This window comes from Streptomyces zaehneri (assembly GCF_032248645.1).
Taxonomy (GTDB): domain Bacteria; phylum Actinomycetota; class Actinomycetes; order Streptomycetales; family Streptomycetaceae; genus Streptomyces; species Streptomyces coriariae.
Genome location: NZ_JASTTJ010000012.1, coordinates 1 through 56021, shown reverse-complemented (window position 1 = coordinate 56021; position 56021 = coordinate 1). Strand labels below are relative to the sequence as shown.

51 protein-coding genes and 1 pseudogene (1 of these 52 running past the window's edge) are annotated in these 56021 nt (G+C 71.8%); 26 read left to right on the top strand and 26 right to left on the bottom strand.

Features of this window, described 5'->3' with window-relative positions; genetic code table 11:
* On the bottom strand, positions 1-1528 hold the 5' portion of the coding sequence (uvrC, locus tag QQM72_RS20835) for an excinuclease ABC subunit UvrC (protein WP_314222379.1). 584 nt of this gene lie to the left of the window's left edge; the window shows 1528 of its 2112 coding nt (coding positions 1-1528); it begins with the start codon at positions 1526-1528; the stop codon falls past the left edge of the window.
* 307 nt (positions 1529-1835) lie between these two features.
* Here uvrC and QQM72_RS20830 point away from each other — a divergent pair, with 307 nt between their 5' ends.
* Together QQM72_RS20830 and QQM72_RS20825 are read left to right on the top strand one after the other, a co-directional pair.
* Positions 1836-2801: a hypothetical protein gene (locus QQM72_RS20830; protein ID WP_314222378.1), complete on the top strand. Its 966-nt coding sequence runs from the start codon at positions 1836-1838 to the stop codon at positions 2799-2801.
* Positions 2802-2946: 145 nt separating this feature from the next.
* Entirely contained in the window at positions 2947-3870 is a 924-nt protein-coding gene (locus tag QQM72_RS20825) for a carbohydrate kinase family protein (protein ID WP_314222377.1), read from the top strand.
* Between the two features lie 218 nt (positions 3871-4088).
* Here QQM72_RS20825 and uvrA read toward each other — a convergent pair whose 3' ends face one another.
* Entirely contained in the window at positions 4089-7154 is a 3066-nt protein-coding gene (uvrA, locus tag QQM72_RS20820) for an excinuclease ABC subunit UvrA (protein ID WP_314222376.1), read from the bottom strand.
* A gap of 223 nt (positions 7155-7377) precedes the next feature.
* Between uvrA and QQM72_RS20815 the strand changes: the two genes are divergently transcribed.
* From QQM72_RS20815 to QQM72_RS20795, 5 genes are all read left to right on the top strand, one after another.
* A complete protein-coding gene (locus tag QQM72_RS20815) occupies positions 7378-8064 on the top strand; it encodes a maleylpyruvate isomerase family mycothiol-dependent enzyme (protein WP_314222375.1) in 687 nt (228 codons plus the stop codon).
* Between the two features lie 9 nt (positions 8065-8073).
* Positions 8074-8730: an MBL fold metallo-hydrolase gene (locus QQM72_RS20810; protein WP_314222374.1), complete on the top strand. Its 657-nt coding sequence runs from the start codon at positions 8074-8076 to the stop codon at positions 8728-8730.
* A 297-nt stretch (positions 8731-9027) separates the two neighbouring features.
* The gene (locus QQM72_RS20805; protein WP_314222373.1) at positions 9028-9912 is read left to right on the top strand and encodes an ABC transporter substrate-binding protein; all 885 of its coding nucleotides are present in this window, start codon (positions 9028-9030) and stop codon (positions 9910-9912) included.
* Complete coding sequence (locus QQM72_RS20800; protein ID WP_314222372.1) at positions 9909-10865, top strand: amino acid ABC transporter permease; 957 nt, start codon at positions 9909-9911, stop codon at positions 10863-10865. The genes QQM72_RS20805 and QQM72_RS20800 overlap by 4 nt, the downstream gene beginning before the upstream one ends.
* Before the next feature lie 95 nt (positions 10866-10960).
* Positions 10961-11689 (top strand): amino acid ABC transporter ATP-binding protein, encoded by a 729-nt coding sequence (locus tag QQM72_RS20795; RefSeq protein ID WP_314222528.1) that lies wholly within the window; start codon positions 10961-10963, stop codon positions 11687-11689.
* Positions 11690-11726: 37 nt separating this feature from the next.
* On the opposite strand, the gene aroQ is transcribed toward QQM72_RS20795, so the two are convergent.
* Positions 11727-12200: a type II 3-dehydroquinate dehydratase gene (gene aroQ / locus QQM72_RS20790; protein WP_314222371.1), complete on the bottom strand. Its 474-nt coding sequence runs from the start codon at positions 12198-12200 to the stop codon at positions 11727-11729.
* A 98-nt stretch (positions 12201-12298) separates the two neighbouring features.
* Here aroQ and QQM72_RS20785 point away from each other — a divergent pair, with 98 nt between their 5' ends.
* Together QQM72_RS20785 and QQM72_RS20780 are read left to right on the top strand one after the other, a co-directional pair.
* Positions 12299-13345: a S66 family peptidase gene (locus tag QQM72_RS20785; protein ID WP_314222370.1), complete on the top strand. Its 1047-nt coding sequence runs from the start codon at positions 12299-12301 to the stop codon at positions 13343-13345.
* A 103-nt stretch (positions 13346-13448) separates the two neighbouring features.
* Entirely contained in the window at positions 13449-14720 is a 1272-nt protein-coding gene (locus QQM72_RS20780) for an MFS transporter (RefSeq protein ID WP_314222369.1), read from the top strand.
* On the opposite strand, the gene QQM72_RS20775 is transcribed toward QQM72_RS20780, so the two are convergent.
* The 7 genes from QQM72_RS20775 to QQM72_RS20745 all read right to left on the bottom strand — a co-directional run bounded on the left by QQM72_RS20775 (position 14710) and on the right by QQM72_RS20745 (position 23485).
* Positions 14710-15810, bottom strand: a complete 1101-nt coding sequence (locus QQM72_RS20775; protein WP_314222368.1) for a calcium:proton antiporter — start codon at positions 15808-15810, stop codon at positions 14710-14712. The two genes, QQM72_RS20780 and QQM72_RS20775, sit on opposite strands and share 11 nt — an antisense overlap.
* A 120-nt stretch (positions 15811-15930) precedes the next feature.
* Positions 15931-16245: a hypothetical protein gene (locus QQM72_RS20770; RefSeq protein ID WP_314222367.1), complete on the bottom strand. Its 315-nt coding sequence runs from the start codon at positions 16243-16245 to the stop codon at positions 15931-15933.
* Between the two features lie 125 nt (positions 16246-16370).
* Positions 16371-17372 (bottom strand): TerC/Alx family metal homeostasis membrane protein, encoded by a 1002-nt coding sequence (locus QQM72_RS20765; RefSeq protein WP_314222366.1) that lies wholly within the window; start codon positions 17370-17372, stop codon positions 16371-16373.
* 225 nt (positions 17373-17597) lie between these two features.
* Positions 17598-19598: a TerD family protein gene (locus QQM72_RS20760; RefSeq protein WP_314222365.1), complete on the bottom strand. Its 2001-nt coding sequence runs from the start codon at positions 19596-19598 to the stop codon at positions 17598-17600.
* A gap of 53 nt (positions 19599-19651) precedes the next feature.
* A complete protein-coding gene (locus QQM72_RS20755) occupies positions 19652-20230 on the bottom strand; it encodes a TerD family protein (RefSeq protein ID WP_020131883.1) in 579 nt (192 codons plus the stop codon).
* Positions 20231-20390: 160 nt separating this feature from the next.
* Entirely contained in the window at positions 20391-22535 is a 2145-nt protein-coding gene (gene uvrB / locus QQM72_RS20750; RefSeq protein WP_314222364.1) for an excinuclease ABC subunit UvrB, read from the bottom strand.
* An 86-nt stretch (positions 22536-22621) separates the two neighbouring features.
* The gene (locus QQM72_RS20745; protein ID WP_314222363.1) at positions 22622-23485 is read right to left on the bottom strand and encodes an MHYT domain-containing protein; all 864 of its coding nucleotides are present in this window, start codon (positions 23483-23485) and stop codon (positions 22622-22624) included.
* 272 nt (positions 23486-23757) lie between these two features.
* Between QQM72_RS20745 and QQM72_RS20740 the strand changes: the two genes are divergently transcribed.
* The 3 genes from QQM72_RS20740 (at position 23758) to QQM72_RS20730 (ending at position 26678) form a co-directional block, all read left to right on the top strand.
* Positions 23758-24630, top strand: coding sequence for a glycerophosphodiester phosphodiesterase (locus QQM72_RS20740; protein ID WP_314222362.1), 873 nt, complete (start codon positions 23758-23760; stop codon positions 24628-24630).
* Positions 24631-24714: 84 nt separating this feature from the next.
* Positions 24715-25269: a methylated-DNA--[protein]-cysteine S-methyltransferase gene (locus QQM72_RS20735; protein WP_314222361.1), complete on the top strand. Its 555-nt coding sequence runs from the start codon at positions 24715-24717 to the stop codon at positions 25267-25269.
* Positions 25270-25337: 68 nt separating this feature from the next.
* Positions 25338-26678: an MFS transporter gene (locus QQM72_RS20730; protein WP_314222360.1), complete on the top strand. Its 1341-nt coding sequence runs from the start codon at positions 25338-25340 to the stop codon at positions 26676-26678.
* Between the two features lie 80 nt (positions 26679-26758).
* Here the strand turns inward: QQM72_RS20730 and QQM72_RS20725 are convergent, their stop codons facing one another.
* Positions 26759-27187, bottom strand: a complete 429-nt coding sequence (locus tag QQM72_RS20725) for a VOC family protein (RefSeq protein ID WP_314222359.1) — start codon at positions 27185-27187, stop codon at positions 26759-26761.
* A gap of 99 nt (positions 27188-27286) precedes the next feature.
* On the opposite strand from QQM72_RS20725, the gene QQM72_RS20720 reads away from it, so the two are divergent.
* Positions 27287-28195 (top strand): pseudouridine-5'-phosphate glycosidase, encoded by a 909-nt coding sequence (locus QQM72_RS20720; RefSeq protein WP_314222358.1) that lies wholly within the window; start codon positions 27287-27289, stop codon positions 28193-28195.
* Positions 28196-28482: 287 nt separating this feature from the next.
* A complete protein-coding gene (locus tag QQM72_RS20715; RefSeq protein WP_314222527.1) occupies positions 28483-29412 on the top strand; it encodes a carbohydrate kinase family protein in 930 nt (309 codons plus the stop codon).
* Between the two features lie 143 nt (positions 29413-29555).
* On the opposite strand, the gene QQM72_RS20710 is transcribed toward QQM72_RS20715, so the two are convergent.
* The gene (locus QQM72_RS20710) at positions 29556-30350 is read right to left on the bottom strand and encodes a methyltransferase (RefSeq protein ID WP_314222357.1); all 795 of its coding nucleotides are present in this window, start codon (positions 30348-30350) and stop codon (positions 29556-29558) included.
* A 327-nt stretch (positions 30351-30677) separates the two neighbouring features.
* Here QQM72_RS20710 and QQM72_RS20705 point away from each other — a divergent pair, with 327 nt between their 5' ends.
* On the top strand, positions 30678-31805 hold the full coding sequence (locus QQM72_RS20705) for a magnesium and cobalt transport protein CorA (RefSeq protein ID WP_314222356.1): 1128 nt from the start codon (positions 30678-30680) through the stop codon (positions 31803-31805).
* Positions 31806-31901: 96 nt separating this feature from the next.
* Here the strand turns inward: QQM72_RS20705 and QQM72_RS20700 are convergent, their stop codons facing one another.
* On the bottom strand, positions 31902-32321 hold the full coding sequence (locus QQM72_RS20700) for a CBS domain-containing protein (protein ID WP_314222355.1): 420 nt from the start codon (positions 32319-32321) through the stop codon (positions 31902-31904).
* Between the two features lie 228 nt (positions 32322-32549).
* The gene (locus tag QQM72_RS20695; protein WP_314222354.1) at positions 32550-33191 is read right to left on the bottom strand and encodes a nucleoside/nucleotide kinase family protein; all 642 of its coding nucleotides are present in this window, start codon (positions 33189-33191) and stop codon (positions 32550-32552) included.
* A gap of 140 nt (positions 33192-33331) precedes the next feature.
* On the opposite strand from QQM72_RS20695, the gene QQM72_RS20690 reads away from it, so the two are divergent.
* The 3 genes from QQM72_RS20690 (at position 33332) to QQM72_RS20680 (ending at position 36303) form a co-directional block, all read left to right on the top strand.
* On the top strand, positions 33332-34045 hold the full coding sequence (locus tag QQM72_RS20690) for a DUF2293 domain-containing protein (protein ID WP_314222353.1): 714 nt from the start codon (positions 33332-33334) through the stop codon (positions 34043-34045).
* A gap of 140 nt (positions 34046-34185) precedes the next feature.
* The gene (locus tag QQM72_RS20685) at positions 34186-34665 is read left to right on the top strand and encodes an anthrone oxygenase family protein (RefSeq protein WP_314222352.1); all 480 of its coding nucleotides are present in this window, start codon (positions 34186-34188) and stop codon (positions 34663-34665) included.
* 150 nt (positions 34666-34815) lie between these two features.
* Positions 34816-36303, top strand: coding sequence for a glutamate synthase subunit beta (locus QQM72_RS20680; RefSeq protein ID WP_314222351.1), 1488 nt, complete (start codon positions 34816-34818; stop codon positions 36301-36303).
* Between the two features lie 129 nt (positions 36304-36432).
* Here QQM72_RS20680 and QQM72_RS20675 read toward each other — a convergent pair whose 3' ends face one another.
* Positions 36433-36936 carry a carboxymuconolactone decarboxylase family protein gene (locus QQM72_RS20675; RefSeq protein ID WP_314222526.1) on the bottom strand — a complete coding sequence of 168 codons (504 nt, stop codon included), beginning with the start codon at positions 36934-36936 and terminating at the stop codon, positions 36433-36435.
* Between the two features lie 59 nt (positions 36937-36995).
* On the opposite strand from QQM72_RS20675, the gene pdxR reads away from it, so the two are divergent.
* A complete protein-coding gene (gene pdxR, locus QQM72_RS20670; RefSeq protein WP_314222350.1) occupies positions 36996-38483 on the top strand; it encodes a MocR-like pyridoxine biosynthesis transcription factor PdxR in 1488 nt (495 codons plus the stop codon).
* Between the two features lie 64 nt (positions 38484-38547).
* Here pdxR and QQM72_RS20665 read toward each other — a convergent pair whose 3' ends face one another.
* The 3 genes from QQM72_RS20665 to QQM72_RS20655 all read right to left on the bottom strand — a co-directional run bounded on the left by QQM72_RS20665 (position 38548) and on the right by QQM72_RS20655 (position 40630).
* Positions 38548-39360 carry an SAM-dependent methyltransferase gene (locus tag QQM72_RS20665; RefSeq protein ID WP_314222349.1) on the bottom strand — a complete coding sequence of 271 codons (813 nt, stop codon included), beginning with the start codon at positions 39358-39360 and terminating at the stop codon, positions 38548-38550.
* Between the two features lie 133 nt (positions 39361-39493).
* A complete protein-coding gene (locus tag QQM72_RS20660; RefSeq protein WP_020131864.1) occupies positions 39494-39769 on the bottom strand; it encodes a DUF397 domain-containing protein in 276 nt (91 codons plus the stop codon).
* A complete protein-coding gene (locus QQM72_RS20655; RefSeq protein ID WP_314222348.1) occupies positions 39770-40630 on the bottom strand; it encodes a helix-turn-helix domain-containing protein in 861 nt (286 codons plus the stop codon).
* Between the two features lie 239 nt (positions 40631-40869).
* Between QQM72_RS20655 and QQM72_RS20650 the strand changes: the two are divergent.
* From QQM72_RS20650 to QQM72_RS20640, 3 genes and pseudogenes are all read left to right on the top strand, one after another.
* Positions 40870-41592 (top strand): annotated as a pseudogene (locus QQM72_RS20650) (ATP-binding protein); the annotation flags it as partial.
* Between the two features lie 266 nt (positions 41593-41858).
* A complete protein-coding gene (locus QQM72_RS20645; RefSeq protein WP_054242966.1) occupies positions 41859-42305 on the top strand; it encodes a hypothetical protein in 447 nt (148 codons plus the stop codon).
* Positions 42306-42585: 280 nt separating this feature from the next.
* Complete coding sequence (locus tag QQM72_RS20640; RefSeq protein ID WP_314222525.1) at positions 42586-44457, top strand: ABC transporter ATP-binding protein; 1872 nt, start codon at positions 42586-42588, stop codon at positions 44455-44457.
* A 4-nt stretch (positions 44458-44461) separates the two neighbouring features.
* Here the strand turns inward: QQM72_RS20640 and QQM72_RS20635 are convergent, their stop codons facing one another.
* Entirely contained in the window at positions 44462-44638 is a 177-nt protein-coding gene (locus tag QQM72_RS20635) for a hypothetical protein (protein ID WP_314222347.1), read from the bottom strand.
* Positions 44639-44866: 228 nt separating this feature from the next.
* Positions 44867-45058 (bottom strand): DUF899 family protein, encoded by a 192-nt coding sequence (locus tag QQM72_RS20630; protein WP_314222346.1) that lies wholly within the window; start codon positions 45056-45058, stop codon positions 44867-44869.
* A 189-nt stretch (positions 45059-45247) separates the two neighbouring features.
* Here QQM72_RS20630 and QQM72_RS20625 point away from each other — a divergent pair, with 189 nt between their 5' ends.
* On the top strand, positions 45248-46216 hold the full coding sequence (locus QQM72_RS20625; protein WP_314222345.1) for an endonuclease/exonuclease/phosphatase family protein: 969 nt from the start codon (positions 45248-45250) through the stop codon (positions 46214-46216).
* 14 nt (positions 46217-46230) lie between these two features.
* Here QQM72_RS20625 and QQM72_RS20620 read toward each other — a convergent pair whose 3' ends face one another.
* The 3 genes from QQM72_RS20620 to QQM72_RS20610 all read right to left on the bottom strand — a co-directional run bounded on the left by QQM72_RS20620 (position 46231) and on the right by QQM72_RS20610 (position 49843).
* A complete protein-coding gene (locus tag QQM72_RS20620; RefSeq protein WP_314222344.1) occupies positions 46231-48126 on the bottom strand; it encodes an FUSC family protein in 1896 nt (631 codons plus the stop codon).
* A 531-nt stretch (positions 48127-48657) separates the two neighbouring features.
* The gene (locus QQM72_RS20615) at positions 48658-49389 is read right to left on the bottom strand and encodes a DUF7873 family protein (protein ID WP_054242961.1); all 732 of its coding nucleotides are present in this window, start codon (positions 49387-49389) and stop codon (positions 48658-48660) included.
* 70 nt (positions 49390-49459) lie between these two features.
* Positions 49460-49843 (bottom strand): hypothetical protein, encoded by a 384-nt coding sequence (locus QQM72_RS20610; RefSeq protein WP_314222343.1) that lies wholly within the window; start codon positions 49841-49843, stop codon positions 49460-49462.
* A gap of 221 nt (positions 49844-50064) precedes the next feature.
* Between QQM72_RS20610 and QQM72_RS20605 the strand changes: the two genes are divergently transcribed.
* Positions 50065-50307 (top strand): hypothetical protein, encoded by a 243-nt coding sequence (locus QQM72_RS20605; protein ID WP_314222342.1) that lies wholly within the window; start codon positions 50065-50067, stop codon positions 50305-50307.
* 172 nt (positions 50308-50479) lie between these two features.
* On the opposite strand, the gene QQM72_RS20600 is transcribed toward QQM72_RS20605, so the two are convergent.
* Positions 50480-51202 (bottom strand): aspartate/glutamate racemase family protein, encoded by a 723-nt coding sequence (locus QQM72_RS20600; RefSeq protein WP_314222341.1) that lies wholly within the window; start codon positions 51200-51202, stop codon positions 50480-50482.
* Between the two features lie 5 nt (positions 51203-51207).
* Positions 51208-52686, bottom strand: a complete 1479-nt coding sequence (locus QQM72_RS20595) for an NCS1 family nucleobase:cation symporter-1 (protein WP_314222340.1) — start codon at positions 52684-52686, stop codon at positions 51208-51210.
* Positions 52687-52839: 153 nt separating this feature from the next.
* Between QQM72_RS20595 and QQM72_RS20590 the strand changes: the two genes are divergently transcribed.
* Positions 52840-53538, top strand: a complete 699-nt coding sequence (locus QQM72_RS20590; RefSeq protein WP_314222339.1) for a GntR family transcriptional regulator — start codon at positions 52840-52842, stop codon at positions 53536-53538.
* 57 nt (positions 53539-53595) lie between these two features.
* Positions 53596-55053 (top strand): LamG domain-containing protein, encoded by a 1458-nt coding sequence (locus QQM72_RS20585; RefSeq protein WP_314222338.1) that lies wholly within the window; start codon positions 53596-53598, stop codon positions 55051-55053.
* A 7-nt stretch (positions 55054-55060) separates the two neighbouring features.
* On the opposite strand, the gene QQM72_RS20580 is transcribed toward QQM72_RS20585, so the two are convergent.
* Entirely contained in the window at positions 55061-55804 is a 744-nt protein-coding gene (locus tag QQM72_RS20580) for a uracil-DNA glycosylase (protein ID WP_314222524.1), read from the bottom strand.
* Positions 55805-56021 lie beyond the last annotated feature (217 nt).

The following is a 56021-nucleotide window of genomic DNA, read 5'->3' as shown; positions in this document are numbered from 1 at the left end:
GGCCGTCATCGTCCTTGAGGCTGCTGGTGAGGGGCGCTTCGCCGGCGTCGGTCAGGGGTGCGTCGGTGCGGGGCGTCCCGATGGTGTCGGCGAGCGCGTTCTCACCGTCGGTCCACTCCCCCGTCCGCTCCTTCTCGGCGAGGTAGCGCCTGAAGCGGCGGGTGATCACCTCGTGCATGGAGCGGACGTCGTCCTGGCCCTCGAAGCTTTTGATCTGGAAGCGGCGGTACTCGCTCTTGCGCTGCAGGCCGTCCTCGAAGACGACCATGGAGGCCACCACGTCGTCGCCCTGGAGGTGCGAGATGTCGTAGCACTCGATGCGGAGCGGCGCGCTGTCCAGGTCGAGGGCCTCGGCGATCTCCTCCAGGGCGCGCGAGCGCGTGGTCAGGTCGGAGGCGCGCCTGGTCTTGTGCAGGACGAGTGCCTGCTGCGCGTTGCGCTCGACGGTCTCCATCAGGGCCTTCTTGTCGCCCCGCTGCGGGACGCGCAGCGAGACGTTGGACCCGCGGCGCTCGGTGAGCCACTCCTGGACGGGTTCGACGGGCTCGGGCAGCGCCGGGACCAGGACCTCCTTGGGCACGGAGTCGCCACGCTCCTCGCCGTACAGCTGCTGGAGGGCGTGCTCGACGAGGGCGCCGGTCGTGACGTCCTCGACCTTGTCGGTCACCCAGCCGCGCTGGCCGCGGACGCGTCCGCCGCGTACGTGGAAGATCTGGACGGCCGCCTCCAGCTCGTCCTCGGCGACCGCGATCAGGTCGGCGTCGGTCGCGTCCGCGAGCACGACCGCGTTCTTCTCCATGGCCTTCCTCAGGGCCTCGATGTCGTCGCGCAGGCGGGCGGCCCGCTCGTACTCCATCTCCTCGGCCGCCTCCGTCATCTGCTTCTCCAGCCGGCGGAGGTAGGTGCCGGTGCGGCCGGCCATGAAGTCGCAGAACTCCTCGGAGAGTTCGCCGTGCTCCTCGGCGGAGACCCGGCCGACGCACGGCGCGGAGCACTTGCCGATGTAGCCGAGCAGACAGGGCCGGCCGGTGCGGGCGGCGTTCTTGAAGACGCCCGCGGAGCAGGTGCGCACGGGGAAGACCCGCAGGAGCAGGTCGACGGTGTCCCGGATCGCCCACGCGTGCGCGTACGGCCCGAAATACCTGACGCCCTTCTTCTTGTGGCCGCGCATCACCTGGACGCGCGGGAACTCCTCGTTCATCGTCACCGCGAGGTACGGATAGCTCTTGTCGTCGCGGTACTTGACGTTGAACCGGGGGTCGTACTCCTTGATCCAGGAGTACTCCAGCTGGAGCGCCTCGACCTCCGTGGACACCACCGTCCACTCCACCGACGCGGCCGTGGTGACCATCGTGCGGGTGCGCGGGTGAAGGCCGGACAGGTCCTGGAAGTAGTTCGCCAGGCGCTGACGCAGGCTCTTCGCCTTTCCGACGTAGATCACCCGGCGGTGCTCGTCGCGGAATCGGTACACCCCGGGGGAGTCCGGGATCTGTCCCGGCTTGGGGCGGTAACTGGAGGGGTCGGCCATGTCTCACACCCTACTGGCGCGGGGTGACACTCCGGCGGGCTGTGGACGACGGCCCGGTGTCCGACGGGCCTGTGGACAAGCGGGGCGCCGAGGGCGGGACCCGGGGGCGTCGACTCGGCCACGCGCATGTGCCACTCGGGCATCAGGTGTTGTCGGGACTTGGTCAACACGCTTCAATGCGGGGGGACTCGGGCCCTGAAGGCCGCCCTACGGATGTGAAGGAGCTCCGGCGACGCCGGAAAAGGCCCCGACCACCCGCACGAACGGTCCGACCAGCCGTCGTGAGCATTCACAGAGAGGCCCCTGCATGCCGCACGCCACACAGCACGCGGACGCCGTCGACGCCGCCTCCGCGGAACTGGACACGGCCCTGCGAGGCGGTCCTTTCCATGTGGCGTTGCGTGCCGCGATCGCCGCCCGTGGCCTGCCCCTGCAACGCGTCCAGCACCATCTGTCGCGGTACGGGGTGAAGGTGGGCGTGACCAGTCTGAGCTACTGGCAGCAGGGCGCCCGGCGGCCGCAGCGCCCCGAGTCGCTGCGCGCCGTGCGTGCGCTGGAGGAGATCCTGCACCTGCCGGACGAGTCCCTGATCCGGCTGCTCGCCGAGCCCGACGGCGGGGACGGCGGCGCGGCGGCCGGACAGTCGGCGGGCCGCTCCTACCGCTCGCTGCTGGAGGCCTCAGGCATTCTCGAACAGTTGCTCGGTGAACTGGAGTGCCCCGTCGACGGGGGGCTGCACATCCTGGGCCACCATGAGCGCGTCCGCATCGGGTCGCGCCGTGAGCTGCTGGGACGCGAGTCGCAGCACATCGTGCGCGCGCACCGCGACGGCGTCGACCGCTTCGTGGCCGTCCATCACGGCGACCCCGGCTGCTCACCGGAACGGATGAGGGTGCACGCCCTGGAGAACTGCCGGGCCGGCCGGGTCCGCAGCCACCACGACACCGGCGTCCTCGTGGCGGAGCTCCACTTCGACACCCGGCTGAGGGCCGGCGACACCTTCCTCTTCCGCTACGCCGTCGAGGACGGCACCGCCGACGTCTGCCGTGAGTACGTCCGCGGCTTCGGCGCGGCGGGCGGCCAGTACGCCCTCCAGATCCGCTTCGCCGAGAACGCCGTGCCCGTGCGCTGCCACCGGTTCACCCAGCACTCGGCGGCGGCCCCGCGCGGCGGCCGCCAGGAGCTGCCGCTCAGCGGCCGGCACCGTTCGGTGCACCTCGTCGAGCCGCGGGTGCGGTCGGGCATGGTCGGCATCGGCTGGGACTGGGAGTGAACGGCGCAGGCTTTTACGCGCGGCTCCGCAATGGGGTAACTTCCCGGCCTGCGGCTCACCTGCTCCTGCGTCCGTCGCACCCGGTGCGGCTGCCCCGCGGGCACGGTCCGAGCGGCCGCAGACAGCCAGAGAGAGGAACCGCCCCGTGATCGTCGTCGCCGGTGAGGCCCTGATCGACCTGGTACCGCAGGGCACGGGCGCCCTCGCGGGTCTCCGGCCGGTGCTCGGCGGCGGCCCCTACAACACGGCCGTCGCCCTCGGCCGCCTCGGCTCCCCCACGGCCTTCTGTTCCCGCATCTCGCGGGACGCCTTCGGCGAGGCGCTGCTCGCCGGGCTGCGGGACTCGGGCGTGGACGTGTCCGCAGTGCAGCGCGGCACGGAGCCGACCACGCTCGCGGTCGCCACCCTCGACCAGAACGGTTCGGCCGCCTACTCCTTCTACGTAGACGGCACGGCCGACCGCCTCTTCACGGCCCCGGCCGCCCTGCCCGCGGGCACGCGCGCGGTGTCCTTCGGCACCTGCTCCCTGATCCTGGAACCGGGTGCGAGCGCGTACGAGGAGCTGATGCGGACGGCAGCGGCGCAGGGACTGTTCACCGCGCTCGACCCGAACATCCGGGCCGGACTGATCCCCGACGCCGCCGCCTACCGGGCCCGATTCAAGAGCTGGCTGCCCTCGGTGTCGCTGCTCAAGCTCTCCGAGGAGGACGCCGCGTGGCTGGGCGGCACCCCGCGCGAGTGGCTGTCCGCCGGTCCCTCCGCCGTCGTGATCACGCAGGGCGGCGACGGGCTGACCGCATTCACGCAGGGCGGGGCCGTGTACGCGGTGCCGGGCGAGCGGGTGGACGTCGTGGACACCATCGGCGCCGGGGACACCGTGAACGCGGCTCTGCTGCACGGCCTTTCGGTGCGGGACGCCCTGTCTCCGGCAGGCCTCGCGGGCCTGGGCGCCGACGGCTGGGAGCGGTTGCTGCGGTTCGCCGCCCGCGCGGCGGCGATCACCTGCTCCCGGGCCGGTGCGGAGCCGCCGTACGCCTCCGAGCTGGGCGGCTCCCCGGACCCGTCCTAGCGGCTGCCGAACAGCACCGGTGCAGGCAGTGCAGGCAGTGCAGGCAGTGCAGGCAGTGCAGGCAGTGCAGGCAGTGCAGGCAGTGCAGGCAGTGCAGGCAGTGGAACGACGGACGGCGCCTCGCGGGGAGTTCCCGCGGGGCGCCGTCCTTTTCACCTTCACCGGCTCGCCAGGCCTCGCGGCCCGGGTCATGAGCGGACCGCGCGGCCCGTGTCCGGTCAGGCCTTGCGGGCCCGCGTGGTCTTCTTCGCGGGGGTCGCCTTCGTGGTCGACCCTGCGGCCTTCTTGGCCGCCGTGTTGTTCGCGGCGGTCGTCCGGGACGTGGCCGTCTTGGCGGTCGTCGTCTTGGCGGTCGCGGTCTTGCGCGCGGTCGTCTTCGCCGCGACCGTCTTCTTCGCCGCCGTCTTGCGCGGGGCCTTCACCGGAGCCGCGTCGCTGATCCGGTCGGCGCCCAGCACCTCCCGCAGGAACTTGCCGGTGTGGCTGGTCGACACTCCGGCGACCTCCTCCGGCGTGCCCTCGGCGATGACGAGGCCACCGCCGGCGCCGCCCTCGGGACCCATGTCGACGACCCAGTCGGCGGTCTTGATCACGTCGAGGTTGTGCTCGATGACGATGACCGTGTTGCCCTTGTCGACCAGGCCCGCGAGCACCTTCAGAAGCTTGCTGATGTCCTCGAAGTGCAGGCCCGTCGTCGGCTCGTCCAGGACGTAGACCGTGCGGCCGGTGGAGCGGCGCTGGAGCTCGCTGGCGAGCTTCACGCGCTGGGCCTCACCGCCGGACAGGGTGGTCGCGGACTGGCCGAGCCGGACGTAGCCGAGGCCGACGTCCTTCAGGGTGTTGAGGTGGCGGGCGATCGCGGGAACCGCCTCGAAGAACTCCGTCGCCTCCTCGATCGGCATGTTCAGGACGTCGGCGATGGACTTGCCCTTGTAGTGGACCTCCAGGGTCTCCCGGTTGTACCGGGCGCCGTGGCAGACCTCGCACGGGACGTAGACGTCCGGGAGGAAGTTCATCTCGATCTTGATGGTGCCGTCGCCCGCGCAGTTCTCGCAGCGGCCGCCCTTGACGTTGAAGGAGAAGCGGCCGGGCAGATAGCCGCGGACCTTCGCCTCGGTGGTCTCCGCGAACAGCTTGCGGACGTGGTCGAAGACACCGGTGTACGTGGCCGGGTTGGACCGCGGGGTGCGGCCGATGGGCGACTGGTCGACGTGCACGACCTTGTCGACGAGGTCGTCGCCGTCCACGCGCGTGTGCCGCCCCGGCACGCTCCTCGCGCCGTTCAGTTCGCGGGCCAGGTGCGTGTACAGGATGTCGTTGACCAGCGTCGACTTGCCGGAGCCGGAGACGCCGGTGACCGCGGTGAACAAGCCCAGCGGGAAGGACACGTCGATGTCCTGAAGGTTGTTCTCGCGGGCGCCGTGGACGGTGAGCCGGCGGGACGGGTCCTGCGGGCGCCGGATGTCGGGCAGCGGGATCGCCTTCTTGCCGGACAGGTACTGCCCGGTCATCGACTCGGTGTTGGCGAGCAGCTCCTTCAGGCCGCCGCTGTGCACGACCTTGCCGCCGTGCTCGCCGGCGCCGGGACCGATGTCGACGATCCAGTCGGCGACCTTGATGGTGTCCTCGTCGTGCTCGACGACGATCAGCGTGTTGCCCATGTCCCGCAGCCGGACCAGGGTCTCGATCAGCCGGTGGTTGTCACGCTGGTGCAGGCCGATGGACGGCTCGTCGAGTACGTACAGGACGCCGACGAGGCCGGAGCCGATCTGGGTGGCCAGGCGGATGCGCTGGGCCTCGCCGCCGGAGAGCGTGCCGGCCGCGCGGTTGAGCGAGAGGTAGTCGAGACCGACGTCGACGAGGAACCGCAGCCGCTCGTTGACCTCCTTCAGGACCCGCTCGGCGATCTTCTTGTCGCGGGCGTCGAGCTTCAGCTCGCCCAGGAAGTCCGCGCAGTCGCTGATGGACATCCCGGAGACCTCGGCGATGGACTTCCCCATGACCGTGACCGCGAGGACGAGCGGCTTGAGGCGCGTGCCCTCGCAGGTGGGACAGGGCACCTCGCGCATATAGCCCTCGAAGCGCTCCCGGCTGGCGTCGCTCTCGGCCTCGCCGTGCCGGCGCTTCACGAACGGGACGGCACCCTCGAAGGGGGTCGTGTAGACGCGCTCACGCCCGTACCTGTTGCGGTAGCGGACCTCGATCTGCGTCTTGTGGCCGTACAGCAGGGCCTTCCTGGCGCGCTGCGGCAGGCCCGCGAAGGGGATGTCGGTGCGGAAGCCGAGCGCGTCCGCCAGCGCGCCGATCAGCCGGCCGAAGTAGTCCTTGGTGTGACCGTGCGACCAGGGGTGGATGGCTCCCTCGTCGAGGGACTTGTCCTCGTCCGGGACGATCAGCTCGGCGTCGACCTCCATGCGCGTGCCGATGCCGGAGCACTCGGGGCAGGCGCCGAAGGGCGAGTTGAAGGAGAAGGAGCGGGGCTCCAGCTCCTCGAAGGACAGGTCGTCGTACGGGCAGTAAAGGTGCTCCGAGTACATGCGCTCGCGCTCGGGGTCGTCCTCGGGGAGGTCGACGAAGTCGAGCACGACCATGCCGCCGGCGAGGCCGAGCGCGGTCTCCACCGAGTCGGTGAGCCGGCGCTTGGCGGACTCCTTCACCGTGAGGCGGTCGATGACCACCTCGATGGTGTGCTTCTCCTGCTTCTTCAGCGTGGGCGGGCTGGACAGCTGGATCGTCTCGCCGTCGACCCGCGCGCGGGAGTAGCCCTTGGTCTGGAGGTCGGCGAAGAGGTCGACGAACTCCCCCTTGCGCTCGCGCACCAGCGGCGACAGCACCTGGAAGCGGCTTCCCTCGGGCAGCTCCAGGACCCGGTCGACGATGGCCTGCGGCGACTGGCGCGTGATCGGCCGGGAGCACTCGGGACAGTGCGGCTTGCCGATGCGCGCGAAGAGCAGGCGCAAGTAGTCGTAGACCTCGGTGATGGTGCCGACCGTGGAGCGCGGGTTGCGCGAGGTCGACTTCTGGTCGATGGAGACAGCCGGGGACAGTCCCTCGATGAAGTCGACGTCCGGCTTGTCCATCTGGCCGAGGAACTGCCGGGCGTACGAGGAGAGGGACTCGACGTAGCGCCGCTGGCCCTCGGCGAAGATGGTGTCGAAGGCCAGCGAGGACTTGCCCGACCCCGACAGGCCCGTGAAGACGATGAGCGAGTCGCGTGGCAGGTCGAGCGAGACATTCTTGAGGTTGTGCTCGCGCGCGCCACGGACGATGAGACGGTCGGCCACGCCGGTCCGCACCTTTCTTGAGAGAAGTGACAGGGGCGGGGCCCCCGTCTTTCTCAGACTAGGGCGAGCCACTGACAACGCCGGTCGGGATTCACCGGTTCACAACAATCCCCGGCCTTCCAGCATGCCCGACGCCGCCACCGACCTTATAGCACGCGCATTCGATTTGCGGGCTTGCTCGACCACCTTCACCCGAAGGGGTGGCGAGGCTAGGGTCAGCACCATGATTGATCACGCTCATGACCTGGAGTCTGTACGCGAAGCGACCGAGCGGCTCCTCACCGCAGTCGCCGAACTGGACAACGCGTCGGCGGCCGAGCCGTCACGCCTGCCCGGCTGGAGCCGCGGACATGTCCTGGCCCACATCGCCCGCAACGCGGACGCCCTCGCGAACGTCCTCGAGGGCCGCCCCATGTACGCCGACGCGTTCGTCCGCGACGCCGACATCGAGCGGGACGCCCCGCGCCCCCTGGACGTCCAGATCACGGACGTACGGGAGAGCGCGGCCCGCTTCCAGGCGACGGGAGCCGCGCCCGCGGACTGGTCACGCACGGTGGAGCTGCGCAACGGGGTCGTCGACGCGGCGGCCCGCGTGCCGTTCCGGCGGTGGGTGGAGGTGGAGCTGCACACCGTGGACCTCGGCATCGGCTACGAGCTGGAGGACCTGCCGGAGGAGTTCACCGCGCGGGAGATCGAGTTCCTCGCGGAGCGCTTCACCGGGCGTCCCGACGTGCCGCCGACGCGCCTGACGGACGGCACGCACGCGTGGCACACGGGCCGCGCGGCCGAGCGGCCCGAGGTGACCGTCACCGGCAGCCCCGCGGACCTCCTGGGCTGGCTCGCCGGGCGTCGTGACGGTTCCGGGCTGACGGCGGACGGCGGGCCGCTGCCGGCCCTTCCGCCGCTATAGGCTGCCGCCATGACGTACAGCGGAGAGGTGACCGTCGGCGGACCGGCGGACGTGCACGAGCTCAAGGACCTGATGATCACCAAGATCGCGGTCGGCCCGATGAACAACAACGCCTATCTGCTGCGCTGCCGGGCCACGGACGAGCAGTTGCTGATCGACGCGGCCAACGACGCGCACGCCCTGCTCGGCACGATCGGTGACGACGGCATCGCGTCCGTCGTCACCACGCATCAGCACGGCGACCACTGGCAGGCGCTCGCCGAGGTCGTGGCGGCCACGCACGCGCGTACCTACGCCGGCCGGGAGGACGCCGAGGGCATCCCCGTGGCGACCGACGTCCCGGTCGACGACGGTGACGTCATCCGGGTGGGCAACGTCGAACTCACCGCGCGCCACCTGGTGGGGCACACACCCGGCTCGATCGCCCTGGTCTACGACGACCCGCACGGCCACCCCCATGTATTCACCGGCGACTGCCTCTTCCCGGGCGGCGTGGGCAACACCCGTAAGGACCCCGAGGCGTTCGCCAGTCTGATCCGCGACGTCGAGACGAAGATCTTCGACGCGCTGCCGGACGAGACCTGGGTCTATCCGGGGCACGGCAACGACACCACGCTGGGCGCGGAGCGCCCGCACCTTCCGGAGTGGCACGCGCGCGGGTGGTGAGTTCGCACGGCAGGGGGTGCGCGTTGCCGAACGCGCGCCCCGTGTGAATCGCGCGCACGCGCCGGTCCCTCACGCGCGCTCCCCGCACTCGTGGTTGCGCGGTCAACTGGTCTCAGTTCCGCGCGGGATGACGGCTCCGGCGCGGATCGGGCCGCCGGTCTACGATCCCCGCCCTCGGCCGGCGGCCCGGGCGGGTCCGCCGAGCCTGTTCACGAGAACGCAACACCCGTTCCCAGTATGCGGACAAGTTATGGTGTGACCTCGACAAACCGGGGTTTTCGCTGCCACTCTCCCGCCATGTACCTCGCCCCTCGTGTACTGCGCCGCGCCGTCGCCGGCGCCACCGTGGCCCTCCTCGCGACCGCTGTCGGCTGTGCCCCGCAGCCGGACGACAAGGCCGCGTCGACGCACTCCGGTTCGAGCGCGGACTCCTGCGCCAAGGGTGAACTGGCCACCGAGACCTCCGGCAAGCTGACGATCGCGACCGACGAGCCCGCGTACGAGCCGTGGTTCAAGGACGACAAGCCGGCCAACGGCCAGGGCTTCGAGTCGGCGGTGGCGTACGCCGTCGCGGAGCAGCTCGGCTACGGCAGGAGCGCCGTGGTCTGGCAGAGCGTGCCGTTCAACAAGGCCTACGCGCCGGGCGAGAAGACCTTCGACTTCGACATCAACCAGGTGTCGATCAGCGACGAGCGCAAGAAGGCCGTGGACTTCTCGTCCGGCTACTACGACGTACGCCAGGCCGTCATCGCCTTGAAGGGCACGAAGGCCGCCGAGGCGACGAGCGTCGCGGACCTCAAGGGCCTCAAGCTGGGTGCCCAGGTCGGCACGACCAGCCTCGACTACATCGACGACGTGGTGAAGCCGACCCGGGACGCGGCCGTCTACGCCAAGAACGACCAGGCCAAGTCCGCGCTGAAGAACGGCCAGGTCGACGCCATCGTCACCGACCTGCCCACCGCCTTCTACATCACGGCCGCCGAGGTCACGGACGCCGAGATCGTCGGCCAGTTCGAGAACCAGGGCGGCACACCGGAGCAGTTCGGGCTGGTGCTCGACAAGGGCAGCGCGCTCACCTCCTGTGTGACCGGCGCCGTAGACGCGCTCCGTCAGAACGGCACCCTGGCGAAGATCGAGCAGCGGTGGCTCTCCGACGCCGTCGACGCGCCGGTGCTCAAGTGACGGTCACCAAGGACGAGTCCGGCCGGGAAGGCGCGGACGACCCCGGCGGCGAGGACGACGGGTCCGGGGGCGACAGGTCGGGGGGCGACAAGGGCGCCCCCGACGACGGCTACGTCCCTTCACAGCGGCGGCTGGAGCGCGAGCGCTACCGGCGCACGCGTGCCCGCCGCGCCACCGCGATCGCCGCGCTGTCGACCCTGGTCACGGGTGCCGTGCTCTACCTGGTCGTCGTGGGCGCGCCCGGCTGGCCGCGCGCCAGGGAGACCTTCTTCGACGGGCGGTACGCGCGTGAGGCGTTCCCCAAGGTCCTCGAAGGACTCTGGCTGAACGTCAGACTGCTGCTGGTCTGCGGCGCCGCCGTGCTCGTCCTCGGGATGCTCATCGCCGTGGCCCGCACCCTGCGCGGGCCGGTGTTCTTCCCGCTGCGGGCGCTGGCGGCGGCGTACACCGACTTCTTCCGCGGTCTGCCACTGATCATCAACCTCATGATCGTGGTGCTGGGCGTCCCGGCACTGCGGCTGCAGGGCGTGACCGTCGACCCCGTGCTGCTGGGCGGCACCGCGCTGACACTGACGTACTCGGCGTACGTCGCCGAGGTGTTCCGCGCGGGCATCGAGTCCGTGCACCCCTCCCAGCGCGCCGCGGCCCGCTCGCTGGGCCTGAGCAACCGGCAGGCGCTGCGTCACGTCGTACTCCCCCAGGCCGTGCGCCGCCAGGTGCCGCCGCTGCTGAACGACCTGGTGTCGCTCCAGAAGGACACCGGTCTCGTCTCGATCGGCGGCGCGATCGACGCCGTCCGCGCGGCGGACATCATCGTGGGCCGCAGCCTGAACTACACGCCGTACATCGTCGCGGGACTGGTCTTCGTGGCCCTGACCATCCCGATGACCCGCTTCACGGACTGGGTGACGGCCCGGATGGACCGTCAGCGGGCCCAGGGAGGAACGACATGAGCGACGCTCCGGTCCCGCAGACTCCGGTCCCGCAGACTCCGGCACTACAGACTCCGGCGCCGCGGACGCCCGCGCCGCCGGCTCCGGTGCTGCGGATGGAGTCCGTCCGCAAGACCTTCGGCGGGTCCGTCGTCCTGCGGGACGTCGACCTGGAGGTCCCCCCGCACACGGTGACCGCGCTGATCGGCGCCTCCGGCTCCGGTAAATCCACGCTGCTGCGCTGCGCCAACCTGCTGGAGGACATCGACGACGGCGCGATCTGGCTGGACGACGAGGAGATCACCGACCCGCGCGTCGACCAGGACGCGGTGCGGCGTCGGATCGGCGTGGTCTTCCAGGCGTACAACCTGTTCCCGCACATGACGGTGCTGGAGAACATCACGCTCGCCCCGCGCCGTGTGCACGGCGTCGCCCGCGCGCAGGCCGAGAAGCACGCCAGGGAGCTCCTGGAGCGGCTCGGGCTGGCCGGCAAGGCAGGCGAGTATCCCGACCGGCTCAGCGGTGGTCAGCAGCAGCGGGTGGCGATCGTGCGCGCGCTGGCCGTGCGTCCCCGGCTGCTGCTGCTCGACGAGATCACGGCGGCCCTCGACCCCGAGTTGGTGGGCGAGGTCCTGAACGTCGTCCGCGACCTGAAGGCCGACGGCATGACCATGGTGCTCGCCACCCACGAGATGGGCTTCGCCCGCGAGGTCGCCGACCAGGTCTGTTTTCTGGACGGAGGCGTCGTGCTGGAACGGGGCACCGCCGAGCAGCTCTTCGGCGACCCGCAGCAGGAGCGCACTCAGCGCTTCCTGCGGCGGATCGTGGAGGCGGGCCGCCTCTGAGGGGCGCGGTAAGGGGCTACGGCCTGGAGGGCGATGCTTACGCGTCCGCCTTGCCCGCCCCCGCGAGCGCTGCCACGCGCTCCACGCCGAACACGTATCCCTGCACCCCGCAGCCCGCGATGACGCCGTCGGCGCGCAGCGAGACGTAGCTGTGGTGCCGGAAGGACTCGCGCTGGTGGATGTTGGAGATGTGGACCTCCAGCACCGGCAGGCCGTCACAGGTGTTGAGGGCGTCCAGGATCGCGACCGACGTGTGCGAGTAGGCGCCCGGGTTGATCACGATGCCGCAGTGGTCCAGCCGCGCCTCGTGGATCCAGTCGACCAGCTGCCCCTCGTGGTTGGACTGCCGGAAGTCCACGGTGCCGCCGTGCGCGGCCGCCGCCTTGACGCACAGCGCCTCGACGTCGGCGAGCGTGTCGGAACCGTAGATCTCCGGCTGCCGCTGTCCCAGGAGGTTCAGGTTGGGGCCGTTCAGGATCATGATCGGGGCGTTGGCCAGGCTGCGGGGCACGGTTCCTCCGGTCCGTTCGTGGACGGCCCGTCCGAGGCCGCCGCTCACACCGGTTTATCACAGTGAAACCGCAGGGCAGCAGGCCGTACCCTCCCGGCATGACCGCGCCCTCGTATCCCCCCAAGCCGTCGCCCGGCGACCGCATAGCCGTCATCTCGCCCTCCGCGGGCCTGCCCGGACTCTTCCCGCGCCCTTACGAGCTGGGCGTGGCGCGGCTGCGCGAGGAGTTCGGCCTGGAGCCCGTCGAGTACCCGACGACACGCAGGATGGGCGCGACTCCGCAGGAGCGCGCCGACGACATCCACGCCGCGTTCGCCGACCCGGGCGTGCGGGCGGTCATCGCGTCGATCGGCGGCGAGGACCAGATCACCGTACTGCCGCTGCTGGACCGGGAGTTGCTGCGCGCCGACCCGAAGCCGTTCTTCGGGTGGAGCGACAACACCAACCTGCTGGCGTTCCTGTACAACTCCGGTGTCGTCGCCTACCACGGCGCGAGCGTGATGTGCGAGCTGGGACGCCCCGGAGCCATGCACCCGCTGACCGCCGACTCGTTGCGCGCCGCGCTGTTCACCTCGGGCCCCTACGAGCTGCGGCCCGCCGAGCGGTGGAACGACGTCGACCGCGACTGGGGCGACCCGGCGACCTTCGCGTCGGAGCCCGGCAGTCGGCCCGGCGCCGGCTGGAGCTGGGTCAACGCCGACCGCGTGGTGGAGGGTCGCAGCTGGGGCGGCAACCTGGAGATCCTCTCCTGGCTGCTGATGGCCGACCGTGAGATCGCCCGCGACCCCGCCGTGTACGACGGCGGGGTGCTGATCCTGGAGACGTCGGAGGAACTGCCGAGCGCCACGGAGGTCTTCCGGATCCTGCGCAACATGGGTGAGCGCGGTCTGCTGCGGCGCTTCCCCGCGCTGCTGATGGCCCGGGCCAAGGGCAGGTCCTTCGAGCGCCCCAACAGCCCGGAGGAAGGAGCCCGTTACGCGGCCGAGCAGCGCGCGGCGGTGGAACGCGCCCTGCGGGCGTACGCGCCCGACACCCTGGCCGTCTTCGACGTGGACTTCGGCCACACGGACCCGCAACTCGTCATCCCCTACGGCGGCACGATCCGCGTCGACGGTCCCGCGCGGCGCATCACCGTGACCTACTGAGCCCCCTCGCTGCGGGCCGCGCCTCCGCACGCCCCCGTAACCCTCGATCACTGTGGGTAGTTGACGCGGCATGCACGACGTACACAGCGTGAAGGCGCCCTCCATGCCACGGCTCGCGGCCGCCTCGCTCGCCGGGACGGCCATCGAGTTCTACGACTTCTTCGTCTACGGGACCGCGGCCGCGCTGGTCCTGGGGCCGCTGTTCTTCCCGACGTTCTCGCCGCTGGCGGGGACACTGGCCGCGTTCGCGACGTTCGGCGTGGGGTTCGTGGCGCGCCCGTTGGGCTCGGTGCTGTTCGGGCACATCGGGGACCGGCGCGGGCGCCGGCCGGTCCTGGTCGTCTCCCTGCTGCCGACCGGTGCCTCCACGGTCGCGGTCGGCTGCGTGCCGGCGTACGACACGATCGGGGCGGCCGCTCCCCTGTCGCTGCTCGTCCTGCGTTTCCTCCAGGGGCTGGGGCTCGGCGGGGAGTGGGGCGGCGCGGTGCTGCTGACCGCGGAACACGCGCCCGCCGAGCGGCGCGGGCTGTGGTCGAGCTTCCCTCAGGTGGGGCCCGCGGTGGGCTTCGTGCTCGCCAACGGGGTGGTGCTGGTCCTGTCCGTGACGCTGACGGAGGCGCAGTTCGCGCAGTGGGGGTGGCGGGTGCCCTTCTGGGCGGCCGGGGTCCTGGCCGTGCTCGGGCTGTGGCTGCGGTCGTCGCTGCCCGAGAGCCCCCGGTTCCTGGAGATCGACGACCACGCGCGTGTGCCGCTCGTGGAGGTGGTGCGCGACCACTGGCGGCTCGTCCTGCTGACCGCCGGGGCGCTCTCCGTCGGCTACGCGATCTTCTACGCCGTGACCACCTGGTCCCTGTCGTACGCGACGGAACGGCTCGGGGTGAGCCGCACGGTCATGCTGGTCTGCATCATGGCCGCCGTGGTGGTGAAGGGTTCGCTGACTCCCGTGATGGCGATGCTCGGCGACCGCTTCGGCCGTCGGCCGTTGTGCCTCGTGGGCTGCGCGGCGGCCGCGCTGTGGATGTTCCCGCTGGTCGCGCTGCTCTCGACCGGCGAGCCGCTGCCGATGTTCCTCGGCTTCCTGGGGGCGCTGCTCGCCTTCGTCGCGATGTTCGCGGTGATCTCGGCGTATCTGCCGGAGCTCTACGCGCCGCGCGTGCGCTGCACCGGTGCGGCGGTCGGCTACAACCTGGGCGGGGTTCTCGGGGGCGCGCTCACGCCGATCGTGGCGACCGCCCTCGCCGAGCGCTCGGGACGGGTCCCGTGGGAGGTGGGCGCCTATCTGACGGGGATCGCGCTGCTCAGTCTGGGCTGCTTCGCGCTGCTGCCGGAGACCCGGCCGGTGCGGGTGGCCGCCGTGCGGCCGGCTACGGATTGATCGCCAGCTCCAGGTAGGCCGCGAAGAGCACGAGGTGGACGCCGCCCTGCAACGGCGTGGCCCGTCCGGGGACCACCGTCAGCGAGCTGACCACGACGGTCAGCGCGAGCAGCACCATGTGGGTGGGGCCGAGCCCGAGGACGAGCGGCCCGGAGAGCCAGAGGGAGGCCAGGGCCACCGCGGGGATGGTGAGACCGATGCTCGCCATCGCGGAGCCGAGCGCGAGGTTGAGGCTGGACTGCACCCGGTCGCGGCGGGCGGAGCGCAGCGCGGCGATCGTCTCGGGGAGCAGTACGAGCAGCGCGATGATCACACCGACCACCGCTTGGGGCAGTCCGGCTGCCTCCACTCCGGACTCGATCGTGGGCGAGACGCCCTTGGCGAGGCCCACCACACCGATCAGGGCCAGGCCGAGCAGCCCCAGGCTGATCCGGGCGGTCCGGGCCGTGGGGGCTCCGGCGTGGTCGTCGGCGGTGATCACGTCTCCCTGCCGGGTGACCGGCAGGAAGTAGTCGCGGTGCCGGATGGTCTGCGTCGCCACGAACAGGCCGTACAGGACCAGAGAGGACAGCGCGGCGAAGGTGAGCTGGACGGCGGAGAACTCCGGTCCCGGTTTGCTGGTGGTGAAGGTCGGCAGGACCAGGCTGAGCGTGGCCAGGGTGGCGACGGTCGCGAGCGCCGCGCCGGTGCCCTCCGGGTTGAAGATCGCCGTGCCGTGGCGCAGCGAGGCGACCAGGAGGGAGAGGCCGACGATGCCGTTGCAGGTGATCATCACGGCCGCGAAGACCGTGTCCCGGGCCAGGGTCGAGCTCTTGTCCCCGCCGTCCGCCATCAAGGTGACGATCAGGGCGACCTCGATGATCGTCACGGCGACCGCGAGGACGAGGGATCCGAAGGGTTCACCGACCCGGTGGGCGACGACCTCCGCGTGGTGCACGGCGGCCAGGACCGATCCGGCGAGGACCAGCGTCACCACGACGACGACCGCGCCGGGCAGGTCGCGTCCCCAGGTCAGGGCCAGCAGGACGACCGCCAGGGCCGGCACGAACGCTGTCCACCGGGTCGTGACCGACCTGAGCCGAGCGATCATGCAGCGATCGTCGCAGAGCCGTGGGGGCTCCGCATTCCGGCACGTCCCGCCCCGCCCGTGCACCCGCCCGTCCTGCCTGCACGGGCGGGACGGGCGGGACGGGCGGGTGCGCGGCTGCCGTCACCTGAACTCGGTCGTGTCCTGGACGTCGCAGTCGGTGAAGGACGGGGGCCGGGTACAGAGGGCGGCCATCCGCTCCGCGAACTTACCCGTCTCCGGGTCGTCGCTGTTGCGCATGGCCTCCTCGTGGGAGTCGAACTCGATCACCACGAGGTAGCGGTTCGGCTGGTCGCGGTCCTTGAGGACGAGGCGGCGGGTCGGGCCGTCGGCTCGGCCCGTGACGCCCTGCTCCCCCTCCTCGGCCAGCGCCCGCATCTCGTCGATGCGGTCGGTCTCGAACTCGAGGATCTGGACGAACCTCTGCGATGTGCCCACGGTGCCTCCACCCGGAACCGGCGTCCCCGGGTGGGAACGCCCAGCTCCAACGAAGCACCGGGAGCGGTGCTCGGCAATTCGCCGCGCACCGCTGCCGGGGGTGGTTGTTCCTACGTCCTGCGTGGTCAGGCCTCGATGCTGTCCTTCGGAGCGCCTTCGCTCTCCGTACGCGCCGCCTCTGCCGCCGCCTGCTTCTTCGAAGCCAGCAGACTGGTGACCGTGGTGACGATCAGAACGGAGCAGATGACGCCGAGCGAGACCGGGATGCTGATCTCGGGGACGTGGACCCCGGACTCGTGCAGCGCGTGCAGCACCAGTTTCACGCCGATGAATCCGAGGATGACCGACAGGCCGTAGCTGAGGTGGACCAGCTTCCGCAGCAGGCCGCCGATGAGGAAGTAGAGCTGCCTGAGGCCCATCAGCGCGAACGCGTTGGCGGTGAAGACGATGTACGGGTCCTGCGTCAGGCCGAAGATCGCGGGGATCGAGTCGAGGGCGAAGAGCACGTCGGTGGTGCCGATCGCGAGCATCACGACCAGCATCGGGGTCATGACCCGCTTGCCGTTCTGTTCGATCCACAGCTTCGTCCCGTGGTAGCGGTCGGCCACGCCGAACCGCTTCTCCACGGCCTTGAGCAGCTTGTTCTCCTCGAACTCCTCGTCGTCCTCGTCGGCCCGGGCCTCCTGTATGAGCTTCCAGGCGGTCCAGATCAGGAAGGCGCCGAAGAGGTAGAACACCCACGCGAAGCTGGCGAGGATCGCGGCGCCCGCGGCGATGAAGATCGCCCGCAGGACCAGGGCGATGAGGACACCGACGAGCAGGACCCGCTGCTGGTACTGCGACGGGACCGAGAACTTCGCCATGATCAGGACGAAGACGAAGAGGTTGTCGACACTGAGCGACTTCTCGGTGATGAAGCCCGCGAAGAACTCGCCGGCCGGCTCACCGCCGCCGAAGACGAGCAGCCCGACTCCGAAGAGCCCGGCCAGGGCGATCCAGACGACGGTCCAGATCCCCGCTTCCTTGATCGACACGTCGTGCGGCTTACGGCCGATGAAGAAGTCGACCGCGATGAGGGCGGCGAGGCCCACGATGGTGAGGACCCATAGGGCCAGGGAAACATTCACTGCGCCTCCGACAGTACGTAACGGCAGGTGATCAGCGTCGTCGCGCTGCCGGAGGTCTCTTCCACCCGAGACGGGCCGACGCCCCGGGATCAGGCCTGATCCGTATTGACGGGTACGTCGCAGCAGGGAGTACTCCCCTCCGTGAGGAAAACAGTACCCCAACCACCAAGAAAAGGTAAAGCGATTGGTAAAAGAAAGGCCAAGTTCCCTGCTCAGAGAGCTTTACTAGTACTTGGCACGAGCTGCCGCGACCTGCGCGAGGACCTGCTGGAGCACCTGGCTGCCGGGCGGCACGAGGCTCGGCTCGTACGTCCACGCATGCCCCACCCAGGGGTCGGCGAGGTGATCCTCGGCCACCGGCGTCAGCCGCAGCAGCGCACGCCACAACGGATCCAGCAACGGACCGTAACTGTCGGCGTCCTCCCGGTCGGCGACCATCATCAGATGGACCCCGACGCCGGGCCCCTCGTCGGCGAGGTAGCGCAGCTGGGTCACGGCACGGTCGTCGAAGCCGTGCGGGAAGTCGTTGACGACCAGGAGCTGCTGGGCCGTGTCGAAGCCGGGCGGCAGCGAGTCGGCCATGCCGCCACGCACCGCCATCTGCACCAGGTCGACCCGCTCGGTGAGCCGGCCCAGGACCGCCGCGACTCCGGCCGCGCCGACCGCGGGCGGGGCCGCGAGCACGCCGCTCTGCACCAGCGGCGCGAGTTCCCGGGCGCCCGAACCGGCCGGATCGATGACGTGCACGGTGAACTCGTCCGCCGGATGCACCGCCAGCAGCCGGGCCGTGTGCGCCACGGCCGACTCCATGGCAAGGCGGCGCAGTTCGTGGGAGTCGGCGAACGACCCGTCGGACAGACCGGACCGCCCGCTGTCGATCCACAGGCCGCGCTCGAGCGGGAGCCTGACCAGCATCGGGATGCGCAGCGGGTCGCTCTCGGGAAGGTGCAGGTCGCCCAGGCGCACGGCCATGGGCATCTCCATGGGGACGCGGTAGGCGTGCCAGACGGGGTTGTCCCAGCGCGCGTACGCCGCGGGCAGCGCCGGTTCGACCACGTCGGCCTCCGCGCCGAGCTGGACGAGATCCCGGTCCAGTGCCTCGCGGGCCTGGTCGACCAGCTGGATGTGCTTGGCCTGGGCCGCCTCGCGGGCGGCGTCGCCCTGGCCGCCCATCCTGCTGCGCGGGTCGGACAGGACCTGGTCCAGCTCCTTCTCCATCCGCGTATCGGCGAAGTCGACGGCGCTGCGGTACGCGGCCGTGCTGCGGGCCAGGTCCTCGAACATGCCCCAGACCTGGTTGTAGAGCCGTTCCTCCATGGACCAGCCGGTCGCGTCACCCGCGACGGGCCGGGCGGGCTCTCCGGGCCGGGCCGGGGGCGCGGCGGGCGGAGGCGGGGGCGGAGCGGCGTTCTGCCGACGCGGATGGCTGTAGTCGATCGGGCCACCGGCGGTGGGTGGCGTCGGCGTCGGCTGGGTGGCGTCGGGATCCGTCGGCGTGGCGCCCGCCGGGTAGCCCGTGGCCGAGGGACCCTGCGGGTTCTGGGTCGCCCCGTACGGTCCGGCGGCGCCCTGCGTGCCGTACGGCGAGCCGCTCTGGTCCGGGCCGAGGGCGGACGCGGCCGCCTGCCGGGAGCGGTCGCCGTCGGCGGTACGCGGCGCCTGCACCGAGCGGGCCAGGCCCTGGACCACGGCGTCGTTGATGCCGGCCGCGAGTCGCTGCGCCTGCGTCAGACCCTGGTCGGTGAGGAGTTCGGCGAGGCCGCCCGCGTAGCCCTGGCCGACAGCGCGCACCTTCCAGGCGCCCTGCCGCCGGTACAGCTCCAGCGCGACCACCGCCGACTCCGCGTCCAGGCCGGTGATGGTGTAGGTGGCGACCTCGGTGCCGTCGAGGCCGGTGACCGCGACGAAGGGGGCCGCGACCGAGCCGAAGCTGACCGGCCCGCCGACGCCCGTGGGCAGCGCGAGCAGCACACTGACCCGGTGCACGGCCGCCGACACGGCGTCCAGGTCCACCGCGAGACGGTGGTCGGCGGCCGCCTGCCGGGAGACCTCCAGGCCGGGCAGTGTGGGTACGCCGGGGTGGGCCACCCACTCGACGCCGGGGACCCTGCCGCTCTCGTCACCGAGTGTGGCGACCGCCATGACCGGCCTGCCGGCCGAGACCCGGATCTCGAGGCGGACCTGGGAGAGCGGGTGGTTCTGCCCCCGCACCAGCTCGGCCGTCATCGCTGTCGTCCCCCTGCGTCGCGTGTGGTGTTGTCTCGGTGCCGCTCTCCGCCCTACAGCGCGGGCAGGATCGCGGGCATCAGGTCCTGGAAGGTGCGGCCGTTGGCCGGAGCGCCGAGGGCCGTCATGTTCCAGCCCCCGCCCACCCGGTGCACCTTCGCCATGATCTGGGCGGTGTAGGCGCCGCCGCCCGCCAGGGTGTAGCGCGCGAGCTCCTGGCCGTTGGTCTCGTCGACCAGACGGCAGAAGGCGTTCTGCACTTCCTGGAACGTCTGGCCGGTGAAGGAGTTCACCGTGAAGATGATCTGGTCGATGTGGACCGGCACGCGCGCGAGGTCGACGAGGATCGCCTCGTCGTCGCCGCCCTGACCGACACCGCCGACGAGGTTGTCACCGGTGTGACGGACCGAGCCGTCGTCACTCACCAGGTGGCGGAAGAAGACGACGTCGACCGGCTGCTTGTCGGCGAACAGGACGGCGGAGGCGTCGAGGTCGATCTCCCGCGTCCGGGAGCCGAACAGGCCGCGCCGCGGGGCCGCCTGCCAGCCGAGACCCATGCGCACCGCGGTCAGGCTGCCCCCGTCGTGCTTCTGAAGACTGATGGCCTGACCCTTGGTCATGTTGACGGTCACGCGCTGATTCCCCTCTCGAGCTGTCCCCTGTTGCCGCGAGCCCGCGGTTGACGGAAACCCTACGCAAAGGCACTGACAGTGCCGTACCCAGGCCCGCACTTTGTGTCGGTCTTGCAACACAGGGCGTGCGGGGCGGGGGCACGGCAACCGCAGGGGTCCGTCAGGCCAGCCCCGCCTCCCTCATCTGGCGCAGTTCCTTCTTCATTTCGGAGACCTCGTCGCGGATGCGGGCGGCGACCTCGAACTGGAGGTCGGCGGCGGCGGCCCGCATGCGCTCCGTCATCTCCTCGATCTGCTCGGCGAGTTGAGCCGCGGGACGGTCCGTCGGCACCGTCTCCTCCGGCCTGCCCTTGGCCGACCCGGACTTGGCGCCCTTGGCCGCCTTGCCGCCGAGGGAGGGCACCGGGGCCTTGGTCCCCCGCCCGTCCTTCTTCGCGCGGTAGCCCGAGCCGAGGAGCTGCTCCGTGTCGACCTCCTCGCGGGAGATCTGGGCGACGATGTCGTTGATCTTCTTGCGGAGCGGCTGCGGGTCGATGCCGTTCGCCGTGTTGTAGGCGACCTGCTTCTCCCGGCGGCGGTTGGTCTCCTCGATGGCCCGTTCCATGCCCGGGGTGATCTTGTCGGCGTACATGTGGACCTGACCGGAGACGTTGCGCGCCGCACGGCCGATGGTCTGGATCAGCGAGGTGCCGGAGCGCAGGAAGCCCTCCTTGTCGGCGTCGAGGATCGCCACCAGGGACACCTCGGGAAGGTCGAGGCCCTCCCGCAGGAGGTTGATGCCGACCAGGACGTCGAACTCGCCGGCGCGCAGCTCACGCAGCAGCTCGATCCGGCGCAGCGTGTCGACGTCACTGTGCAGGTAGCGCACGTGGATGCCGAGCTCAAGGAAGTAGCCCGTGAGGTCCTCGGCCATCTTCTTGGTGAGCGTGGTGACCAGGACGCGCTCGTCCTTCTCCACGCGCGTGCGGATCTCGTGCACCAGGTCGTCGATCTGGCCCTCGGTCGGCTTGACGACGACCTCCGGGTCGATCAGGCCGGTGGGGCGGATGATCTGCTCGACGGTGCCGTCCCCGCGGGAGAGCTCGTACTTGCCGGGGGTCGCCGACAGGTAGACGGTCTGCCCGATGCGCTCCTGGAACTCCTCCCACTTCAGCGGGCGGTTGTCCAGGGCGGACGGCAGCCGGAAGCCGTGGTCGACGAGGGTGCGCTTACGCGAGGCGTCCCCCTCGTACATGGCGCCGATCTGCGGGACGGTCACATGGGACTCGTCGATGACGAGCAGGAAGTCGTCCGGGAAGTAGTCGAGCAGGGTGTTCGGCGGGGAGCCCGGCGAGCGGCCGTCGAAGTGCATCGAGTAGTTCTCGACGCCGGAGCAGGAGCCGATCTGGCGGAGCATCTCCAGGTCGTACGTGGTGCGCATGCGCAGCCGCTGGGCCTCCAGGAGCTTGCCCTGCTTCTCCAGGTCGGCCAGGCGCTCGCCCAGCTCCTTCTCGATGTCGTTGGCGGCCCGCTCCAGGCGTTCGGGGCCCGCCACGTAGTGCGTGGCCGGGAAGATGTACAGCTGTTGGTCGTCGCTGATGATCTCGCCGGTGAGCGGGTGCAGCGTGGAGAGGGCCTCGATCTCGTCGCCGAACATCTCGATGCGGACGGCGAGCTCCTCGTAGACCGGGAAGATCTCGATGGTGTCGCCGCGCACACGGAAGGTGCCACGGCTGAACGCCAGGTCGTTGCGCGTGTACTGGATGTCCACGAAGCGGCGCAGCAGCTGGTCCCGGTCGACCTCGTCGCCGACGCGGAGCGGGACCATGCGGTCCACGTACTCCTGGGGGGTGCCGAGGCCGTAGATGCAGGAGACCGAGGCGACCACGACGACGTCACGGCGGGTGAGCAGCGAGTTGGTCGCGGAGTGGCGCAGGCGCTCGACCTCCTCGTTGATCGAGGAGTCCTTCTCGATGTAGGTGTCCGACTGCGGGACGTACGCCTCGGGCTGGTAGTAGTCGTAGTACGAGACGAAGTACTCGACCGCGTTGTTCGGCAGCAGTTCGCGGAACTCGTTCGCCAGCTGGGCGGCCAGGGTCTTGTTCGGGGCCATCACCAGGGTGGGGCGCTGGAGCTTCTCGATCATCCACGCGGTGGTCGCGGACTTTCCGGTGCCGGTCGCGCCGAGCAGGACGACGTCCTTCTCACCTGCCTCGACGCGCTTGGCCAGCTCGGCGATGGCCGCCGGCTGGTCGCCGCTGGGCTGGTAGGGGCTGACGACCTCGAAAGGCGCCACCGTGCGTTCGATGTGGGAAACGGGCCGCATGTTCTCCACCGTACGACCCCCCACTGACAACGGGACCCGATCAGCGGTTTCGCGGGACCGGCCCCGGGGATCCGCGGGTGCGGGAGTCAGCGGTTCTGCGGGGTCCGGGACTCGCGGTGCGGCACCTTCCGGCGGCTGCGGAGCTGGGAGCGGCGCGACGGGTGCGGGGCCGGCGGGTGCGCCGGGACGCCGGGTTTGTGCTCGGCGGGGGTCCAGTCGGGCTTGCCCATGACCATCAGCGGGTCGAACATCACGACGACACCCGCGAGGCAGAGGAAGGCGAGAGGGCCGATCAGCATCGGCGCGAGGAGGGCGGCGGGAGAGTCACCCGCGGTCGGGGCACCCGTGTGCAGATGGACGCTCAGGGCGGCCATCCCGGTGTAGTGCATGCCGGTCACGGCCAGCCCCATGACCAGGCTGGCGCCCACGCTCCACAGGAAGCCCCTGACCTGTCCCGCGGCCCACAGGGCGGCGGTGGCGGCCGCCATGGCGATGGCGACGGAGGTGGCGACGGTGAGCGTGTTGTACTCGAAGGTTCCGTTGAAGCGCATGCCGGCCATGCCCAGGTAGTGCATCGACGCGATGCCCAGACCGGTGATGGTGCCCCCGGTGAACAGCGCCGTTCCGCTCGCTCCCCGGTAGCCGACTATGAAGATCCCCACGCCCACCATGACGATGGCGACACCCAGACTCGCGTAGGTCATCGGTTTGTCGTAGTGGATCGGGGCACCGTCGACCGTGAAGCCGATCATCGCGATGAAGTGCATGGTCCAGATGCCGGAGCCGATCGCCGCCGAGCCGAGGGCGAGCCATCCCGGGCGCCAGGACTGGGCGACGAGCAGGGCTCTGGTGGTGCAGCGCAGACCGAGAGCACCGCCGAGGCAGGCCATGAGGTAGGCCACCAGCGGTGTGACGAGTCCGTAGCTGAAACCGTCGACCGTGCCGTGCATGCGCGGTAGCCCTTCGCCCTGTTGCTCGATGTTCTGGAACTCGCCCCTCCCCAGGACCGCTGAGCGCGGTCAAGGCTGAGAGAGAGTATGACCCCCACCGGAATGGTCGAACGATTTTCCGGCAAAGAAACACGCCCTTGTCGCACATGTGCGGCACCGGTGAGCGGCCTCCGGCGTCTCCTTTCATCCTGTGGTCATCCTGCGCTCCCCCGGTGTCGACCCTCTGCTGTCACTGTTGAGCTGTATGTGATGGCCCGACGCGAGGAGTACGCATGCACGCGCGCGTAGTTGCCGCCACGACCGCCGCGGTCCTGGGCACCGTCGCCCTCCTGCTCCCCGTTCACGACGCCCGGGCGGGCAGCGCCTTCCGGCCGTCGGTGATCGCCCACCGGGGAGCCTGCGCCCACGCCCCCGAGAACACCCTGGACGCCGTCGACGAGGCAGCCTCGCTGGGCATCCTGTGGGTGGAGAACGACGTCCAGCGCACCAAGGACGGCGAGCTCGTGGTGATCCACGACGACAGTCTCCGCCGTACGACCGACGCCGAGGAGGTCTTTCCCGGCCGGGCGCCGTGGAAGGTGGGGGACTTCACGGCGGCCGAGATAGCCCGGCTCGACGCGGGGAGCTGGTTCGGCGCCGCGTACACGGGGGCGCGGGTGCCGACGCTGACGGAGTACGTGGAGCGGGTCGAGCATCACCACCAGAAGCTGCTCCTGGAGGTCAAGAACCCCGAGCTGTACCCGGGGATCGAGCAGCAGACCCTCAAGGTGCTGAGCAACGAGGGCTGGCTGGACCGGCGGCACCTCACGAACCGGCTGATCGTGCAGAGCTTCAGCGCCGACAGCCTGCGGACCCTGCACGACCTGAAGCCGGGGGTGCGGACCGGTCTGCTCGGGATGCCGGCCGTCTCGGACCTGCCCCGGTACGCGGGCTTCGCCGACCTGATCAACCCGTCGTACACCGCCCTCTCCCCCGCGTACGTCTCCGCCGTGCACGCGCTCACCGGGCCGCACGGCAAGCCGATGAAGGTCTTCGCCTGGACCGTCGACGACCCCGCGACCGCCGAGGCCGTCGCCGCGTACGACGTCGACGGCGTGATCACCAACAAGCCCGACGTGGTGCGGCGGGCCCTGTACGGGTACTGACACCGGCAGCCCCGGGGGCGCGGTGCGGAGCGGGCCGTGCCGACGTCCCGGGGCGTTGTCGGTGGCAGGCCTTACGGTGGGCGCATGGACAGCCATGGGCAGGACGAGCAGCGGGTCGTGTGGACCGTCGTCGGTACCGACATCGGTCCGCTGTTGCTGGCCGCGACCGGTGAGGGCCTGCTCAACGTCGTGTTCCACGCCACCGACGCGGTACGCGACCAGGCGCTCGCCCGGCTCGCGGCCCGACTGGGCACGGAGCCCGTCGAGTCGCCCGACTCCCCGCTGCTGGCCGAGGCGATACGCCAGGTGAAGGCCTACTTCGCCGGTGAGCGAAGAGCCTTCGAGCTGCCGTTGGACTGGTCGCTGATCTCGGGCTTCAACCGGCAGGTGCTCCGCGAACTCGAGTCCGGTGTCCCGTACGGGGCGGTCGTGGGCTACGGCGATCTCGCCAGGCGGGTGGGACAGCCGCTGGCGGCCCAGGCGGTGGGAGTGGCGATGGGCTCCAATCCGCTGCCGGTCGTCGTGCCCTGCCACCGGGTGGTGGAGAGCGACGGAGGTATCGGCGGGTTCGGAGGCGGTCTGGAGACCAAGCGGAAGCTGCTCGCGCTGGAAGGGGTACTACCCGAGCCGCTGTTCTGAGGGGACACTGCGCCGGTGACCACATCCCCCGGTCGTCGCCACGGCCGCGCGACGGTCCGGCGCCGGCCGTGACCGCCGTCGAGCGCGCCGCGGCCGCACCCGTCGACGCCGCCCTCCTGCCCGCGCTGCGGCGCCGCACGACCGGGGTGCTGGTCGCGAGCCAGATCCTCGGCGGGCTCGGCGTCGCCACCGGCATCGCGCTGTCCGCCGTACTGGCCCGACAGGTCAGCGGCACCGAGGCGCTGTCCGGGCTCGCGCCCACCGCCACCGTCGCCGGTACGGCCGTGCTGTCCGTGCCGATGGCCGCGCTGATGACCGCGCGCGGGCGCCGGCCGGGGCTGGTACTGGCCTATCTGGTGGGCGCCCTGGGCGCCTGTGTCGTCGTGGTGGGGGCGCGGGCCGGGAACTACCCGCTGCTGCTGTGCGGCATGGCCGCCTTCGGCGCCGCGTCCTCCGCGAATCTCCAGGCGCGGTTCGCCGCCGCCGACCTGGCCGAGCCGCAACGGCGTGCCCGGGCCATCTCGAACGTGGTGTGGGCGACCACCATCGGCGCGGTCCTGGGCCCGAACATCGCGGCGCCCGCCGGCCGGAGCGTCGTCGGGCTCGGCGTACCCGCGGCCGCGGGCCCCTTTCTGTGGGCCGCCGTGATCTTCGTCCTGGCCGCGGTCCTGGTGGCCGTCCTGCTGCGCCCGGACCCGCTGCTGACGGCCCGCGCTCTCGCGCCGCAGGAGGAGCGGTCCCCCGAGGCCCGTTCGCTGCGTGCCGGTCTGGCGGCCGTCGGCGCCTCGCCCCGCGCCCGGCTCGCGCTCGTGACGGTGGCCGTGTCGCACACGGCGATGGTCTCGGTCATGTCGATGACCCCGCTCGACCTCACCCACCACGGCGCGAGCATCGACCTGATCGGGCTGGTCATCAGCGGGCACATCGCGGGCATGTACGCGTTCGCGCCGCTGATGGGACGCCTGGCGGACCGGGTGGGACGGCTCTCCGTGGCGGGACTCGCCGCCGGGCTGCTGGCCGTCGCGATGTTCCTGGCGGGGACGGCGGGCGACAGCCACGGGCAGACCGCAGCCGGGCTCTTCGTGCTCGGGCTGGGCTGGTCGGCCGGCCTCGTGTCGGGTTCCGCGCTGCTGACGGACTCGGTACCGCAGTCCGCGCGAGCCGCCGCCCAGGGGATCTCCGATCTCACCATGAACACCTCGGCGGGGTTCGGCGGAGCGATCGCCGGGCTGATCGTCGCGCAGGCGAGCTACGCCTGGCTCAACGCCGCCGCGGCGAGTCTGCTCGTCCCGCTGGCCGCTCTGGTGCTGCTCACCCGGACCGGGAACAGGAAGGGGAACGGGAACGGGAGCGAAGACAGGTCCGGGACGGCAGCGGAGGGCAGCCCGCCGGGCGTACGACAGTCGTAGGCACGGCGGTCGTGGGAACGCCGGTCGCAGCCACGTCACCGGTGGGCGGGTGACTGCCGGCCGGCTCACTGGTGGGCGGGTCAGTCGTAGTGCCGTGCCTCGACGACGTTGCCGTCCGGGTCGCGGAAGTAGAAGCTGCGCGTGGCCTCGCCGCGGGCGCCGAAGGAACCCCGCGAGACGTCCGACACGGGGACGGCGCGCTCCTCCAGGCGGGCCAGCAGCGTGTCGAAGTCGCCCCGCGGCAGGGCGAGGCAGACGTGGTTCACGGGGTGTCCCGCGCTCTCGGCGGATCCGGGGAGCATCCTCATCCGCTCGGCCATCGACAACGGCATGAGGTCGAGGAGGGCCTCCTCGTTGACCCGTACGGAGGGAAACGGTTCCTCTCCGGCGGCGAACTCGGCGAGCCGTACGGGCTCCAGGCCGACGGCCTTCTCGTAGAAGTCGGCGGCGGCGATCGGGTCGCGTACCCACAGGACGACATGGTCGAGACGTGTCGTGTTGTCCGTCATACGTCCCAGGCTGGTGTCCTGCTCCACAGGCCGCAAGGGTTTGACCGGGCGCGCCGCCCGCCAGAGATGAGGGGAGACCGACGGACAGGAGGCGGGCGCGTGGTGCTGGTGGTGTCGGAAGAGGTGCGGGACGCGGTCGACGCGCGTCGACCCGTGGTGGCCCTGGAGTCCACGATCATCTCGCACGGGCTGCCCCGCCCGCGCAACCTCCAGGTGGCGCTGGAGCTGGAGGCGGTCGTACGCGCGGAGGGCGCCGTACCGGCGACGATCGCCGTGCTGGACGGGCGGCCCCATGTGGGCCTGGACAAGGAGCAGTTGGAGCGGGTCGCCACCGAGGACGGCTTCCGCAAGCTGGGCCATCGCGACCTGCCGCTCGCCGTGGCCTCGGGGGCGAGCGGGGCGACCACCGTCTCGGCGACCGCGCTGCTGGCGGCGCTCGCGGGGGTGCGGGTGTTCGCGACGGGCGGGCTCGGCGGGGTGCACCGGGAGTGGACGGTCACCCAGGACGAGTCGGCCGACCTGGGGCTGCTGGCGAGCACCCGGATCACGGTGGTGTGCGCGGGGGTGAAGTCGATCCTGGACGTGCCGGCGACCCTCCAGCGGCTGGAGACGCTGGGCGTCGCCGTCGCCGGGTACGACACCGAAAGCTTCCCGGGGTTCTACCTCTCCGACTCGGGGCATCCCGTGGACTGGACGGTGCGGACACCCGGGCAGGTGGCCGACGTGATGCGGGCCCAGGACGCGCTCGGCGTCCCGGAGTCCGCGCTGATCGTCGCCAACCCGGTTCCCGAGGAGGAGCAGCTCGATCCCGAGCTGCACGCGCGTGTGCTCGCGGACGCGCTGCACGCGTGCGAGGAGGCCGGCGTCACCGGCCAGGGCGTCACGCCGTTCCTGCTCGACTACCTGGTCCGGCACACCGATGGCGCGTCCCTGAGCGCCAATCTGGCGGCGGTGCGCGGCAATGTGCGGCTGGCGGCGCGGATCGCGACGGCGTGGGCCGAGGCATGACCGCCCGACCGGACGGAGCTGACGGGGCGGACGGGTCCGACGGCGGTCCAGGCGACCTCGGAGAGCCGATCCGGAATACGGGATCGGGGACGAGGCCGGGATCGGGGCGAGGGACGAGCTCCGAGCCGGGATCCGGGCCGGGGCCGGGATCGTCGCCGGGGCCGGGATCCGGGCCGGGGCCGGGGCCGGGATCGTCGCCGGGGCCGGGGTCAGGGTCGGGGTCGAGCTCGGAGCCGGGTGGGAGGGCGCCCGGGGCGCTCACGGTCGACGGCTCGGGAGGCGGGGCGCTGCTGGTCGTCGGGGACGTCGTGACGGACGTCGTCGCCCGCCACCGGGGCCCGCTGGCCTCCGGTACGGACACGACCTCCGTGATCCGGACCCTGCCGGGCGGGGCGGGCGCCAACGTGGCCTGCTGGGCGGCGCATCGGGGGTGCGCGGACGTACGGCTCCTCGGCCGGGTGGGCGCGGAGTCGGTGGCCTGGCACGAACGGGAGCTGATCGCCTGCGGGGTGCGGCCGCGGCTCGTCGTCGACCCGCAGGCGACCACCGGGACGGTGATCTGCCTGGTCGACACGGGTGCCGCGGCCGAGCGGACGTTCCTCACCGACAGCGGCGCGTCCCTGCGGCTCGACCCGGGCGACTGGTCGGACGCGCTCCTGGACGGGGTCGGCCGGCTGCACCTGTCGGGCTACCTGCTGTTCTCGGAGTCCGGGCGCGCGCTGGTGCGCACAGCGTCGGCGGCGGCACGCGCGCGCGGGGTGCCGGTGAGTCTCGATCCGGCGTCGGCGGGCTTCCTGGTGGACCTGGGCGTCGACCGCTTCCTGTCCCTCGTCGAGGGAGTGGACGTGCTGCTGCCGAGCCGCGCCGAGGCCTGTCTGCTGACCGGGCTGCTCGACGGGGCGGGCGCCGCCGCCGCGCTGAGCCGTCTGGTCCCGCTGGTGGTGTCCAAGGAAGGGGCCGACGGTGCGCTGGTGGCCCGTAACGGCACGGTGCTCGTCCGTGTCCCCGCCGCTCCGGCGACTCCCCTGGACACCACGGGCGCCGGCGACGCCTTCACCGGAGCCTTCCTCGCCGCGCTGCTCGGGGGCGCCGATGCGGGGGCCGCGGCGGCCGAGGGGTGCCGGGCGGGGGCACTGGCGGTGGAACGGGTGGGCGGCAGACCCCCCGCGCGGGGCGACGGCGCGGGGGCGACGCCGTACCGCGCCCACGCGGGCTGAGGGCAGCACGCCGGGCGGGCTCCCACCGCCGACGTGCACCACCCCTCCACCCGCTGCCGCCTGCCGGCGGTCACGCCTTCTGCCCGTTGACGCCACCTACCGCCGACGCCTTCTGCCGCCACGCCGGCTACCCGCTCACGCCACTAATCCCTTCGTCCCCACGCCGAGATCATCGGCGCCGTGGCCAGGTCCATGCTCCCGGAGGCCACGTTCGCCAGGTGCCGGTCGATTTCCTCGTCGGTCGCAAGACCCGCTCCGACGAGTTCGCCGCGGATCTGGCGGACCGTCGCGGACTCCAGGACCGCGCAGGCGGGTGAGGTGACGGGGAAGTAGGCGTCGGCCTCGACCCGGCGCAGCCCGGCCTCGCGGAGCAGACGCGGGAGCTTGCGGCCGTAGGAGAGGTCGGCGCCCCGGCCGGCCAGGAGCTTGCGGAAGCCGTGCCGCAAGCGGTTCGCCAGCTGCTGTTCGGGGCCGTGTTCGTCGGGGCAGAGCAGGGGCTGGAGGGCGGGGTCGGCGTCCTCGATCAGGAGCCGTCCGCCCGGTCGCAGCGCCTTGACCATCCATCGCAACGCCCGCTCCCGGTCCGGCACATGGACCAGCACGAGCCGGGCGTGCACCAGGTCGAAGCCCTCCATCGGCGGTTCCTCGGTACCGAGGTCGTGAACGCGTACCTCGACCGGTGGGCGGGCGACGGACGTCAGCCGGGAGGTGTCGATGTCGGTCGCGAGGACCTTGCCCGTCGGACCGACCTTCTTCGCCAGCCAGGACACCACGGAGGTGCCGCCGGCGCCTGCCTCCCAGCAACGCCAGCCGGGTCCGACCCCGAACGCCTCGAAGTGGCGGAGCGTCGTGGCGTCGAAGAGGGCGGCGAAGGCGTCGAAGCGTTCCCCCGCCTCGGGCTGCCGGTTGTCCAGGAGGTACCCGTCGGATCGCGTCATGCGCCGATCATCCCAGTTGTCCCGCTCGCCGGAGGTCGTCGACGCGGCCGGGACGGGGGACGGGTCGGCCCGGCCCGGATGCGGTGGGCGGCTTCGGGACCCGTACCGGGAACGGGCGGGAACCCGTACCGGGAACGGGCGTGAACCCGCAGCGGGAACGGGCGGCCGCCGGTCTCGCGAACGGGCCGGGGTATCCGTCGTCCACAGGCGGGAACAAAGCGCAACCCGCGCTGTCCACAGGCTTACCCTCGGCACACGCGGGCCTGGCAGACTGGCGCGCCAGGTCGCAGGAACGCGGCCCGCGGAGATACACGCAAGGAGACCCAGATGACCATGGCGGGGAATCTGCGGAAGGTCACCGGCCTCGGAAGGGTCGGCGGCCTGCGCAGGGTGGCGCGGCTGGCCAGGCGACGGCCGCGGGTCGACCTGAGTCACCCCGCACGGTCCCCGCTGGGTTCCTCGGTGGTGAACTGCGTGACGTACCGGGACGGTGTCCGAGCCTCGCGCGGCGGCGATCTGGTCGAGACGGTGGAACGGGTGCGCAAGCACGGTCACGGTTTCGTGTGGCTCGGCCTGCACGAGCCGACGAACGACGAGTTCGCGGGCATCGCCGAGCTCTTCGACCTGCATCCGCTGGCTGTCGAGGACGCCGTCGAGGCCCATCAGCGGCCGAAGGTCGAGCGGTACGGGGAGACCTTGTTCGCGGTGTTCAAGACGGTCTGCTACGTCGAGCACGAGGAGCTGACGGATACCAGCGAGGTGGTCAACACCGGCGAGATCATGGTGTTCGTCGGCCGGGATTTCGTGATCACGGTGCGTCACGGCCGGCACGGGTCCCTGGGCCCGCTGCGCGAGGAGCTGGAGTCCGACACGACTCAGCTGACCAAGGGGCCGTCCGCGGTACTGCACGCGATCGCGGACCATGTGGTGGACGACTACCTCAATGTCATCGACTCCGTGCAGGAGGACATCGACAGGGTCGAGACGGACGTCTTCGCGGCGAACGGCGCACGGGCGGATCCGGGTCGCATCTACCAGCTCAAGCGTGAACTGCTCGAGCTGAAGCGGGCGGTGGTGCCGCTCGGTCGTCCTCTCCTGGACCTCGCGGACCGGCCGGTCCGGGTGATCGATCCGGAGATACAGGCCTACTTCCGGGACGTCTCCGACCACCTGCTGCGCGCGACGGAGCAGATCGCCGCCTTCGACGAGCTGCTCAACTCGATCCTTCAGGCGCACCTGGCGCAGGTCACGGTCGCGCAGAACGAGGACATGCGGAAGATCACGGCCTGGGCCGCGGTGATCGCCGTGCCGACGATGGTCTGCGGGGTGTACGGCATGAACTTCGACCACATGCCGGAGTTGCACTGGAGGTTCGGCTACCCCCTGGTCATCAGCGTGATATCCGTCGCCTGCTGGGTCCTGTACCGCGGCTTTCGGCGCAACGGCTGGCTCTGACAACCGCCCCGGCCCCGGCAACCGCTGCCACCGCAGCCAGACCTGTCAGACCTGTCAGGACTGTCAGGACTGTCAGAGCCTTCGGTGCCGGACGGGTCAGGACCGGGCGTAGACGGTCTCGGCCCAGGTGGCGATCTGCTCTTCGGGCAGGTGCCGGGCGAGGTCGGCCTCGCTGATCATGCCCACCAGGCGCTTGTTCTCGATGACGGGCAGCCTGCGGATCCGGTGTTCCTGCATCTCGTGGAGCACCTCGCCGACATCGGCGCCCGCGTCGATCCAGCGCGGTGTGCCCTGGGCCATCTCACCGGCGGTGACCTTGGCGGGGTCGTGCCCCATGGCCACGCAGCCGACGACGATGTCCCGGTCGGTGAGGATCCCGCAGAGCCGCTCGTTCTCGTCGCTGATGGGCAGCGCGCCGACGTTCAGTTCGCGCATCAGCTGGGCGGCGCGGTCGAGGGTCTCGTGGGCGGGGATCCACTGGGCGCCCCGGTGCATGATGTCTGCGGCGGTGGTCATGAGGTACCTCCCGGTGCCGGACGGCCGGCGCGGCGCGGGGAGGGGCACCGCTAGTCCCGGCGCCCTACATTCTTGCCGCGCGGCCTGACACCCGCACCCGGAGCGCGGGACGCCGAGTCCGGCCGGGAGCACGGCGCTCCGCGCGCCCGCACCCGGAGCACGGCAGGCCAAGCCCGGCCCTCCGCACGGCACTCCGCCCCACGGCACCCCAGGGGGTCCGGCGCGGGATCAGCCGCCCCAGGCCGGATGGCGGGGGTCGTCCGCGCGGACGAGCACGTCGGCAGCGGCGGCCGGATCGGTCTCCCGGACGTATCGCTCGAAGGCGGGCAGCGTCCAGTGGTCGGCTTCGGGGGTGCGCCGGCGCAGGGCCGACGGGGAGAGGAGGACGTGGACGGTCAGGTCGAAGGGGAACCAGTGCCGGAGCAGAAAGGGGCCGTGCAGCAGCAGGAAGCCACCGGGCGGGAGCGGGACGTAGGGGCTGCGCGTGGCGCGGTCGCTGACGGGGTCCCGGAGATCGGGCAGGATCCGTCCGTCGCCGCCGGGTTCGAGGGGATCGAACACCTCGCGCCACAGGGCGCCGGTGTCGAACCAGCCGTCGTAGTAGGCGTCCACGTCGTGATGGCCGTACTCCAGGCGGAGGGAGGCGGGGCGCAGGAAGCCGTGCGTGTCCACGACCCGGGAGGGGCGGCCGCGGGTGCGCAGGGCCTCGGCGACCCGCTCGGCGAGGTCTCCGGGACGGGCCGCCGGTGCGCCGTCGAAGGCGATGCGTGGCCAACGGACGCCGTCGTCGGGCTTCAGGTCGAGCAGCCGCTCGGCGAGGAGGTCGCCGAGCCGTTCCCAGGTGATCGCTTCGAGTCGCACACGGCCCATGATGCGTCAGGCGCCGGTCCGGCCGCCCTCGCCCCGGTGCGGCCCGAGCCCGTCGGCCGACCTGCTGCCTGCCGCCTGCCGCCCCGCCCACGGGCCGGCGACCAGGTGCTGACGCGTCCGCCAGGGGGCATGAAGGCCCTATGGCAGTCGCAGCCCTCACCGCTTCCGCGCCCCGCACCGGGCTTCTCGTCGTCCAGCCGGTCCGGCGGAAGCACTGCGCCGGGTGCCGTCGCGGGCCGCTGCCGATGCTGGTCCTGGAGGACGCCGCGCCGCGCTGCCTCGACTGCGCCGATCTCGGGCACCTGGTGTTCCTGCCGCGCGGGGACGCGGCACTGACCCGCAGGTCGCGGGAGGAGAGCGGGCTGTCGGCGGTGGTGGTCCGTTTCAACCGGCGCAAGGGGCGCTACGAACGCCAGGGCGTCCTGGTCGAGGAGGCGGCGCTCACCCGGGCAGAGGAACGGTGCCTGGCGGACGCCGAGGCACGGCAGCGGCGCCGGACCCGGGACGCGCGACGCCGGGCGGCACAGGACGAGCGCTTCGCGGAGAGGTTCGCGGCGGAGATCCTGCGGCTGCTTCCCGGCTGTCCGGGAGACCGGGCGCGCGGGATCGCCGCGCACGCCTCCCTGCGGGGCAGTGGCCGGGTGGGACGCAGCGCCGCCGGGCGGGCGTTGTCCGAGGGAGCCGTGGTCTTCGCGGTCGTGGCGTCCGTACGGCATCTGGACACGCCGTACGACCGGCTGCTGATGAGCGGCGTGCCCCGGCACGAGGCGCGCCGGCGGATCGCGGCGGACGTGGAGGCCCGGATACGGATGTGGCGGGAGCCGGCCGGCGGGACGGACGGGACGGTTCGGTAGCGCGGACGGCAGCCTGGTGGACGTCCGCGCATGTTCCCGCGCGTTCCGGCCGTGGTCACCGATCATGAACGGGATTTCACTTGAGGTGAGGGACGGACCCGGGCAAGATCTCCGCACCGAGGGCGGGAGTTGACGTTGTCATGATCGATGGACCCTATGAGGTGCTCGCGATGGTGGGCGCCGTGACCACGGGGCTGATGGCCGGGGTCTTCTGTGCCTTCTCGGTCCTGGTGATGCGCGGTCTCGCCACGCTGCCGCCCGCGCAGGGCGTCGCGGCGATGAACGCGATCAACTCCACCGCGCTGACACCGGCGTTCATGGTCCTGTTCCTCGGCGCGGCGACGGTGTGCGCGGTGATCGCCGTGGTGACTTTCGTGCTGTGGCCGGACGAAGGGACGCTCCACCTGCTGCTGGGCAGCGCGCTGTACCTGTGCGGCGCGTTCGGGGTGACCGTGGCCGCCAACGTGCCGCGCAACGAGGCCCTCGCGAAGCTGGAACCGGGCACGCCGGAAGCCGTCGCGTACTGGCCGGTCTACCTGCGTCAGTGGACGCGGTGGAACCACGTGCGCGCGGTCGCGTCCGCGGCCTCGGCGGTCGTGTACGTCCTGGCTCTGGCCTGACCGGACAAGGAATGCGGCGGGGCACCGGACCCCCGTTCCGGAAAGCGCTGTCCGCCACTCTGCGTGGGTGGCCGACGCGACGTATCGTGGCCGAAAGAGTGCCGCCCGATGACGCTCGGCCTGTTGTACGCGTACGCGAGGAAGACGCCCATGGCCGATCCCAAGGGATTCATGACGACGCCCCGCGAGGACTGGCCCCGGCGGCCGGTCGAGGAGCGGGTGCGGGACTGGGACGAGGTGTACGTCCCCGGGGCGCTGCTGCCCATCGTCAGCAAGCAGGCCGACCGCTGTATGGACTGCGGCGTCCCGTTCTGCCACGAGGCCTGTCCGCTCGGCAACCTGATCCCCGAGTGGAACGACCTGGTGTCCCGGGAGGACTGGCGGGCGGCGAGCGACCGGCTGCACGCGACGAACAACTTCCCCGAGTTCACCGGCCGGTTGTGCCCGGCTCCGTGCGAGGCCGGGTGCGTCCTCGCCATCAACCAGCCGGCCGTCACCATCAAGAACGTCGAGGCCGCCATCGCCGACCGGGCCTGGGCGGACGGTCTCACGCCGCCGCGCCCCCCGGACCGGCTGTCCGGCAAGACGGTCGCGGTGATCGGTTCCGGGCCCACCGGGCTGGCCGCGGCGCAGCAGTTGACCCGCGCCGGGCACACGGTCGCCGTCTACGAGAAGGACGACCGGATCGGCGGACTGATGCGGTACGGGATCCCCTCCTTCAAGATGGAGAAGCACCACCTGGAGCGACGGATCGAGCAGATGCGGGCCGAGGGCACGAAGTTCCGCACCTCGACCACCGTCGGGCGGGACGTCATGGCTGCGGATCTGCGGGTCCGCCACGACGCCGTGGTGATCGCCACCGGGGCGACCGAGTGGCGTGAACTGCACGTGCCGGGAAGGGAGTTGACCGGCATACAGCAGGCGATGGAGTATCTGCCGCTGGCCAACCGGGTGGGCGAGGGGGATCTGGAGTCGTCCCCGATGTCCGCCGCCGGAAAGCACGTCGTCATCGTCGGCGGCGGCGACACGGGCGCCGACTGTCTGGGCACGGCGGTGCGCGAGGGCGCAGCGTCCGTGACCCAGCTGGACATCTACGCGCAGCCCGGTCCTGAGCGCGACGAGGACACCGACCCCTGGCCGACGTATCCGAAGATCTACCGGCTCTCGGCGGCGCACGAGGAGGCGCGCGATCTGGAGTCCGCGCCGGCGGCGGACGCGGACGCGCGGCTGTTCGCGGCGTCCACGCTCCGCTTCACCGGCGACGCGACCGGGCACGTACGGTCGCTGCACCTCGTCGAGGTCGACGCGCGGCGCAGGCCGGTGGAGGGCACCGCGCGGGCGCTCCCCGCCGACCTCGTGCTGCTGGCCCTCGGCTTCACCGGGCCGGACCGGGAGGACGGGCTCGTCGAACAGCTGGGGCTGACGCTGGAGCCGCGCGGCACGATCGCGCGGGACGGCGACTTCGCGACGAACGTCCCCGGCGTGTTCGCCGCGGGGGACGCGGCGCGCGGGCAGTCGCTGATCGTGTGGGCCATCGCGGAGGGACGGGCGGTGGCGTCGGCCGTCGACCGCCATCTGACGGGGACTTCACGGCTGCCGGCGCCGATCGGCCCGTACGACCGTCCGATGAGCAGCTAGAGGGGGACAGGTCCAGGACGGGGCACCCGCGCACGTGCCGCCCGGGACGGGGCGGGGCCGGATCGTTTCAAGGGCGCCCGATTTCAGCAGCCCTCGATTCAGCGACCCTCGGATGCAACGGCCCTCGTTTCAGCGGCGCTCGTCCGTCCCGGCCAGCTTGCCCGTCGCCAGGGCCACCCGGTTCCAGGTGTTGATCGTGCAGATCAGGGCCAGTACCTGGGCCAGCTCCCGCTCGTCGAAGCGGGCGGCTGCCGCGGCGTAGACGTCGTCCGGGACGCCGCCGTCGGCCACCAGCGTGACGGCCTCCGTGAGAGCCAGGGCCGCCTGCTCCTTCTCGGTGAAGAAGTGGCGGGCCTCGCGCCATACGGCGACCATGTGCAGCCGCTCCTCGCTCTCGCCGGCCTTGCGGGCGTCGCCCGTGTGCATGTGGAGGCAGTAGGCGCAGTGGTTGAGGTGCGAGGCACGGATCTGGATCAGTTCGACGAGCGCCGGGTCGAGGCCCTCGCGGGCGGCGGCGTCGAAGCCGATGAGGGCGCGGAACGCCTTGCCCGCGGTCTTCCCGAAGTCGAGGCGGGACCGTCCGGCCGCCGCCGCTGCCGCCGTCACGCCGATACCCGCGTCGTTCGTCGTCATGCCATTAGCCATGTCCCTCAACCTACGAGCCGGAAAGGCCCCTTGTAGGGTGCATTTCCATGGTGGATTCGTGGGTCAATTCCGCGGAGCGGATCGGCGCCGACCTGCATGTGGAGCTGTCCGGTCCGGGCGGTCGGCGGGCTGCCCTGATCCGGGCGCTGCGCGAGGCCGTGCGGGGTGGCCGCCTGCCTCCGGGCACCCGGCTGCCGCCGTACCGTTCGCTCGCCGCCGACCTCGGCGTCGCCCGCAACACGGTGGCCGACGCGTACGCGGAGCTCGTCGCGGAGGGCTGGCTGACCGCCCGGCAGGGATCGGGGACGCGGGTCGCCGACCGGAGCGAACCCCTGCGGCCGGCGGAACGCACGCCCGTCAAGGCACCGCCACGCGCGCGTGGACCCCGGCACGACCTGCGGCAGGGCACCCCGGACGCGTCGTCGTTCCCGCGCGCGGCCTGGCTGGCCTCCTATCGGCGGGCCCTCCAGCAGGCGCCCAACGAGGTGTTCGGTCCCGGCGACCCGGCCGGCCGCCGGGAGCTGCGGGAGGCCCTCACCGAGTACCTGGCACGCGCGCGTGGCGTGCGCACCGAGCCCGAGCGCATCGTGATCTGTTCGGGCTTCGCCCATGCGCTGCGGCTCCTGTTCGGCCCGGGCAGCGGGCTCCCGCGCGGTCCGCTGGCCGTGGAGGCGTACGGCCTGGGCTTCCACCGGGGGCTGCTGGCGGCGGCGGGCGTGCGGACGACGGCGCTGTCCCTGGACGCGGACGGGGCGCGCGTGGAGCGGCTGGATCGCGAGCGGGCGGTGCTGCTCACCCCCGCGCACCAGTTCCCGACCGGTGGTCCCCTGCACGCGAGCCGCCGGGCGGCCGTGATCGACTGGGCACGCGCGCGTGGCGGGGTCCTCCTCGAGGACGACTACGACGGAGAGTTCCGCTACGACCGCAAGCCCGTCGGCGCCGTCCAGGGGCTCGATCCCGAGCGGGTGATCTACCTCGGCTCGGTCAGCAAGAGTCTGTCGCCCGCGCTGCGTCTGGGCTGGATGGTGCTGCCCGAGCGGTACGTCGACGGCGTCCTCGCGGCCAAGGGTGAGCGGGAGGCCTGGGCGAGCGCCCTGGATCAGCTGAGTCTGGCCGACCTCATCGTGTCCGGGGCTTACGACCGCCATGTACGGCGGATGCGGCAGCGTTACCGCGCTCGCCGGGACCGGCTGGTCGAGGCGCTCTCCGCGCAGGCGCCGCACGTCGAGGTGACCGGGGTCGCGGCCGGTCTGCACGCCGTGCTGCGGCTGCCGCCCGGCACCGAGCGGTCCGCGCTCAAGGCGGCCGCCTGGGAGGGTGTCGCCCTGGACGGCCTGGCGGCCTTCCGGCATCCGGCGACCGACATGGCGCCGGAGGACGGGCTCGTCGTCGGCTACGCGACACCGCCGGAGCACGGCTACGCGACGGCCCTGGACGCGCTGTGCCGGATCCTGCCTCCGCCGGACGGGCGGCGCGGCCCCGACACCGACACCGACACCGACACCGCTCCCGCTCCCGCTCCCGCTCCCGAATGAGACGCGCCGTGGGACGTCCCACGGACGTCCCACGGCGCGCAGGCCCCCGGATGCGGTGGCGGCCTCAGAGCTTGCGGCCCACCGCCCCGTACCCGGGGATCACGCCGTCGTCCTGTCCCGGCACCGGTTCGCCGAGCTCGGGGTGCCACTCGGGCACCACCGCGACGCCGGGTTCGACCAGGTCGAGTCCGTCGAAGAAGCGGGTGAACTCCTCGCGCGACCGCAGGGCGAGGGTGACGCCCGCCGCCTTCAGTTTCGCCGTGGCCGCCGCCGACTCCTCCGGGGAGAAGTCGGCGGTGGCGTGGGTCATCATCAGGTAGCTGCCGGAGGGCAGCGCGGCGAGCAGCCGGTCCACCAGCGCGTGCGCGCCGTCCTCGTCCGGGACGAAGTGCAGCAGCGCGACCAGTGACAGCGCCACCGGCCGGCTGAGGTCCAGGATCTTCCCGGCCCCCGCGATGATGGCGTCCGGGTCACGGACGTCCGCCTGGAGGTACTCCGTGACGCCCTCCGACGTGCTGCGCAGCAGGGCGGCCGCGTGCGCCAGGACGATCGGGTCGTTGTCGCAGTAGACCACCCGGGCGTCCGGCGCGATCCGCTGGGCGACCTGGTGCAGGTTGGGCTCGGTCGGGATGCCCGTGCCGACGTCCAGGAACTGCCGTACGCCGTTCGTGGCGAGCCAGCGGGTGGAGCGGTGCATGAAGGCCCGGTTGACTCGTGCCATCACCGGCACGCGCGGGTCGAGGGCGAGCATCTGCCGGCCCATCGCCTCGTCGACGGGGTAGTTGTCCTTCCCACCGAGGTACCAGTCGTACATCCGTGCGGGGTGGGGCTTGCTGGTGTCGATCTCGACGGCTCCGGTGGGGTCCTGCCCGGTCATGAGGCACTCCGTAAGCATGTGACGCGGATATTTTTCAAGTCAGTACCAAATTAAGGGAGTTGAGTGAAGGCAAGGGCAGATGGGCGAAAGCGGGTGGGGGGTGAGCTGAGCAAGAAGTGCCAGACAGGTCCGTTCAGGACAGCAGGAAGTCCGCCTCCCCCGCCTTGGCTCCCTCGATGAAGGCCGTCATCTCGTCGGAGGTGTAGATCAGCGCCGGTCCGTCGGGGTCGGTGGACTGCCGGACGGCGATCCGGCCGTCGGCGAGCTTCATCGCTTCCAGGCAGTTGCCTCCGTTGCCGCCGCTCCACGGCTTGTGCCAGCCCTCGCTGCCCAGCTCCCGGGCGGGCATGCCGTTGTAGATCCGCTGAGCGCGGACTCTCGGCCTGGACTGGGTCCTGATGTGATTCATTCACAACTCCTTGCGGAGGTCCCGGAGGATCTCCTTCGTGCGATGTGCTGTAGCGGCCTGCGCCGCCATGCGGTCCATGACCTCGAGGTGGGTCGCCACCTCGGTGCGGGCGTCGAGATAGACGGCGCCGGTCAGGTACTCGCTGTAGACCATGTCCGGAAGCTCCGGCATGGCGAATCGGAACAGCACGAAGGGCCCGTACGTGCCCGGATGCGGCCCGTTCTCGAACGGGGCGACCTGCAACGTCACATTGGGCAGCTTCGCGGCCTCGAGCAGGGTGTCGATCTGCGCGCGCATCACCTCCGGGCCGCCGACCGGGCGACGCAGCACCGTCTCGTCCATCACGACCCACAGTCGGGGGGCGTCCTGACGGGTGAGCAGATCCTGGCGTTGTATGCGCAGGTCGACGAGGCGCTCGATGTCCTCCGGGCGGGTCTGGCCGATGGCTCCGGACTTCAGGACACCGCGCGCGTAGTCCTTGGTCTGGAGCAGGCCGGGCACGAAGTGCGGCTCGTACTGACGGATCAGGGCGGCGGCGCCCTCGAGGCTGACGTGCATGGAGAACCAGCCGGGCAGGACGTCGTGGAACCGCTGCCACCAGCCCGGCTTGTTCGCGTCCTCGGCGAGCAGGACGAAGCCCTCGGCCTCCTCCTCGGTGACCCCGTAGGCCTTCAGCAGCAGCTGGAGGTACGGGATCTTGAGGCTGACCTCGGCCATTTCCATACGACGGACCGTGGCGGGCGCGACGCGCAGGACGCGGGCGGCTTCCTCGCGCTTGAGCCCGGCGCGTTCCCGCAGGTCCAGCAGGCGCCGACCGAGAACGACCTGGCCGACCGTCGGCGCGGACCGCGGTTCGCTCACGCTCCACCTCCACGAAGAGCCGGCCGGTCACGCGGGGGGCCGCACGAGCCCCGACCCGGCCGGTCACGAAAAGAATCCCGACAGCCTTACGGCGCCGCTCGAAGATCCATTCGAAGGTCTGTACGCATACGTACGGATCTTCACCGATCCCAATTGGCGCCGTTCAACGTGCTGTTGCGAGCAGTGTGCCACGGCCCCCCACCGCGTCACACAGCACTCTGCATTTTTCAGAGTGACACTTGCCAAGTGTTCACGGCGGGGAGATAGTGGCAAGCGTGATTCCGTCCGCGCCCTTAGGAACAGACGCCGCCGCAGGCCGCCCCCAGGGTCTCGGTGCCAGCGCGGGAGCAGGCCCAGACCAGGCCGCTGCCGAGCGCCGGTTCCGATTCGAACTGGCCGCCCATCCGGGTTCCCCCGCCCAGGCCAGACGCCTGACGAGGGCCCGGCTGACCGGCTGGTCGGTGTGCGAGGACACCTGCGACACCGCCGCACTGGTCATATCCGAGCTGGTCACCAACGCGATCGTGCACACCGCGAGCGACGTCGTCGTCTGCGAGCTGCACGACGGCGACGACCTGGTCCGCATAGCCGTGCGTGACGAGGGTTGCGCGCCGGGTGATCCCCATCCCTCCCCGCAGCGCCCCGAGGAGGAGCACGGGAGGGGACTGCTCCTCGTCGAAGCCCTCTGTCACGCCTGGGGCGCCCAGGAACACGGGCCCGGCCTGCTGGTCTGGGCCGACCTCACCCGCAAGGCCGACGCTCCCCGTGATCCCGCCGAGCCCTGCAACAGCCTGGACACGGCCGCGCCGCACCACGCCGACCTCGGCGAGCTCCTCGACACCCTGGACGAGTTCCACGACAGTCCCGCGCAGCCGCACACCGCTGCGGCCGTGCCCCGCAACGACCTCGGCTGGGGCTCCCGACCGAAGCCGGGACCAGCCGACGGTCCGGCCGACGAGGACGAGCAGGCCGAGCAGTGGTACCGCGCCATGGCCGGCCGGGCCGCCCGCCGACCACACCCCGTGCCGCCGGCCGCGCCCGCCGCCACCTCCGCCAAGCCCGCCCCCGCCCCGGCATCCGCACCCGACGGCCCCACCCCCCGTGTCGCCCCGCAGCGGCACCGCGCTCCCGGCGGCCACGGCGGATACGAAGCTGGCCGCGACGCTCGGCCGGCCGGCCACTCCGCCGCGGCCCTCCCGTTCGAGCACGGCCGCGAGCGGGGAAGGGCATGAGCGCGGTCTCCGGTCGGGCTCCGCTGCTGACCCTCGACACGCTCGTCCGCCTCAAGCGCGGGCCTGGCGGTGCGCACACCCCCGAGCCGCCGCGCCGGCTGGCCGTGCCCGACGGCATGACGGCCCCGCTGGGCTGCGACGCCGTCTCCGTCCCCGCCCGCCTCGGCCCGCTGCTCATGCCGCGCCTGCCGCGCGTGGGCTGCGTCTACGCCGACGAGGCGCGCTGGTGGTGGCTGGTGCCCTCCGACTCCGACTACGCCCTGGAGTGGCCCGCCCCCGCGCACTACGCCACGGGCGCCCTCCTGCCGGACTCCCCGCACGTCCCCGGCCTCATCCACATGCCGGACGGCACGCTTCCGTACACCCCGCCGATCCCCCTCTACCTGGCGCTGTGCCGCCTCACGGGCACGACGCCCACCTGGTCACGGGCGATCAGCGCGTAGCCCGCCGCCCCTCGGCGAGCCGGTCCCGGGGCCGTCCCGGCGCACGCCCGCGCGTCCCGGCTCCCCCGCCCCGCGCCCTGCCCTCGCCCGTCCCGTCCCGCGATAGTGGCCGTGCGTCGACTATCGCGATCGGGGGAGGCCGACGGTGGGAGAGGCAGGCACGGCACAGGAGGCGGGCACAACTCCGGAGGCGGTAAAGGCACGCAAACCGCAGGGTTCCGACGAGCGTGACGTGTCCGAGTCGGAGCGGCTCCTCTTCGGCGGCCCGCTCCGCTACGACATGGGCTGGAACCAGCACCGGGACGCCTTCCTGGAGCTGAACTTCCGCGCCATGGTCACCCGGCTGCCGTCCCTCCTGCGCACCAGCCTCAGGCTGGCCCGGCAGGCCGACCCGAAAGCCGCCCGGATCGTGCTGTCCGCCGAGATCGCCCGGGGCGTGGCGCAGGCGATCGGTCTGCTCGCGATGAACACCGTGCTGGGCCGGCTCATCACCGGCGGGCCGATCGAGGACCGACTGCGCGGTGCCGCCCCCGCCCTGGCCGCCATGGCCGCCGTCCTCCTGGTCGGGGCGCTGCTGCGGGCCGCGTCGACGTACGCCACCGGGCGGCTCGAGCCCAAGGTGGAGCGGGTGGCGACCGAGCTGTATCTGGAGCGGGCGGCCGCCGTCGAACTCGCCGCGATCGAGGACCACGCCTTCCACAAGCTGCTGGACACCGCGCAGTACGGGGCCCGGTCCAGCCGTTACATGATCAGTCACGGCACGCGCGTGGTGAACGCGATGATCTCGCTGGCCGCGTCGGCGGGCGTCCTCACCGTGCTGCACCCGCTCCTGCTGCCGCTCCTGGTGACGATGACGCTGCCGAGCGCCTGGAGCGCCCTGACCAACGCCCGGCGCCGCTACGAGTCCTTCCACACCTGGGTGCAGCACGCGCGCGCGGGTCACCTGATCGCCGGTCTCCTCACCGAGCCCGCGGCCGCGCCCGAGATACGCGTCCACGGCGTCGGCCCCTTCCTGCTGCGGCACTTCCGCGCGATGTCGGAGACGGCCGAGGCGGAGCAGGCCCGGCTGGCCCGGCTCGCGGCCCGCACCGGACTGTTCGCGGCTACCTGGACGGGCCTGGCGACGCTGGCGACGTACGCCACGCTGGGCGGGCTGCTGCTGACCGGGACGATGGCGCTGGCGGTGGCGGGCACGGCCGTGATCGCGATCCGCAGCGGCTCCGCGAGCCTGAACACCCTCGTCCTGGAGGTCAATCAGCTGCACGAGGAGGCCCTGTTCGTGGGCGACCTCCAGCGCCTCTACGTGGAGGCGGCCGAACGGGCGATCCCGGTGGGCGGCACGGCCCTGCCGGACGAGCCGCGCGAGATCCGCTTCGAGAACGTCACGTTCGGCTATCCGGGCGAGTCGACCCGTCCGGCCCTCGACGACATCAGCCTCTCGCTCCCCCTCGGCCGGATCATCGCGCTGGTCGGGGAGAACGGCTCCGGCAAGACGACCCTGGTGAAGCTGCTGGCGGGGCTGTACAAGCCGGACCGGGGGCGGATCCTGTGGGACGACGTGGACGCGGCGGACGCGGACCGGCACGAGCTGGCCGAGCGCATCGCGATGGTGGCGCAGGACTTCAAGCGGTGGCCGTTCACGGCCCGGGTCAACGTCGCGATCGGCCGTTCCGCCGCCCCGCTCACCGAGGAACGGCTGGCCACTTCGGTCGCGGAGGCGGGCGCCCAGGAGGTGGTCGAGGACCTGCCGCGGGGGCTGGACACCCTGCTGGCCCGGCATTTCAGCGGCGGTCACGAGCTGTCCGGCGGCCAGTGGCAGCGGCTCGGCATCGCCCGGGCGGCGTACCGGCGGGGGCGCATCCTGATCGTGGACGAGCCGACGGCGGCCCTGGACGCCCGGGCCGAGCTGGAGGTCTTCGAGAAGATCCGCGCGCTCGCCGACAGCGGCCAGACGGTCGTGCTGATCACCCACCGGCTCGCGTCGGTCCGGCACGCGGATCTGGTGCACGTCCTGGACCAGGGCCGGCTGGTGGAGTCCGGGACCCCGGAGGAGCTGCTGGCGGGCGGCGGCGTCTACGCCGAGCTGTACACGCTGCAGGCCGAGCAGTTCACGGCGCAGGTGCCGGTGCCCGCCCCGTCACAGGCGGGCTGACGCCTCACCGCGCGATGTCACCGCCCCGGACGACCACCAGGAAGGTGTCGGTGGCGAGGTCCATGACGACCTCGGCGGCCAGTCCCTCCATACGCCGTGCCTGCGCGAACTCCTCCGCCGGCCACGAGCCCCGCGGCCCACCCGCGGGAAAGCGCTCGAGCACGGTCCGCCCGTTCACCATCTCGCACCTCCGTTCAGCGTCGTACTTGTAGGAGTTAACGCTCTGGGGAGGTCGAAGGCCTCGGCCGGTTGCGGGACTGAGACGTAGCTGACACGCGTTCAACGCCGAGTGTGAGAATCCGGTCACCTTACGAACATCTCGGACACGCTCCGTGTCAGAACTCGTACTCGTCGTGGTACCGGGCTCGCGCACCGCTCGGCGGCCCCGGCGCCGTCAGGTCCAGGAAGCTCATCGCCGGGCCGCGCCGGTCGAGCTCGCGGTCGAACACACCGAGCAGGTGTGGAGGACCCGGTCACCCTCCCGGAGGAAGCAGCTGCCCCCGGGCCGCTGGGCGAAGCCGCCGGGCTGCCCCACCGTCGCTTCGAAGTCGCCGTTGACGTCGTCGTCGTACGAGGAGTACCAGGGCACCGTCCAGCCCATGCGCGCCTCGCACGGCAAGGGGCTCCGGGGCCGGGGCTACCGGGAGTCGGCGGAGAAGGCGTCATCGCGTCGACGTACGACGGGGTCGTGCCCGCGAGTGAGCCGTGGCGCGCATCTCGTCCCGAACCTGTCGCCGGCCCCGGCGGGCGGGCACCCTGGCGCCACGACACTTCCCGGAGGGAGCCCCGCATGCTCCTCGGCACCTGGAACCTCGAGAACCTGTACCGGCCCGGAGGGCCGTTCGGCCCGAAGGACGAGACCGCCTACGAGGCGAAGCTCGCCGCGCTCGCCGCCGTCGTCACCGCGCTCGACCCGGGCGTGCTCGGCGTCCAGGAGGTCGGGGAGCCCGAGGCGCTGACGGACCTGCTGGAGACGGTGGGCGGCACCTGGCACGCGGCGCTGTCCGCGCACCCCGACGGCCGGGGCATCCGGGTCGGCGTGATCAGCCGTACGCCCCTGGAGGTGCTGGCCGACACGCGCGCGTACCCGGCGGCACTGCGACCCGTCCAGGCGGACGACTCGGGGGCCACCTCCGACGGGTCGGGCCGTGGCTTCCTCGCGGTGGAGACGGTCACGCCGGCCGGGCCGCTGCGGGTGGCGGTGGCCCATCTGAAGTCGAAGCTGCTGTCGTACCCGGGTGATCGTTTCTTCCCGCGCGACGAGGGCGAACGGGCCCGCTACGGCGCCTACGCCCTCTACCGGCGGGCCGCCGAGGCGACGGCGCTGCGCGCCCTGGCCGACGATCTGCTGGCCGGCGACGGCCGCGCGCGGGACGTGGCGGTGCTGGGCGACCTGAACGACGAGGTCCAGGCGGCGACCACGCAGATCCTGCTCGGCCCGCCCGGCTCGGAGATCGGCACCCGCGGGTTCGAGACGCCCGACCGGGGCGACGCGGCCCGCCTGTGGGACGTGGCCCCCCTGATCCCCGCCGAGCGCCGCTGGTCGCGGATCAACTCCGGTCGCCGCGAGCTGATCGACCACGTACTGACGAGCCACCGCCTGGTCCACCGGCTGACGTCGGCGGGCACGGGCACGGGCACGGATGCGGGGCCGGGGTCGCAGGAGGAACCGCGGCTCCCGTCGGTGGGGCTCGATCCGGCGGCACGCAGGAACGCACCGGGGTCGGACCACGCGCCGGTGTGGGTGCGGATCGACTGACGCGCCGGGCAGCGCTACCCGGCCACCGGCACCGGCAGATCCGGCACGGGCGCCCGCAGCCCCACCCGGTCCCGCCCCGCCGCGAGTTCGTCGAGGAGTTCGGCGAGCCGCTCCCGGTGCCGTGCGGTGAGCCGTCCGGTGTCGTCGAGGTGGACGGCGCAGGCGGTGGTCGTGTCGACGAGCCGTTCGAGGACGGCGGCGACCTCGTCCGTGCCCTCCGTGTGCCGGGCGAGGGCGGGCAGTTCGTGGGCGGCGAGGGCGATGGCCGTGCGGGCCTCGGCGAGCGCGCGGTAGGCCTCACGGCGCAGGGCCCAGCGGGCGGCGCGGTCGTCGGAGCCGTCGAGCACATGGGTGAGGTAGACGTCCGCCGCGCGCACGGCGGCGGCGAGCCGGGCGCGCACCTGGCCGCCGCGCCTCCCCGGCATCGGCAGATGCCCGACGATCAGGACGATCCCGCAGGCCAGCAGGGTTTCGACGATGCGGCCTGCGGAGGCCTGGGGCTCTCCACCGACCATCACCAGCGACAGCACGAGGACGGTGACGACGGCCGTCTGGGCGGCGAAGTGCCGGGTCGACACGGGGATGAGCGCCCCGCACAGGGCGACCAGCGCCACCAGCCCCTCCGGCCGGGGCAGCACGGCGGCGAACCCGGCGAAGAGCAGTGCCCCGAGCACGGTCCCCGCGGCCCGGCACAGCACCCGCGACACCAGGGGCCCGAGGTCGGGCTTGACCAGGAAGACGGCCGTGGCGGGCAGCCAGTACCAGTGGGTGTGCCGGCCGTACCACTGGGAGTGGTAAAGGGCTTGCGCGACGGCGGCACTGGCCCCGAAGGAGAGCGCGACCCGCAGCCCGTACTCGCGGCCGCCCGCACCGAACCCGGTGCGCAGCAGGTACCGCACGCCGTGCCGGCGGGCGTGCAGGTCACCGCCGCCGCCCTGGTCGAAGGCGTCGGCGGCGTGCAGCAGGGCGTCGTCGAGGGCGCGCAGCGCGGGGGCGGACCGGGCGGGCGCGGGCAGCGGCCCGGTGTGGGTGTTCTCGCGGACGGCGGCGGCGAGCCGTCGGGGCCCGGCCGAGGCCCGTTCGGACAGGGGCTCCGCGGCCCAGGCGAGGGCGGTCGCGGCCTCGGCGAGGGGCAGGGCGGCGGCGTACTGGGCGTGCAGCCGCCGTTCGGAGGAGGAGCTGGCGTAACGCCGCAGCCGCGGTCCGGCGAGGGCGTCCTGGGCGTGGTCGAGGGACGCGGTGAGCGCGGCGCGCCGGGCGGTGGCGTGCTCGGTCCCCGTCGCGTCGAGCAGGTCCGCGACGGCGTCGTACACGCGGGCCACCGCGTCCCGTTCGCCGTCGAACCGGAAGTCACCGGTCATCGCGCCGGGCGTGGGCAGGGCGAGCCGCAGCGCGAGCAGCCATCCGGCCCCGGCGAGGAAGGCTAGGGCGCGCGCCCACCCGGGCTCCGCGACCGGCATCCCGGCCCCGATCGCCGAGGCGACGAGCAGTTGTGTGCCGCCGCCGGACGCGACGGGCCCGATGGCGCTCATCCCGCCGGCGAGGAGCCCGAGCCCGGTGAGGACGACCGTCAGCGCGACGGCCCCGACATGATCCCCGACGTAGGTCCCGACGAGCAGTCCTCCCGCACCCCCGAGGGCGGGCGCCCCGAGCCGCTGCACGGCGGTCCGCCTGCTGCCGGGCCGGTCGTTGATCCCGGCGAGCATCGCGGCGATGGCGGCGACCACCCCGAGCGAGGTCCGGCCGACGAGGACGGACACGAGCAGCAGCGGCCCGGCGGCCAGCGCCCCCCGCGTGACGGCGCTCCACGGGACGGGCCCGCGCTGGGCGCGCAGGGCGTGGGCGAGCCAGGGCGGAAGAGCGGCGAGCGGACGGAATGCGCGAGCGGGAAGGTGCGGGCGCGGGGACACGGAGCTCCTGTCGGGCGAGGGCGGGGGTGTGCCTTCGGGCGACGGCGGCCGGGGCTGGTCAGCTGTGAGCTGTGGTGTCCACGGTACGGGGCGGTTCTGCAGAGGTGGGGGCGGTTTCGTTTCGGCGAGGTGACGCCTGGCCCGAATCCCGCGTTCTTTATGAACGCAAGGCCGGAAACGGGAGCGGGGCCGGGGGCGTAGCCTGCCCCCGGCCCCTGTGGAGCCACCCATGTCGCACACCGGCGCACTTGAGGACCCAGGTCAGTCGTGATGTCGTCGCGTCCTGCCTTTGGACCACCGCGCATCGAGCTGCGCGGGCCGGACTTGAACCGGCAATTCGACGTCCGGGGGCCTGGGCCCGGTCGCTCCGGCGATCGGCGGCGAATGCTGAGTCTGGAGCAAGAGTCTGAGATTCATCGCGATCCGTCCCTGAATTGCTCGGCGGGTACGGTTCGCTCGTCACGACAAGCTTCAGCTTCAGCTTGCGCTCCTCGCGCACCCCGGTCACGAAGGACCGGGGAGTCTCGAAGGCTACCCGAACAGATAGCCGAACACGGCGTCACCGACCCGCTGGTCGACGACGTCGGAGCCGTTCGCCTCCTCCCGGGCGAACTTCACCGCCTGCTGCACCTTCTCCAGGCGCGCCAGGAGTTCGTTGACCCGGCGGGCGGGCAGGGCTCCCGAGAACTTCACGGTCGTCCAGTAACCGACCGGCACGTCCTCGTAGTACACCTCGACCTGCGCCGGGTGCTTGTCTGTCGCCTCCGCCTTCACGTGGTTGCGCGGCACCTTCTTGGTGCGCAGCGTCCGTACCGGCTCGGTCTTCCACGCGTCGGTGGACGGGTCCTGCGCCCAGGACTCGGAGGCGTCGAGCACGGGCAGCCTGCGCACGAAGGCGGTCAGGTCGACGAGCTGCTTCTCGAGGAAGAGCAGGTAGGACACCGGTACCTCGGCGACGAGCACCCGGCCGTCGACCTTCACGTCGGCGCGGGCGGTGCAGTTGGCCCAGTCCTTCGTGGCGGTCACGTCGAACAGCCGGGTCAGCGTGGCCGCGGTCTCCCGCAGCACGTCCTCGGCCTTCACCTGCACCCGCGTCGACTCGGGCGGCAGCTGCTCGCCCTCCTCGTCCTTGGGCTGGTAGGTCCGCGAGATACCGGCCAGCAGCGCGGGCTTCTGGAGTCCGTGCTGGGCCGTGCTCAGGTCCTGGTGGGCCTTGGACTTGATGCCCTTCTCGACTGCGATGATCTGATTGAGTTTCGCCACGACGACGGTAGCGGCTCCGACACGATCACCCCAAAGGGTTATTGACCGAAGGGCACGAGAGGGTTCGCGATCAGCAGTCCCACACGTTCCGGTGACGGTGACGGGTCGCCGGGTGATCCAGTTCCTCGGCCGCGAAGAGCAGCCCGCCCGTCGGGGCGGCGCGGAGCCGGTTGCGGGCGGTCGAGCGGAACACGGTCAGCGCGGCACGCGCACGGGACTCGTACGGGCCGTCGATCCGCGCGTTCAGGGACCGGGGAAAGGTGGAGGAGCGGAACGCGCGCACCAGCGGAACGGGTGTCGGTCGTCGCCGCTCACGCCGCGCCCGGGTCAGCTCCCTTCGGCTGTACCGCAGTTCACCGAGACGGTGGCCGGTGATCCAGCCCCGGCGCTGCGACGGCCGGACGTCGGGCCGGACGCGGTGCCGCGGACGGACGTGATGGACGGTACGGGACATCGCAGACCTCCGTGGCCCGCCGGAATCTCCGGCGAGGCACTGAGAAGTCCGCCGCCGTGAATCGGCCCAGCTGCCTGCTCCGCATGGGCAGCAGCGTGGCGAGTGCGACTCGGGATTGTCCAACGGATATCGGCCGCACGGCGATTGTCAGTGGGGCGCGCTTCAATGGAGATGTCGTGACAGAGCGTCACGACCGGAGTGCGGGGGGGGAGCATGCCTTGGTGAGGTACGGGGAGGACGGCCGGCAGTACGTGTCGCTGGCCGGACTGCGGCTGCGGGGGTGGACGGGCCCGCTGGTGCACCGGCTGCTCGGGCCGCCGGACCGGCTCGGCATCGATCCCCGCGCGCGGGCCGCACCGCAGCAACGCCTCTACCGCGTCGAGCGGGTCGAAGCGGCCGAGCGCAGCGAGGAGTTCCGGACAGCGTGCGCCCCACGGATACGCGGCCCCGAGGAGCCCCCGTGATCCACGGCCCCGCCGCCCCGGCAAGTCCCCGTGATCCACAGCCCCGCCGCCCCGGCAAGTCCCCGTGATCCACAGCCCCGCCGCCCCGGCAAGTCCCCGTGATCCACAGCCCCGCCGCCCCGGCAAGTCCCCATGATCCACGGCCCGCCGTCCCGGGAGTCCCGCCGCCCGGCTACCCGGCCCCCCACGCCCTCCGCTTCGGCACCGGCTTCGCGAAACTCCCCGCCCGGCTGGTCGTCAGCCCCAGCCCGACCAGCCCCTCGGCCAGCTTCACCGCCGCTCCCACCCCGTCGACGACCGGAAGGCCCAGCTTGTCCCCCACCATCCGCTCCAGTCCCGTCATCCCGGCACACCCCAGGACCAGCACCTCGGCCCCCGCCGCCCGGACCCGCTCGGCGGCCGCCAGAAAGGCCGCCTCGGCGCGGTCGCGGTCGCCCAGATCGAGGACGCCGAGCCCGGTGCCCACGACGGCGGCGCAGTTGCGGCCCACCCCGGCCAGCTCCAGGCTGTCCTCGATCTGGCCGCAGGACCGCTCCAGCGTGGTCACGACCCCGTACCGGCGCCCCAGCAGACACGCCAGATGCGCCGCGGCCTCGGTGATGTCGACGACGGGCACGTCCACCAACTCCCTTACGCCCTCCCGCCCGTGCTCACCGAAGCCGGCCATGACTACGGCGTCGTAGAGCGCCCCGTCGTAGGTCCGCAGCGCGTCCATGACCGCCGCGGCTGAGAGGAAGCTGTCGAGCCAGCCCTCCGCCGACTCGGGCCCCCAGGCGGGGGTCAGTCCGGTCACGGTGGTGCCCGGACCTGCCGCGGCCCGGGCTCCTCGCACGATCTCCTCGGTCATCTCCTGCGTGGTGTTGCAGTTGGTGACGACGATCCGTACGTTCCGCACGCTCCTCAGACCTCCACGGGCTTCTCGGCGACGACCGCGGACCCGGCGGCCCGCTCGGCTCGGCACAGCAGCACGTACAGTCCGGCACCCAGGGCCGTCCCGATGAACCAGGAGTACGGCGCCACATCGCTGAAGGTCTTCACCAGCGCGAGCACCGCCGCGACCGCCGCGGAGGGGAGGAACGCCCACAGCGCCTTCGGGTTGACGCCCCCGCGGTAGTAGTAGCGGGAGCCGGGGGTGGCGTCGAACAGCTCGTTCACGTCGACGCGACCGCGCTTGACCCAGTAGTAGTCGACCATGATCACGCCGAACAGCGGACCGAGGAAGGCGCCGAGGCCGCCGAGGAAGTAGTTGACGACCGTGGGGTTGGAGAACAGGTTCCACGGGGTGACCACGAGCGCCGCGACCGTGCTGATCATGCCGCCGACCTTGAAGGTGATCTTCTGCGGCCAGACGTTGGCGAGGTCGTACGCCGGCGACACGAAGTTGGCGACGATGTTGACGCCCATGGTGGCGATGGCGAAGGTGAGTGCGCCCAGGACGAGCACCCAGGTGTTGCCGACCTTCGCGACCAGCTCCGCCGGGTCGGTGATGGCCTCGCCGAACACCTCGAGCGAGCCTGCGGTGACGATCACGGAGACGACGACGAAGGCCGTCGAGTTGAGGGGCAGCCCCCAGAAGTTGCCGCGGCGGACCGTCCGGTAGTCGGGCGCGAAGCGGGAGAAGTCGCAGAAGTTCAGCATCAGCGTGCCGTAGGTGGCGAGGATCAGACCGATCGCGCCGAACCACTGCCGCCACTGCTCCCCCACGGAGACCGGGTGCGGGGTGGAGGTGAGCGAGATGGTCCAGCCCGCCTTGGACAGCACCCACAGCGCCAGCGCGATCATCACCAGCCAGATCGCCGGGCCGCAGAAGTCCTGGAACTTGCGTACGGACTCCATGCCCTGGCTGATGATCATCGCCTGGACCAGCCAGAGGGACACGAAGGACAGCCAGCCCAGCGCGTCGAGGCCGAGGAAGGAGTTGTGCGTCCAGGACTCCAGGCCCGGCCAGGCCGCCAGCAGCATCACATTGACGGCGACGGAGGCGAGGTAGGTCTGGATGCCGTACCACATGATGGCGATCACGGCCCGGATGAGGGCCGGGATGTTGGCGCCCCAGACGCCGAAGCTGATGCGGCTGACCACCGGGAAGGGCACCCCGTGGCGCTGGCCGATCCGGCCCATCCAGTTCATGCCGACGTAGATGAGCACGAAGCCGACGAGGAGGGACGTGAAGATCTGCCACACGTTCATCCCGAGGACCAGCAGTCCTGCGGCGAAGGTGTAGTTGCCGAGGTTGTGGACGTCCGACATCCACATGGCGAAGAGGTCGAATACCTTCCAGTTCCGCTTCTCGGCGGGTGCGAGGTCTTCGTTGGTGAGCCGGGGGTCGGGGACGAACGCTGGTGCGCCGGTGGCTTCGGCGCTGTCGGCGAGGGACACGGGGCCTCCATGGGCAAGGGGACGGAGGAGGACTGCTGACCGGACCGTTTGGTATACCAAACTGCGGACATGGTCCCGCCTTCAAGCGTTCTGACCGATGTCCGTCCCGTTACGGCTCCGTAAAAGCCCCCTCCCATCGGCGAGGATGGGCCCATGACGAAGATCGAACCCCTCGGAGCGGTGCGCGAGCGCGTCCTGGGGTCCCTGCGGCAGGAGATCATCGCCGGCAGGCTGCGTCCCGGAGACCGGCTCGTCGAGCGCGAGCTGGCCGACCGGTTCGGCGTCTCCAGGGTCCCGGTCCGGGAAGCCATCCGGGCACTCGTCGCCGAGGGCTTCGTCCTGTTCGAGACCCCGCGCCGGACGGTCGTACGGCCACTGAGCCCCACCGACGTGAAGGAACTCTTCGAGCTGCGCGAGGCGTTGGAGGTGTACGCGGCCGGACTGGCCGCCACCCGGGCCACCCCGGAGGACCTCGCGCAACTACGCGAACTCCTGACGAACGCGGCGAGCGCCACCGACGCCGGGGACGCCGAGGCGATCACCGACATCAACACCCGGTTCCACGACCGGCTCCTCGCCATGGCCGGCAACACCCTGTTGATCTCGGTCATGGAACCGGTCGCCGGCCGCCTGCAATGGCTCACCCGACGCAACGAGGAATGGCCCCAACTCCTCACCGAACACCAGGACCTGTACGACGCCATCGCCTCCGGCGACCCGGCCCGCGCCCGCGCCCACGCCCTGAACCACGTACAGGCCAACTACCGCTCAACGGTCCGGCACCTGTTCGGGGAAACGCACCTTCCCCAGGCACCGCCCTCCCCCGATCACGCTCCGCCTAGAATCCCCTGACCCTTCGGACAGGTACCCGAAGGCGCGCACACGGCGAACGGGACGGGGAGAACGACCATGGTGAGCAGACGCGGACTGCTGAGCGGAGCCGCACTCGTGGGGGCGGGCGCGGTGACCGGCGTACTCGGCGCCGCCGGGAACGCGACCGCCGACGCCCCCCTGGACACGCCGTTCACACCGATCGCCGCACCCCATCTCGCCCAGGCCGAGCAGATGGTCCAGTACCAGCGCCTCCTGGCGGCCGGCTACCTGCCCGCCGGCCTCGCCGGACACTGGCCACTGGACGGCTCCGGCGCCGACCGTTGCGGCCACGACCACCCCGTGACCCTCGGCGCCGGCGCGAGCTGGACCACCCTGCGGGCCGGCGGCGAACTGACCCTGGACGCGGCCTACGCCGCCACGGCCTCCGTGCTCGACACCACGGCCCCGTTCACCGTCTCCGCCTGGGTACGCCTCGCGGACGACGCCCCCCTGACCAACATGTACACGGCAGTCAGCCAGGACGGCACCGGCTGCAGCCGCTTCCTGCTCCAGTACGACGACACCGCCGGCGCCTGGGCGTTCAAGGTGCGCGCCGAGGACCAGAGCACCAAGATCTCCGCCCTCGCCACCACCGCCCCCGTCCCGGGCAAATGGACCCACCTGACCGGAGTGTGGGACGGCACCCGAGTCCACCTGTACGTGAACGGCATACCGGAGGGAACCGCCGACGCCACCCTGTCCTGGGCCGCCCCCCAGGGCTTCAACATAGGCCGGGCCCGCTGGAACGGCGCCTACGTGAACCACCTCAAGGGCTCCGTCGACGAGGTGCGCGCCTACGGCCGCGCCCTGAGCGCCGACGAGATCTCCCTGATCAGCGGCCGCACGGCCCGCCTCAACAACGTCTACCTGATCGGCTCCCCATCGACCGTCACCTGGGGCACACCCGACGACCTGCCGAGCTGGATCGCCCGGGCCCGCTGCTCGTCCTTCGTCACCTGGGTGCTGAAACACACCTACGGATGGGCCACCGACGCCTATTTCACCCAGTACTTCCAGGACCGCATCCCCGAGGCCGCCGACTACCGCCAGGCCTTCGCGAACGGCACCGCGGGCCCCCGCTTCCAGCAGATCCGCAAGGTCGCCGACCTCCGGCCCGGCGATCTGATCGCGGTGGACTACAACGGCCAGGTCGAGGACAACACCGGCCACATCGTCATGGTCCGCGAGGTCAAGGGCGTCTTCAGCGGGGTCGCCGACTTCACCGGCGAGACCCAGTACGCAGTCGAGGTCGTCGACTGCACGGCCGAGCCACACGGCGTGTACGCGCTGACCAACTACCCCAGGTATCCCGACACCCGCATGGTCGGCCTCCTCGCGGAGGAGCAGTTCGAGGGCGTCGGCATCGGCCACATGATGTTCTACGCCTCCAGCACCACCGGAGAGTTCTCCCGCTACCGCTGGAGCGTCAACACCGCCAAGGACAAGGCCTACCCCGTCGCGTCACGACCGGTCACCGCGGCACGCCTCGTCTGACCGGAGCTCACGGCAGCCCCGCCGCCCCCGCGGCCGTGCGCAGCACATCGCGCAGCATCCCTGGGGTGAGCCGGCCGGTGAAGGTGTTGCGCTGACTGACGTGAAAGCACCCGAAGACATCGAGGCCGCCGACACCGCCCGGACGGTCAGCACCTTCCGGGCCGCCAACACCGCCCGGGCGGTCAGCACCTTCCGGGCCGTCGAGCGTCACCCGGGTCCCGTGAGCGAAGGGGGGCCGCGGTCGGGGCACGGTCCAGCCCGCCTCGGCGAACGCGGGCAGCGCGGCCTGCCAACCGAAGGCGCCGAGCACCACGACCGCGCGCAACGTGGGCCGCAGCAGCCTCAGCTCCTGCACGAGCCAGGGTCGGCAGGTATCCCGCTCCATCGGGGTGGGCTTGTTGGCGGGCGGCGCGCAGTGCACCGGCGATGTGATCCGCACGCCGTACAGCTTCAGCCCGTCGTCGACGGACACGGCGGTGGGCTGCGACGCCAGCCCCACGTCATACAACGCCCGATACAGCACGTCGCCGGAACGGTCACCGGTGAACATCCGCCCCGTACGGTTCCCGCCGTGCGCGGCCGGGGCCAGCCCGACGATCAGCAGCCGGGCGTCCGACGGGCCGAAGCCGGGTACGGGCCGACCCCAGTACGTCCAGTCCGCGAAGGCCGCCCGCTTGGTACGGGCCACCTCCTCACGCCAGTCCACCAACCGAGGACACGCCCGACAGCCCCCGACCCGCCGGTCGAGCATGACCAGTGCGGAGGCGGAGGCTGCGGAGTCGGGGTCGGGGTCGGGGTCGGGGTCGGAGGAGCCTGCGGAAGCGGAGGGAGAGGAAGGGGAGGGAGAGGAGTCGGGCGGTGAGGCGAGGGAGGTCGCGGAGTCGGAGGGGGCCTTGGAGGCGTCCATCCCTCCACGGTAAGACCGCGCCGGGGGATTCGAACCGACTGGGGCCGGAGGGGTGGGGACT

What these genes read in the sequence shown, in the direction of transcription:
- QQM72_RS20635 (WP_314222347.1), bottom strand. Translation starts at nt 44,638, where the DNA reads ATGGTGAACGGGCGGACCGTGCTCGAGCGCTTTCCCGCGGGTGGGCCG.
- QQM72_RS20640 (WP_314222525.1), top strand. Translation starts at nt 42,586, where the DNA reads ATGGGCTGGAACCAGCACCGGGACGCCTTCCTGGAGCTGAACTTCCGC.
- QQM72_RS20760 (WP_314222365.1), bottom strand. Translation starts at nt 19,598, where the DNA reads ATGACGGCCGAGCTGGTGCGGGGGCAGAACCACCCGCTCTCCCAGGTC.
- QQM72_RS20700 (WP_314222355.1), bottom strand. Translation starts at nt 32,321, where the DNA reads ATGACCACCGCCGCAGACATCATGCACCGGGGCGCCCAGTGGATCCCC.
- QQM72_RS20815 (WP_314222375.1), top strand. Translation starts at nt 7,378, where the DNA reads ATGATTGATCACGCTCATGACCTGGAGTCTGTACGCGAAGCGACCGAG.
- QQM72_RS20685 (WP_314222352.1), top strand. Translation starts at nt 34,186, where the DNA reads ATGATCGATGGACCCTATGAGGTGCTCGCGATGGTGGGCGCCGTGACC.
- QQM72_RS20710 (WP_314222357.1), bottom strand. Translation starts at nt 30,350, where the DNA reads ATGACGCGATCCGACGGGTACCTCCTGGACAACCGGCAGCCCGAGGCG.
- QQM72_RS20580 (WP_314222524.1), bottom strand. Translation starts at nt 55,804, where the DNA reads ATGCTCGACCGGCGGGTCGGGGGCTGTCGGGCGTGTCCTCGGTTGGTG.
- QQM72_RS20735 (WP_314222361.1), top strand. Translation starts at nt 24,715, where the DNA reads ATGGACAGCCATGGGCAGGACGAGCAGCGGGTCGTGTGGACCGTCGTC.
- QQM72_RS20660 (WP_020131864.1), bottom strand. Translation starts at nt 39,769, where the DNA reads ATGAATCACATCAGGACCCAGTCCAGGCCGAGAGTCCGCGCTCAGCGG.
- QQM72_RS20675 (WP_314222526.1), bottom strand. Translation starts at nt 36,936, where the DNA reads ATGACGACGAACGACGCGGGTATCGGCGTGACGGCGGCAGCGGCGGCG.
- QQM72_RS20630 (WP_314222346.1), bottom strand. Translation starts at nt 45,058, where the DNA reads ATGGGCTGGACGGTGCCCTGGTACTCCTCGTACGACGACGACGTCAAC.
- QQM72_RS20590 (WP_314222339.1), top strand. Translation starts at nt 52,840, where the DNA reads ATGACGAAGATCGAACCCCTCGGAGCGGTGCGCGAGCGCGTCCTGGGG.
- QQM72_RS20780 (WP_314222369.1), top strand. Translation starts at nt 13,449, where the DNA reads ATGCCACGGCTCGCGGCCGCCTCGCTCGCCGGGACGGCCATCGAGTTC.
- QQM72_RS20810 (WP_314222374.1), top strand. Translation starts at nt 8,074, where the DNA reads ATGACGTACAGCGGAGAGGTGACCGTCGGCGGACCGGCGGACGTGCAC.
- QQM72_RS20610 (WP_314222343.1), bottom strand. Translation starts at nt 49,843, where the DNA reads ATGTCCCGTACCGTCCATCACGTCCGTCCGCGGCACCGCGTCCGGCCC.
- QQM72_RS20680 (WP_314222351.1), top strand. Translation starts at nt 34,816, where the DNA reads ATGGCCGATCCCAAGGGATTCATGACGACGCCCCGCGAGGACTGGCCC.
- QQM72_RS20740 (WP_314222362.1), top strand. Translation starts at nt 23,758, where the DNA reads ATGCACGCGCGCGTAGTTGCCGCCACGACCGCCGCGGTCCTGGGCACC.
- QQM72_RS20775 (WP_314222368.1), bottom strand. Translation starts at nt 15,810, where the DNA reads ATGATCGCTCGGCTCAGGTCGGTCACGACCCGGTGGACAGCGTTCGTG.
- QQM72_RS20725 (WP_314222359.1), bottom strand. Translation starts at nt 27,187, where the DNA reads ATGACGGACAACACGACACGTCTCGACCATGTCGTCCTGTGGGTACGC.
- QQM72_RS20645 (WP_054242966.1), top strand. Translation starts at nt 41,859, where the DNA reads ATGAGCGCGGTCTCCGGTCGGGCTCCGCTGCTGACCCTCGACACGCTC.
- pdxR (WP_314222350.1), top strand. Translation starts at nt 36,996, where the DNA reads ATGGTGGATTCGTGGGTCAATTCCGCGGAGCGGATCGGCGCCGACCTG.
- QQM72_RS20690 (WP_314222353.1), top strand. Translation starts at nt 33,332, where the DNA reads ATGGCAGTCGCAGCCCTCACCGCTTCCGCGCCCCGCACCGGGCTTCTC.
- QQM72_RS20625 (WP_314222345.1), top strand. Translation starts at nt 45,248, where the DNA reads ATGCTCCTCGGCACCTGGAACCTCGAGAACCTGTACCGGCCCGGAGGG.
- QQM72_RS20785 (WP_314222370.1), top strand. Translation starts at nt 12,299, where the DNA reads ATGACCGCGCCCTCGTATCCCCCCAAGCCGTCGCCCGGCGACCGCATA.
- QQM72_RS20805 (WP_314222373.1), top strand. Translation starts at nt 9,028, where the DNA reads ATGTACCTCGCCCCTCGTGTACTGCGCCGCGCCGTCGCCGGCGCCACC.
- QQM72_RS20665 (WP_314222349.1), bottom strand. Translation starts at nt 39,360, where the DNA reads ATGACCGGGCAGGACCCCACCGGAGCCGTCGAGATCGACACCAGCAAG.
- QQM72_RS20795 (WP_314222528.1), top strand. Translation starts at nt 10,961, where the DNA reads ATGGAGTCCGTCCGCAAGACCTTCGGCGGGTCCGTCGTCCTGCGGGAC.
- QQM72_RS20830 (WP_314222378.1), top strand. Translation starts at nt 1,836, where the DNA reads ATGCCGCACGCCACACAGCACGCGGACGCCGTCGACGCCGCCTCCGCG.
- uvrB (WP_314222364.1), bottom strand. Translation starts at nt 22,535, where the DNA reads ATGCGGCCCGTTTCCCACATCGAACGCACGGTGGCGCCTTTCGAGGTC.
- QQM72_RS20695 (WP_314222354.1), bottom strand. Translation starts at nt 33,191, where the DNA reads ATGGGCCGTGTGCGACTCGAAGCGATCACCTGGGAACGGCTCGGCGAC.
- QQM72_RS20745 (WP_314222363.1), bottom strand. Translation starts at nt 23,485, where the DNA reads ATGCACGGCACGGTCGACGGTTTCAGCTACGGACTCGTCACACCGCTG.
- QQM72_RS20585 (WP_314222338.1), top strand. Translation starts at nt 53,596, where the DNA reads ATGGTGAGCAGACGCGGACTGCTGAGCGGAGCCGCACTCGTGGGGGCG.
- QQM72_RS20705 (WP_314222356.1), top strand. Translation starts at nt 30,678, where the DNA reads ATGACCATGGCGGGGAATCTGCGGAAGGTCACCGGCCTCGGAAGGGTC.